64 protein-coding genes, 2 rRNA genes, 1 pseudogene and 2 other annotated features (2 of these 69 running past the window's edge) are annotated in these 56,814 nt (G+C 47.8%); all 67 genes and pseudogenes read right to left on the bottom strand.

The window, feature by feature from the left end; genetic code table 11:
* On the bottom strand, positions 1-336 hold the 5' portion of the coding sequence (gene rpsM, locus CW734_RS01970) for a 30S ribosomal protein S13 (RefSeq protein ID WP_058382144.1). It extends 30 nt beyond the left edge of the window; 336 of the gene's 366 nt are visible here — the first part of the coding sequence; the start codon lies at positions 334-336; its stop codon lies off the left edge, out of view.
* Positions 337-360: 24 nt separating this feature from the next.
* Positions 361-474, bottom strand: coding sequence for a 50S ribosomal protein L36 (gene rpmJ / locus CW734_RS01965; RefSeq protein WP_006828951.1), 114 nt, complete (start codon positions 472-474; stop codon positions 361-363).
* A gap of 37 nt (positions 475-511) precedes the next feature.
* Positions 512-730: a translation initiation factor IF-1 gene (infA, locus tag CW734_RS01960; RefSeq protein ID WP_050613653.1), complete on the bottom strand. Its 219-nt coding sequence runs from the start codon at positions 728-730 to the stop codon at positions 512-514.
* A 404-nt stretch (positions 731-1,134) separates the two neighbouring features.
* Complete coding sequence (locus CW734_RS01955) at positions 1,135-1,788, bottom strand: adenylate kinase (RefSeq protein WP_101189203.1); 654 nt, start codon at positions 1,786-1,788, stop codon at positions 1,135-1,137.
* A 57-nt stretch (positions 1,789-1,845) separates the two neighbouring features.
* Complete coding sequence (gene secY / locus CW734_RS01950; protein ID WP_101189202.1) at positions 1,846-3,141, bottom strand: preprotein translocase subunit SecY; 1,296 nt, start codon at positions 3,139-3,141, stop codon at positions 1,846-1,848.
* Positions 3,141-3,581 carry a 50S ribosomal protein L15 gene (gene rplO, locus CW734_RS01945; RefSeq protein ID WP_058382147.1) on the bottom strand — a complete coding sequence of 147 codons (441 nt, stop codon included), beginning with the start codon at positions 3,579-3,581 and terminating at the stop codon, positions 3,141-3,143. Before rplO ends, secY begins: the two co-directional genes overlap by 1 nt.
* A 33-nt stretch (positions 3,582-3,614) precedes the next feature.
* The gene (rpmD, locus tag CW734_RS01940) at positions 3,615-3,797 is read right to left on the bottom strand and encodes a 50S ribosomal protein L30 (RefSeq protein ID WP_058382148.1); all 183 of its coding nucleotides are present in this window, start codon (positions 3,795-3,797) and stop codon (positions 3,615-3,617) included.
* 14 nt (positions 3,798-3,811) lie between these two features.
* Complete coding sequence (rpsE, locus tag CW734_RS01935; RefSeq protein ID WP_058382149.1) at positions 3,812-4,312, bottom strand: 30S ribosomal protein S5; 501 nt, start codon at positions 4,310-4,312, stop codon at positions 3,812-3,814.
* A gap of 20 nt (positions 4,313-4,332) precedes the next feature.
* Complete coding sequence (gene rplR, locus CW734_RS01930) at positions 4,333-4,695, bottom strand: 50S ribosomal protein L18 (protein ID WP_058382150.1); 363 nt, start codon at positions 4,693-4,695, stop codon at positions 4,333-4,335.
* Between the two features lie 33 nt (positions 4,696-4,728).
* Complete coding sequence (gene rplF, locus CW734_RS01925) at positions 4,729-5,268, bottom strand: 50S ribosomal protein L6 (protein WP_101189201.1); 540 nt, start codon at positions 5,266-5,268, stop codon at positions 4,729-4,731.
* A 30-nt stretch (positions 5,269-5,298) separates the two neighbouring features.
* Positions 5,299-5,697 (bottom strand): 30S ribosomal protein S8, encoded by a 399-nt coding sequence (rpsH, locus tag CW734_RS01920; RefSeq protein ID WP_058382152.1) that lies wholly within the window; start codon positions 5,695-5,697, stop codon positions 5,299-5,301.
* Between the two features lie 29 nt (positions 5,698-5,726).
* Positions 5,727-5,912 (bottom strand): type Z 30S ribosomal protein S14, encoded by a 186-nt coding sequence (locus CW734_RS01915; protein ID WP_068489164.1) that lies wholly within the window; start codon positions 5,910-5,912, stop codon positions 5,727-5,729.
* Between the two features lie 19 nt (positions 5,913-5,931).
* Positions 5,932-6,471: a 50S ribosomal protein L5 gene (gene rplE / locus CW734_RS01910; protein WP_058382153.1), complete on the bottom strand. Its 540-nt coding sequence runs from the start codon at positions 6,469-6,471 to the stop codon at positions 5,932-5,934.
* Between the two features lie 27 nt (positions 6,472-6,498).
* On the bottom strand, positions 6,499-6,810 hold the full coding sequence (gene rplX / locus CW734_RS01905) for a 50S ribosomal protein L24 (protein ID WP_058382154.1): 312 nt from the start codon (positions 6,808-6,810) through the stop codon (positions 6,499-6,501).
* A 36-nt stretch (positions 6,811-6,846) separates the two neighbouring features.
* Complete coding sequence (gene rplN, locus CW734_RS01900; RefSeq protein ID WP_033542790.1) at positions 6,847-7,215, bottom strand: 50S ribosomal protein L14; 369 nt, start codon at positions 7,213-7,215, stop codon at positions 6,847-6,849.
* Positions 7,216-7,262: 47 nt separating this feature from the next.
* On the bottom strand, positions 7,263-7,526 hold the full coding sequence (gene rpsQ, locus CW734_RS01895; protein WP_058382155.1) for a 30S ribosomal protein S17: 264 nt from the start codon (positions 7,524-7,526) through the stop codon (positions 7,263-7,265).
* Between the two features lie 23 nt (positions 7,527-7,549).
* Positions 7,550-7,750, bottom strand: a complete 201-nt coding sequence (rpmC, locus tag CW734_RS01890; protein ID WP_058382156.1) for a 50S ribosomal protein L29 — start codon at positions 7,748-7,750, stop codon at positions 7,550-7,552.
* Positions 7,740-8,174, bottom strand: coding sequence for a 50S ribosomal protein L16 (rplP, locus tag CW734_RS01885; RefSeq protein WP_058382157.1), 435 nt, complete (start codon positions 8,172-8,174; stop codon positions 7,740-7,742). The genes rpmC and rplP overlap by 11 nt, the downstream gene beginning before the upstream one ends.
* A gap of 1 nt (position 8,175) precedes the next feature.
* The gene (gene rpsC / locus CW734_RS01880) at positions 8,176-8,832 is read right to left on the bottom strand and encodes a 30S ribosomal protein S3 (protein WP_101189200.1); all 657 of its coding nucleotides are present in this window, start codon (positions 8,830-8,832) and stop codon (positions 8,176-8,178) included.
* A gap of 3 nt (positions 8,833-8,835) precedes the next feature.
* On the bottom strand, positions 8,836-9,177 hold the full coding sequence (gene rplV, locus CW734_RS01875) for a 50S ribosomal protein L22 (protein WP_058382159.1): 342 nt from the start codon (positions 9,175-9,177) through the stop codon (positions 8,836-8,838).
* Positions 9,178-9,196: 19 nt separating this feature from the next.
* Entirely contained in the window at positions 9,197-9,475 is a 279-nt protein-coding gene (gene rpsS / locus CW734_RS01870) for a 30S ribosomal protein S19 (protein WP_058382160.1), read from the bottom strand.
* A 60-nt stretch (positions 9,476-9,535) separates the two neighbouring features.
* Complete coding sequence (gene rplB / locus CW734_RS01865) at positions 9,536-10,366, bottom strand: 50S ribosomal protein L2 (protein ID WP_058382161.1); 831 nt, start codon at positions 10,364-10,366, stop codon at positions 9,536-9,538.
* Positions 10,367-10,413: 47 nt separating this feature from the next.
* Positions 10,414-10,698, bottom strand: coding sequence for a 50S ribosomal protein L23 (rplW, locus tag CW734_RS01860; protein WP_058382162.1), 285 nt, complete (start codon positions 10,696-10,698; stop codon positions 10,414-10,416).
* Complete coding sequence (rplD, locus tag CW734_RS01855; RefSeq protein ID WP_058382163.1) at positions 10,698-11,321, bottom strand: 50S ribosomal protein L4; 624 nt, start codon at positions 11,319-11,321, stop codon at positions 10,698-10,700. The genes rplW and rplD overlap by 1 nt, the downstream gene beginning before the upstream one ends.
* Before the next feature lie 28 nt (positions 11,322-11,349).
* Positions 11,350-11,979, bottom strand: a complete 630-nt coding sequence (gene rplC, locus CW734_RS01850; protein ID WP_058382164.1) for a 50S ribosomal protein L3 — start codon at positions 11,977-11,979, stop codon at positions 11,350-11,352.
* Between the two features lie 49 nt (positions 11,980-12,028).
* Positions 12,029-12,358 carry a 30S ribosomal protein S10 gene (gene rpsJ, locus CW734_RS01845; RefSeq protein ID WP_101192103.1) on the bottom strand — a complete coding sequence of 110 codons (330 nt, stop codon included), beginning with the start codon at positions 12,356-12,358 and terminating at the stop codon, positions 12,029-12,031.
* Between the two features lie 229 nt (positions 12,359-12,587).
* Complete coding sequence (locus CW734_RS01840; protein WP_101189199.1) at positions 12,588-13,916, bottom strand: Na+/H+ antiporter family protein; 1,329 nt, start codon at positions 13,914-13,916, stop codon at positions 12,588-12,590.
* 160 nt (positions 13,917-14,076) lie between these two features.
* Positions 14,077-14,670, bottom strand: a complete 594-nt coding sequence (gene leuD / locus CW734_RS01835; RefSeq protein ID WP_101189198.1) for a 3-isopropylmalate dehydratase small subunit — start codon at positions 14,668-14,670, stop codon at positions 14,077-14,079.
* A gap of 18 nt (positions 14,671-14,688) precedes the next feature.
* Positions 14,689-16,107, bottom strand: a complete 1,419-nt coding sequence (leuC, locus tag CW734_RS01830; RefSeq protein WP_101189197.1) for a 3-isopropylmalate dehydratase large subunit — start codon at positions 16,105-16,107, stop codon at positions 14,689-14,691.
* A gap of 19 nt (positions 16,108-16,126) precedes the next feature.
* Complete coding sequence (gene leuB / locus CW734_RS01825; protein WP_101189196.1) at positions 16,127-17,227, bottom strand: 3-isopropylmalate dehydrogenase; 1,101 nt, start codon at positions 17,225-17,227, stop codon at positions 16,127-16,129.
* A 28-nt stretch (positions 17,228-17,255) separates the two neighbouring features.
* On the bottom strand, positions 17,256-18,797 hold the full coding sequence (locus tag CW734_RS01820; protein ID WP_101189195.1) for a 2-isopropylmalate synthase: 1,542 nt from the start codon (positions 18,795-18,797) through the stop codon (positions 17,256-17,258).
* Positions 18,784-19,815 (bottom strand): annotated as a pseudogene (gene ilvC, locus CW734_RS01815) (ketol-acid reductoisomerase); the annotation flags it as partial. The gene CW734_RS01820 and the pseudogene ilvC, both read right to left, overlap by 14 nt.
* Positions 19,816-19,845: 30 nt before the next feature.
* The gene (ilvN, locus tag CW734_RS01810) at positions 19,846-20,358 is read right to left on the bottom strand and encodes an acetolactate synthase small subunit (protein WP_058382171.1); all 513 of its coding nucleotides are present in this window, start codon (positions 20,356-20,358) and stop codon (positions 19,846-19,848) included.
* Complete coding sequence (gene ilvB / locus CW734_RS01805; protein ID WP_101189194.1) at positions 20,355-22,088, bottom strand: biosynthetic-type acetolactate synthase large subunit; 1,734 nt, start codon at positions 22,086-22,088, stop codon at positions 20,355-20,357. The genes ilvN and ilvB overlap by 4 nt, the downstream gene beginning before the upstream one ends.
* Positions 22,089-22,427: 339 nt before the next feature.
* Positions 22,428-23,330, bottom strand: a complete 903-nt coding sequence (ilvE, locus tag CW734_RS01800; RefSeq protein WP_101189193.1) for a branched-chain-amino-acid transaminase — start codon at positions 23,328-23,330, stop codon at positions 22,428-22,430.
* A 409-nt stretch (positions 23,331-23,739) separates the two neighbouring features.
* The gene (tuf, locus tag CW734_RS01795) at positions 23,740-24,927 is read right to left on the bottom strand and encodes an elongation factor Tu (RefSeq protein ID WP_101189192.1); all 1,188 of its coding nucleotides are present in this window, start codon (positions 24,925-24,927) and stop codon (positions 23,740-23,742) included.
* Positions 24,928-25,045: 118 nt separating this feature from the next.
* Positions 25,046-27,124, bottom strand: a complete 2,079-nt coding sequence (fusA, locus tag CW734_RS01790) for an elongation factor G (protein ID WP_101189191.1) — start codon at positions 27,122-27,124, stop codon at positions 25,046-25,048.
* A 50-nt stretch (positions 27,125-27,174) separates the two neighbouring features.
* Positions 27,175-27,645, bottom strand: coding sequence for a 30S ribosomal protein S7 (gene rpsG, locus CW734_RS01785; protein ID WP_058382176.1), 471 nt, complete (start codon positions 27,643-27,645; stop codon positions 27,175-27,177).
* A 44-nt stretch (positions 27,646-27,689) separates the two neighbouring features.
* Positions 27,690-28,109 (bottom strand): 30S ribosomal protein S12, encoded by a 420-nt coding sequence (rpsL, locus tag CW734_RS01780; protein ID WP_058382177.1) that lies wholly within the window; start codon positions 28,107-28,109, stop codon positions 27,690-27,692.
* Between the two features lie 305 nt (positions 28,110-28,414).
* Positions 28,415-32,020, bottom strand: coding sequence for a DNA-directed RNA polymerase subunit beta' (rpoC, locus tag CW734_RS01775; RefSeq protein WP_101189190.1), 3,606 nt, complete (start codon positions 32,018-32,020; stop codon positions 28,415-28,417).
* Between the two features lie 110 nt (positions 32,021-32,130).
* Positions 32,131-35,685: a DNA-directed RNA polymerase subunit beta gene (gene rpoB / locus CW734_RS01770; RefSeq protein WP_101189189.1), complete on the bottom strand. Its 3,555-nt coding sequence runs from the start codon at positions 35,683-35,685 to the stop codon at positions 32,131-32,133.
* Between the two features lie 216 nt (positions 35,686-35,901).
* The gene (locus CW734_RS01765; RefSeq protein ID WP_101189188.1) at positions 35,902-36,504 is read right to left on the bottom strand and encodes a class I SAM-dependent methyltransferase; all 603 of its coding nucleotides are present in this window, start codon (positions 36,502-36,504) and stop codon (positions 35,902-35,904) included.
* Positions 36,505-36,617: 113 nt separating this feature from the next.
* Positions 36,618-36,977, bottom strand: coding sequence for a 50S ribosomal protein L7/L12 (gene rplL, locus CW734_RS01760; RefSeq protein WP_101189187.1), 360 nt, complete (start codon positions 36,975-36,977; stop codon positions 36,618-36,620).
* Positions 36,978-37,031: 54 nt separating this feature from the next.
* Positions 37,032-37,532 carry a 50S ribosomal protein L10 gene (gene rplJ, locus CW734_RS01755; protein WP_101189186.1) on the bottom strand — a complete coding sequence of 167 codons (501 nt, stop codon included), beginning with the start codon at positions 37,530-37,532 and terminating at the stop codon, positions 37,032-37,034.
* Positions 37,533-37,567: 35 nt separating this feature from the next.
* Positions 37,568-37,718, bottom strand: a sequence feature (ribosomal protein L10 leader region).
* Positions 37,719-37,760: 42 nt separating this feature from the next.
* Positions 37,761-38,459, bottom strand: a complete 699-nt coding sequence (rplA, locus tag CW734_RS01750) for a 50S ribosomal protein L1 (RefSeq protein WP_068459658.1) — start codon at positions 38,457-38,459, stop codon at positions 37,761-37,763.
* Between the two features lie 106 nt (positions 38,460-38,565).
* Complete coding sequence (rplK, locus tag CW734_RS01745; RefSeq protein WP_058382184.1) at positions 38,566-38,991, bottom strand: 50S ribosomal protein L11; 426 nt, start codon at positions 38,989-38,991, stop codon at positions 38,566-38,568.
* Between the two features lie 173 nt (positions 38,992-39,164).
* Complete coding sequence (nusG, locus tag CW734_RS01740; RefSeq protein ID WP_058382185.1) at positions 39,165-39,698, bottom strand: transcription termination/antitermination protein NusG; 534 nt, start codon at positions 39,696-39,698, stop codon at positions 39,165-39,167.
* A 96-nt stretch (positions 39,699-39,794) separates the two neighbouring features.
* Complete coding sequence (gene secE / locus CW734_RS01735; RefSeq protein ID WP_058382186.1) at positions 39,795-39,980, bottom strand: preprotein translocase subunit SecE; 186 nt, start codon at positions 39,978-39,980, stop codon at positions 39,795-39,797.
* A 59-nt stretch (positions 39,981-40,039) separates the two neighbouring features.
* The gene (gene rpmG / locus CW734_RS01730; protein ID WP_058382187.1) at positions 40,040-40,186 is read right to left on the bottom strand and encodes a 50S ribosomal protein L33; all 147 of its coding nucleotides are present in this window, start codon (positions 40,184-40,186) and stop codon (positions 40,040-40,042) included.
* A 69-nt stretch (positions 40,187-40,255) separates the two neighbouring features.
* Positions 40,256-40,864: an RNA polymerase sporulation sigma factor SigH gene (gene sigH / locus CW734_RS01725; protein ID WP_232787237.1), complete on the bottom strand. Its 609-nt coding sequence runs from the start codon at positions 40,862-40,864 to the stop codon at positions 40,256-40,258.
* 113 nt (positions 40,865-40,977) lie between these two features.
* On the bottom strand, positions 40,978-41,487 hold the full coding sequence (locus CW734_RS01720; protein ID WP_101189185.1) for an NYN domain-containing protein: 510 nt from the start codon (positions 41,485-41,487) through the stop codon (positions 40,978-40,980).
* Between the two features lie 4 nt (positions 41,488-41,491).
* Positions 41,492-42,241 (bottom strand): 23S rRNA (guanosine(2251)-2'-O)-methyltransferase RlmB, encoded by a 750-nt coding sequence (gene rlmB / locus CW734_RS01715; protein ID WP_101189184.1) that lies wholly within the window; start codon positions 42,239-42,241, stop codon positions 41,492-41,494.
* A complete protein-coding gene (locus CW734_RS01710) occupies positions 42,238-42,654 on the bottom strand; it encodes a Mini-ribonuclease 3 (RefSeq protein WP_101189183.1) in 417 nt (138 codons plus the stop codon). Before CW734_RS01710 ends, rlmB begins: the two co-directional genes overlap by 4 nt.
* A 5-nt stretch (positions 42,655-42,659) precedes the next feature.
* The gene (cysS, locus tag CW734_RS01705; RefSeq protein WP_101189182.1) at positions 42,660-44,057 is read right to left on the bottom strand and encodes a cysteine--tRNA ligase; all 1,398 of its coding nucleotides are present in this window, start codon (positions 44,055-44,057) and stop codon (positions 42,660-42,662) included.
* Entirely contained in the window at positions 44,054-44,728 is a 675-nt protein-coding gene (gene cysE / locus CW734_RS01700; protein WP_101189181.1) for a serine O-acetyltransferase, read from the bottom strand. Before cysE ends, cysS begins: the two co-directional genes overlap by 4 nt.
* Before the next feature lie 51 nt (positions 44,729-44,779).
* Positions 44,780-44,992, bottom strand: a binding site (T-box leader).
* A gap of 45 nt (positions 44,993-45,037) precedes the next feature.
* A complete protein-coding gene (gene gltX / locus CW734_RS01695) occupies positions 45,038-46,501 on the bottom strand; it encodes a glutamate--tRNA ligase (protein ID WP_101189180.1) in 1,464 nt (487 codons plus the stop codon).
* 42 nt (positions 46,502-46,543) lie between these two features.
* Complete coding sequence (ispF, locus tag CW734_RS01690) at positions 46,544-47,044, bottom strand: 2-C-methyl-D-erythritol 2,4-cyclodiphosphate synthase (RefSeq protein ID WP_058382195.1); 501 nt, start codon at positions 47,042-47,044, stop codon at positions 46,544-46,546.
* 2 nt (positions 47,045-47,046) lie between these two features.
* Positions 47,047-47,736 carry a 2-C-methyl-D-erythritol 4-phosphate cytidylyltransferase gene (gene ispD, locus CW734_RS01685; protein WP_101189179.1) on the bottom strand — a complete coding sequence of 230 codons (690 nt, stop codon included), beginning with the start codon at positions 47,734-47,736 and terminating at the stop codon, positions 47,047-47,049.
* A gap of 12 nt (positions 47,737-47,748) precedes the next feature.
* On the bottom strand, positions 47,749-48,849 hold the full coding sequence (locus tag CW734_RS01680; protein WP_101189178.1) for a PIN/TRAM domain-containing protein: 1,101 nt from the start codon (positions 48,847-48,849) through the stop codon (positions 47,749-47,751).
* Between the two features lie 103 nt (positions 48,850-48,952).
* Positions 48,953-50,335, bottom strand: a complete 1,383-nt coding sequence (radA, locus tag CW734_RS01675; RefSeq protein WP_058382198.1) for a DNA repair protein RadA — start codon at positions 50,333-50,335, stop codon at positions 48,953-48,955.
* Positions 50,336-50,394: 59 nt separating this feature from the next.
* A complete protein-coding gene (locus tag CW734_RS01670) occupies positions 50,395-52,839 on the bottom strand; it encodes an ATP-dependent Clp protease ATP-binding subunit (protein WP_101189177.1) in 2,445 nt (814 codons plus the stop codon).
* Positions 52,836-53,927, bottom strand: a complete 1,092-nt coding sequence (locus CW734_RS01665) for a protein-arginine kinase McsB (protein WP_101189176.1) — start codon at positions 53,925-53,927, stop codon at positions 52,836-52,838. The genes CW734_RS01670 and CW734_RS01665 overlap by 4 nt, the downstream gene beginning before the upstream one ends.
* A complete protein-coding gene (locus CW734_RS01660) occupies positions 53,917-54,450 on the bottom strand; it encodes a UvrB/UvrC motif-containing protein (RefSeq protein ID WP_101189175.1) in 534 nt (177 codons plus the stop codon). The genes CW734_RS01665 and CW734_RS01660 overlap by 11 nt, the downstream gene beginning before the upstream one ends.
* Positions 54,447-54,932, bottom strand: a complete 486-nt coding sequence (locus CW734_RS01655; protein WP_101189174.1) for a CtsR family transcriptional regulator — start codon at positions 54,930-54,932, stop codon at positions 54,447-54,449. The genes CW734_RS01660 and CW734_RS01655 overlap by 4 nt, the downstream gene beginning before the upstream one ends.
* 139 nt (positions 54,933-55,071) lie before the next feature.
* Entirely contained in the window at positions 55,072-55,317 is a 246-nt protein-coding gene (locus CW734_RS01650; RefSeq protein WP_101189173.1) for a hypothetical protein, read from the bottom strand.
* 112 nt (positions 55,318-55,429) lie between these two features.
* Positions 55,430-55,542 (bottom strand): 5S ribosomal RNA (gene rrf, locus CW734_RS01645).
* A gap of 131 nt (positions 55,543-55,673) precedes the next feature.
* Positions 55,674-56,814, bottom strand: a 23S ribosomal RNA gene (locus CW734_RS01640); it runs 1,773 nt beyond the window's last position.

Here is a 56,814-nt window from a genome sequence, read left to right as displayed (position 1 = left end):
AGGACCTTTACGCGTACGCGCGTTGTTCTTCGTATTTTGACCACGAACCGGAAGACCGCGACGGTGGCGGATACCACGGAAGCTAGCGATTTCCATCAAACGTTTGATGTTCATGGAAACTTCACGGCGAAGGTCACCTTCGATTTTGTACTGATCCAATTGTTCACGGATATTGTTCAACTCGTCTTCTGTAAGATCGCGAACGCGAGTCTCTTCAGAAACACCAGCACCAGAAAGAACTTTCTGAGCAGTCGTTTTCCCAACACCGTAGATATAAGTCAATGAAATTACAACGCGTTTGTCGCGCGGAATGTCAACACCAGAAATACGTGCCATGTGTGCGATGCACCTCCTTCTTTATTAACCTTGTCTTTGTTTGTGTTTCGGATTTTCACAGATTACCATTACTTTACCGTTTCTGCGAATAACTTTACATTTTTCGCAGATCGGCTTAACAGATGGTCTCACTTTCATCTAACCCAACCTCCTTAGTAGTCCGGAGTGCAAAAGATTATTTAAAACGGTATGTGATGCGACCGCGTGTTAAATCGTAAGGAGAAAGTTCTACTGTTACTTTATCTCCTGGCAGAATGCGGATGAAATGCATGCGAATCTTGCCTGATACGTGCGCAAGAATCGTATGGCCATTTTCAAGCTCCACTTTAAACATCGCGTTGGGCAAAGTCTCAATGACTGTTCCCTCGATTTCAATTACATCGTCTTTCGCCATCGACCCAGTCTCCCTTCTGTATACAAATCAGGTACTCATCTTCAAACAGTATTTGCTGATTGAATAATTCTTATCCATTCACCAGGAATTCATGAGTGACATTTGAAAGACCTTCTCCGGGTTCCTCTCCCCACTTATGACAGCGGAGTTCGGGGGTTCCGGTTGAGCCAGTCTGACCCACGTATCCTCGACTGCCCGGACTGCCTTGGATGAGTTCCAAACCCGTTACACAGATGCTTCCACGAAACCCATTATACTACCTCCGGTGCGGAATTGCACGGAGCAACGAGCCTCACCGGTTTCATATAATCAAGCCTTATTTGCTTTTGCAGCTCTCGAAAATTCATATCTCCGGTGCTCCTTAAAGCCACATGGAGGCAACTAGCTGCGCCCGGCGCCGGGACTTAACCTCGGTCGCCCTTTAGAAGAGCATCAATGTCAGCAAATACTTTATCAATGTCCTGCTGTCCATCTATATTGGTCAACACGTTCTTGTCTTCATAGAAGTCAAGAAGCGGTTGAGTTTGTTGCATGTTAACTTCTAAACGCTTCGTGACGGTTTCAGGCTTATCGTCTTCGCGTTGGTAGAGCTCTCCGCCATCCTTATCGCACACACCTGCAACAGCAGGAGGATTGAATACAGTATGGTAAGCAGTTCCACAAACTTTACAAATCCAACGGCCTGTTAAACGTGCAATCAATTCGTCTTGTTCAACTTGGATGTTTACGACATGCTCGATTCGTTTGCCAAGATCAGCCAGAAGAGATTCCAGCGCCTCAGCCTGAGGAACTGTGCGTGGAAAGCCATCCAATAGGAAGCCTCTCTCACAATCCGGTTGGCTGAGTCGCTCTCGGACGATACCGATCGTCACTTCGTCAGGCACCAAGGCACCTTGATCCATGAACGACTTTGCTTCCAGGCCCAATGCCGTACCGCCTTTGATAGCTGCACGGAACATATCGCCTGTCGAAATATGAGGGATGTCGTACTTCTTGACAATTTCGTCTGCTTGCGTGCCTTTGCCGGCACCTGGTAGACCCATCAACACAATATTCATACGTTTTGCCCCCTCAGACAAGTGGATAAGGAACGCTTTCACGTTCCTCTCCATTGATTATTTCATAAAGCCTTTGTAATGACGTTTCACAAGCTGCGATTCCAATTGCTTCATTGTCTCCAAGGCTACCCCGACGACGATCAGCAAACTGGTGCCGCCAATCTGTGCAGATTGAGGCAGGTTTGCGATATTGATGAAGAAGATTGGCAGAACCGAGATAACTGATAGGAAGATAGCTCCCACAAAAGTTAAACGGTAAAGCACACTTGTTAAATAATCTTGCGTATTTTTACCCGGACGGATTCCCGGAATGTATGCACCTTGCTTTTTCAAGTTATCCGCTACGTTTTCAGGGTTGACCTGAATGAATGCATAGAAATACGTGAATGCAATAATCAAGGCGACATAAATGATCATGCCGACAGGACGCGTGTAATCAAACGTATTCTGGATTGCCTCCGTAAACGCGTTGGCTCCAAAGAAAGAAGCAATGGTTTGCGGCGTGATGATGAACGCCACAGCAAAGATTACCGGGATAACTCCGGCCGCGTTTACTTTCAAAGGTAAATGCGTTTGCTGCCCAGTTGAGCTCTGGCCACGGCCAGCGACACGTTTGGCATACTGGATCGGGATTTTACGCAACGCTTGTTGGACGTAAATGACCAATACAGTAATTGCAACAACTGCGAGTGCGAGCAATGCCATGATGGCAATATTGACCGGAAGCTGGTCGCCAGCCCCTTGGATCTGCTGCGCATAAAGTTGGTTAATTGCTCCTGGTACTGCAGCGACAATCCCTGCGAAGATGATAATCGAAATACCGTTCCCCACGCCTTTTGCCGTGATCTGCTCACCAAGCCACAATAGAAATGCTGTTCCTGCTGTCAGTACGATGGCGATTACCACGTAAGTCGCAATCGAATCATCTTGAATCAATGTACCTCCGTACATTTGGTTAAATCCATAAGACATACCGATCGCCTGAATAAATGCAAGAACAATTGTAAAGTAACGAGTGAATTGAGCAAGTTTCCGTCTTCCGACTTCACCTTGTTTCGCCCACTCAGCAAATTTCGGCACAACATCCATTTGCAGAAGCTGCACGATGATCGATGCTGTGATATAAGGCATGATTCCCATCGCCAAAATCGAGAAGTTGGCAAGGGCGCCTCCACCGAAAGTATTCAAGAAACCGATCAGACCCATCTGATCAGTAGCTTGGAGTACTGACGCATCAACGTTCGGCACCGGAACGAATGTCCCGATACGGAAGATGATGAGCATTGCTAAAGTAAAGAAAATTTTATTTCGAATATCAGATACGCGCATAAGATTAGAGATTGTCTGAAACATTAAAGCACCTCGGTTTGACCGCCGGCAGCTTCAATAGCTTCTTTAGCTGATGCAGAGAATTTGTGGGCTTGTACAGACAATTTCTTGTCCAAGCTTCCGTTACCAAGGATCTTGATACCAGAACGCTCCTTGCTCACAACACCTGTTTCGATCAACAATGCAGGTGTAATTTCTGTGCCTTCTTCGAAACGGTTCAACACGTCAAGGTTTACAACAGTGTAATCTTTACGGTTGATGTTCGTGAATCCACGCTTCGGCAAACGACGGAACAATGGGTTTTGACCACCCTCGAATCCTGGACGGACACCGCCGCCTGAACGGGCTTTTTGACCTTTGTGGCCTTTACCGGCTGTTTTACCAGTACCTGAACCGATTCCGCGTCCGATACGCTTGCGTGAGCTGCGTGAACCTTCTGCTGGTTTTAATTCGTGAAGTTTCATGTGGTTGGCACCTCCTTCTATAGAAATCAGGGATTAAACTTCTTTAATAGTAACTAAGTGAGCGACTTTATCAAGCATTCCGCGAACTGCCGCGTTGTCTTGGTGCTCAACTGTCTGATGCATTTTGCGCAGGCCTAGTGACTGGACTGTTTTACGTTGTGTCGGCTTTGAACCGATCACGGATTTAGTGAGGGTAATTTCTAGTTTAGTAGCCATGTAATTTCCCTCCCTTATTGGAATAACTCTTCTGTAGTTTTACCGCGAAGTTTTGCAACTTCATCAGCGCTCTTCAGTTGAGTCAAACCGTTGATAGTAGCACGGACCATGTTGATCGGTGTGTTAGAACCAAGAGATTTAGACAAGATGTCTTGTACTCCTGCAAGCTCTAATACCGCACGAACAGGACCACCAGCAATAACACCAGTACCTGGTGAAGCAGGTTTGATAAGAATCGAGCCGGCACCGAAGCGCCCGGTCACTAGATGTGGAGTAGTACCTTTAACCATAGGTACTTCGATTAAGTTCTTCTTCGCATCTTCAATAGCTTTACGGATTGCTTCTGGAACTTCTTGTGCTTTCCCAGTACCAAAACCGACTTTACCATTTTTGTCGCCTACAACAACCAATGCGGAGAAACGGAAACGACGTCCACCTTTTACAACTTTCGCTACGCGGTTAATCGTAACTACGCGTTCTTCAAGTTCAAGTTTGTTTGGATCAATACGACGCATTATATGGGTCCCTCCTTCTTTTAGAATTCTAAGCCGTTTTCACGAGCAGATTCAGCCAAAGCTTTCACACGGCCGTGATATAGATAACCACCGCGGTCAAAAACAACTGATTTCAAGCCGTTTTCTACTGCGCGTTTTGCAATCGTTTCGCCGACTTGAGCAGCCGCTTCGACGTTGCCTTTTGTTTCAAGAGAAAAATCTTTATCTGCAGATGATGCGCTAGCAAGCGTTACGCCGTTTACATCGTCGATCAATTGAGCGTAGATGTATTTGTTTGAACGGAAAACGTTCAAACGTGGACGTTCAGCTGTTCCCGTGATTTTAGAACGTACGCGAGCGTGACGTTTTTTACGGGATGCGTTTTTATCGAGTTTCGTAATCACTGAGGTCACTCCTTTCAGCCTGCCTAAGCAGCATTATTTACCTGTTTTACCTTCTTTGCGGCGAACTTTTTCGTCTTCGTAACGGATACCTTTGCCTTTATACGGCTCTGGTGGGCGAGTAGCACGGATGTTTGAAGCAAGTGCTCCGACCATCTCTTTGTTGATTCCTTTAACGACGACTTTCGTGTTGCCTTGTACTTCGATTTCGATTCCTTCTTCCGGAGTGAATTCCACCGGATGAGAGTATCCAACGTTCAAGACCAATTTCTTGCCTTGTAGCTGGGCACGGTAACCTACACCGACTAGTTCAAGTGAGCGGGAGAAGCCTTCAGATACTCCAGTAACCATGTTCGCGAGCAATGCACGGGTTGTACCGTGGATTGTGCGGTGGTCTTTGGAATCTGATGGGCGTGACAATGTCAAAACATTGTCTTCCTGCGTGATTGTGATATCTGAGTTAAACGAGCGAGCAAGCTCGCCTTTAGGCCCTTTTACAGTTACGTTATTATCGTTTCCGATAGTAACGGTAACGTTAGCAGGAACCTCGATTGGTTTTTTACCTACACGTGACATTCTGTTGCACCTCCATTCGTTTGTTGCTTCTTACCAAACGTAAGCTATGATTTCGCCGCCGACTTTTTTCGCGCGGGCTTCTTTATCAGTTACCAAACCTTGTGATGTCGATACTAGAGCGATTCCAAGACCGTTTAGTACACGAGGCACCTCGTCAGTTTTAGCGTATACACGTAGTCCTGGTTTTGAAATGCGTTTCAAGCCAGTGATGACGCGTTCGTTGTTAGCACCGTATTTAAGGAAAATGCGGATCATGCCTTGTTTATCATCTTCAACATATTCTACGTCACGTACGAAACCTTCGCGCTTCAGGATTTCAGCGATGTCTTTTTTCACGTTGGAAGCCGGAAGCTCCAATTTCTCGTGACGAACCATGTTTGCATTACGAATGCGTGTCAGCATATCTGCAATCGGATCTGTCATTGTCATTACATTTACCTCCTTCCCAATTTAGGGGATTACCAGCTGGCTTTTTTGACGCCAGGAATTTGTCCCACATATGCAAGTTCACGGAAACAAATACGGCAAAGTTTGAATTTGCGCAGTACTGAATGCGGACGTCCGCATCGTTCACAGCGTGTGTACTCTTGTACTTTATACTTTGGCGTGCGTTTTTGTTTAGCAATCATCGATTTTTTAGCCACGTTTACGCCTCCCTCATCTTTACTTTTGGAACGGCATACCGAATTGTGTCAATAACTCACGAGCTTCTTCATCAGAGTTCGCAGTTGTCACAATTACGATATCCATACCGCGTACTTTAGAAACTTTATCATAATCGATTTCAGGGAAGATCAATTGTTCTTTCACACCAAGTGTGTAGTTGCCGCGTCCGTCGAAAGATTTTTTCGATACGCCACGGAAGTCACGAACACGTGGTAGTGAGATAGCAATCAATTTATCCAGGAAGTCATACATACGCTCACCGCGTAGTGTAACTTTACATCCGATTGGCATGCCTTCACGAAGGCGGAAGCCAGCGATAGATTTCTTAGCTTTTGTGATGACTGGCTTTTGACCAGTGATCGTCTGCAATTCTTCAACAGCAGAATCAAGTGATTTTGTGTTCTGTACAGCTTCACCGACACCCATGTTGATAACGATCTTGTCAACTTTTGGTGCCTGCATTACTGATGAATATTCAAACTTGCTCACTAGAGCAGGTGTGATTTCGTTCACATATTTTTCTTGTAGGCGGTTCATGTTTGTACCTCCCCTCATTCAGGAATTTTATTTATCTAATTTTTCACCGGATTTTTTTGCAACACGAACTTTTTTGCCGTCTTCCATTTTGTATCCTACGCGAGTCGGCTCGCCGGATTTAGGGTCAACTACCATCACGTTGGAAACGTGGATCGCAGCTTCTTGGCTGACAATTCCGCCTTGCGGGCTTGCCTGGTTCGGTTTTGTATGCTTTTTGACGATGTTAACACCTTCAACGAGCACACGGTCTTTCTTAGGTAGAGCAGTCAAAACAACTCCTGTTTTGCCTTTGTCTTTACCAGAGATGACCTTAACTGTATCGCCTTTTTTTACATGCATTCTGTCGCACCTCCTTGGTATCGCACGTTGGATGTTTTATAGAACTTCAGGAGCAAGTGAAACGATCTTCATGAAGTTGTTGTCACGAAGTTCACGTGCAACTGGTCCGAAGATACGTGTTCCGCGTGGACCTTTATCGTCGCGGATAATCACACATGCATTTTCATCAAATTTGATGTAAGTACCGTCTTTACGGCGAGCTCCGCTTTTCGTGCGAACGATGACAGCCTTAACGACTTCACCTTTCTTAACAACGCCACCTGGTGTTGCTTTTTTCACGGTACAAACGATTACGTCACCGATGTTTGCTGTCTTGCGACCAGAACCACCAAGCACTTTAATCGTAAGTACTTCACGAGCACCCGAGTTGTCTGCAACTTTTAAACGACTTTCCTGTTGGATCACTTAGGTAACCTCCCTCCGGAACTTTTAGGATTCCGAACTTATTTAAATTAGATGATGACAGCTTTTTCGACGACTTCCACTAAACGGAAACGTTTTGTAGCTGATAGCGGACGAGTTTCCATGATGCGAACGATGTCGCCCATTTTCGCTTCGTTGTTCTCATCATGAGTCTTGAATTTCTTAGAGTATTTTACACGTTTGCCATAAAGCGCGTGCTTTTTTTGAGTTTCAACCATTACTGTGATGGTTTTATCCATTTTGTCAGACACGACGCGGCCTGTGTATACTTTGCGTTGGTTACGCTCAGACATACTTGCAACCTCCTCTCGAATTATCAGTTGTTGCCACTGAGTTCTCTTTCATGAATCACAGTTTTCATACGGGCAATCGCTTTACGTACTTCGCGGATGCGAGCCGTATTTTCTAATTGACCAGTAGCCAATTGGAAGCGAAGGTTGAAAAGCTCTTCTTTCAGTGATTTCACTTTTTGTTCGATTTCAGCAGTGGTTAGGTCACGGATTTCATTAGCTTTCATTCGATTCACCACCAATTTCTTCGCGTTTTACGAATTTCGTTTTCACTGGCAGTTTGTGAGAGGCAAGACGCAATGCTTCGCGTGCAACTTCTTCAGATACTCCAGCGATTTCGAACATAATTTTACCAGTTTTTACTACCGCTACCCAGCCTTCAGGTGAACCTTTACCGGAACCCATCCGTACTTCAAGAGGCTTTTTCGTGTATGGCTTGTGAGGGAAAATCTTGATCCAGACTTTACCGCCACGTTTCATGTAACGTGTCATAGCGATACGGGCAGATTCGATTTGGCGGTTAGTGATCCATGAAGACTCAAGAGCCTGCAGGCCATATTCGCCGAATGCAACTTCTTTGCCGCCTTTCGCTTCTCCGCGCATCTTGCCACGGTGTTCACGACGATATTTTACGCGTTTTGGCAATAACATATTATTTGCCTCCTTCCTCAGAATTCTTCTTGGTTGGAAGGACTTCACCGCGGTAGATCCATACTTTCACGCCGAGCTTACCATAAGTAGTGTCTGCTTCAGCGTGCGCATAGTCGATGTCTGCGCGCAATGTATGGAGCGGAACAGTTCCTTCGCTATAGGACTCAGCACGGGCAATGTCAGCTCCGCCTAGACGTCCAGATACTTGAGTTTTGATCCCTTTAGCGCCTGCACGCATAGTGCGTTGAAGCGTTTGTTTTTGGGCACGGCGGAATGATGCACGGTTTTCTAGCTGGCGTGCGATTCCTTCAGCGACCAATTTCGCGTCAAGGTCAGCGCGTTTGATTTCTACGATGTTGATGTGGACACGCTTGCCAGTCATCGTGTTCAGTTGCGTACGAAGTACTTCTACTTCAGAGCCACCTTTACCGATTACCATACCTGGCTTAGCAGTGTGGATTGTTACGTTTACACGGTTTGCAGCGCGCTCGATTTCGATTTTCGAAACTGAAGCTTCTTTCAAACGTGTTTCGATGTATTCACGGATTTTCAAATCTTCGTGAAGGAGTGTCGCGTAGTCTTTTTCAGCGTACCATTTCGACTCCCAATCACGGATGATTCCGATTCGCATTCCAATTGGATGAATTTTTTGTCCCACGAATTATCCCTCCTTCTTCTCAGATACCACTAGTGTGATGTGGCTTGTGCGTTTGTTGATCGCGCTCGCGCGTCCCATTGCACGTGGACGGAAACGCTTCAAAGTCGGCCCTTCGTCAACGAATACTTCGCTGATGACAAGGTTCTCGATGTTCATTTCGTAATTGTGTTCAGCGTTAGCAGCTGCAGATTTCAACAACTTCTCAACAACAATGGATGCTGCTTTAGGAGTGTGGTTCAAAATTGCGACCGCTTCACCGATTTGCTTGCCTCGGATTAAATCTACTACTAAACGGACTTTACGAGGAGCAATACGTACTGTTCTAGCAACAGCTTTTGCTTGCATGGGGAAATCCTCCTCTCAATTAACGTCTTGTTTTCTTATCGTCTGCACCATGGCTTGCGTATTTGCGTGTTGGAGCAAATTCACCAAGTTTATGGCCTACCATATCTTCAGTCACGTATACAGGGATGTGTTTGTGGCCATCGTATACTGCAATCGTTAGTCCGATGAATGTCGGGAAAATTGTAGAACGGCGAGACCATGTTTTGATCACTTGTTTTTTCTCAGATTCCTTTTGCGCTTCGACTTTCTTCATAAGATGATCGTCTACAAAAGGTCCTTTTTTCAAGCTGCGACCCATTTGGGATCCTCCCTTCGTGATTGCACCACGGTTCTTTTGGCGAACCGCAGCGAAATCAAATTATTTTTTGCGGCGACGCACGATGAATTTATCGGATTTGTTCGTTTTCTTGCGTGTTTTGTATCCAAGAGTTGGTTTGCCCCATGGAGACATTGGAGATTTACGTCCGATTGGCGAACGTCCTTCACCACCACCGTGTGGGTGATCGTTCGGGTTCATGACAGATCCGCGGACTGTTGGGCGGTTGCCTTTCCAACGGTTACGTCCAGCTTTACCGATGTTGATCAATTCGTGCTGTTCGTTTCCGACAGCGCCGATTGTTGCGCGGCAAGTAGCAAGGATCATGCGAACTTCGCCTGATTGCAAGCGGACAGTTACGTATTTTCCTTCTTTACCAAGCACCTGTGCTGAAGCTCCTGCAGAACGTACCAATTGGCCGCCTCCGCCTGGTTTCAACTCGATGTTGTGGATAGTAGAACCCATTGGGATGTTAAGCAATGGCAAAGCGTTACCTGCTTTGATGTCTGCTTCCGGTCCTGACATGATTTGCGTATCAACCTGAACACCTTTAGGTGCAAGAATGTAACGTTTTTCTCCGTCAGCGTAATGGATAAGTGCGATGTTAGCAGAACGGTTCGGATCGTATTCGATCGTAGCAACGCGTCCTGGAATGCCATCTTTGTTACGTTTGAAATCAATCACGCGGTATTGGCGCTTATGTCCGCCCCCGTGGTGGCGTACAGTGATTTTACCTTGGTTGTTACGGCCGCCTTTACGCTTCGTCGGTTGCAAAAGCGACTTTTCAGGCTTGTTCGTTGTGATTTCAGCGAAATCCGAACTAGTCATGTTACGACGACCGTTAGTGGTAGGTTTGTATTTTCTAATCCCCACGTTGTTTCCCTCCTTCTTTGATTAGTTCTTGTTCAGAACTTATACAATTACATTTCGAATAGTTCGATGTCTTTTGAATCAGCAGTCAATTTCACGATCGCTTTGCGGCGTTTGTTCGTGTAGCCTGCGTGTTTGCCCATGCGTTTGAATTTGCCTTTGTAGTTCATGATGTTGACTTTCTCAACTTGAACGCCGAAGACTTCTTGAACTGCATGTTTAACTTGAGTTTTGTTAGCGCGAACGTCCACTTCAAAAGTGTACTTCTTCTCCGCCATTACCTCAGAAGAACGCTCGGTAATGACTGGACGCTTTAGAATGTCACGTGCTTCCATTAACCTAGCACCTCCTCGATTTTCTCTACGGCTCCTTTAGTCATGACAACTTTGTCATGGCCAAGCAAGTCCAATACGTTGATACCGTTTGCCGGTACAACTGTCATGCCTTTGATGTTGCGTGCAGATAGTGCCACGTTTTCATCAAGGTCAGCTGTTACGAACAATGCTTTCTTACCGACAGACAGGTCAGTCACGAGCTTCGTGAATTCCTTTGTTTTCGGTGCGTCGAAAGCCAATCCTTCAAGTACCATCAGGTTTTCGTTTGCTACTGCCGAAGACAATGCAGAACGAAGAGCCAAGCGACGGACTTTTTTAGGAAGTTTGTAGCTGTAGCTGCGTGGTGTTGGGCCGAATACGACTCCGCCTCCGCGCCATTGTGGTGAACGGATCGAACCTTGACGAGCACGTCCAGTTCCTTTTTGCTTCCATGGCTTTCTTCCGCCACCGGCTACTTCAGAACGGTTTTTAACTTTATGGTTACCTTGACGCAATGAAGCACGTTGTGCAACGACTGCATCAAAAAGTACAGATTCATTTGGTTCAATGCCGAAGACAAGATCGTTCAATTCGATATCGCCAACTTGTGAACCAGTTTGGTTTAGTAAAGCTACTTTAGGCATTCTTGTTTCCTCCTTCCCTTAAATGTGATTAGTTAGCTTTGATAGCCGACTTAACACGGATTAGTGATTTACGTGCGCCAGGAACATTCCCTTTAATAAGAAGCAAGTTGCGCTCAGCATCCACTTTCACGATGTGAAGGTTTTGGATAGTGACCGTGTTGCCGCCCATTTGACCAGGCAATTTCTTCTGTTTGAATACGCGGTTCGGAGCAACAGGCCCCATTGAACCAGGACGACGGTGGTAGCGTGAACCGTGAGTCATTGGTCCGCGTGATTGTCCGTGGCGTTTAATAACACCTTGGAAACCTTTACCTTTCGTAGTTCCTGTTACATCTACTACATCGCCTTCTGCGAATACATCTACTTTGACTTCCTGACCAATCTCGTAATCAGCTAAGTTTACATTGCGAAGTTCGCGAATGAAGCGCTTAGGAGCAGTGTTTGCTTTTGCTACGTGGCCTTTCTCTGGTTTGTTCGAAAGCTTCTCGCGTTTGTCATCAAAACCAAGTTGTACCGATTCGTAGCCATCCACTTCAACTGTTTTTTTCTGAAGCACTACGTTTGGAGCAGCTTCGATTACAGTTACAGGGATCAAATCACCGTTCTCAGCAAAAACTTGCGTCATACCGATTTTTCTACCTAAGATTCCTTTGGTCATGTCGTCACACCTCCTGCAAAATTTTATGTTTTTTATTTTCGTTTACCAATTATAGTTTGATTTCAATATCAACGCCGGATGGTAGATCCAGTTTCATTAGCGCGTCAACAGTCTGTGGTGTCGGGTTAACGATATCGATCAGACGTTTGTGTGTGCGCATTTCGAATTGTTCGCGAGCATCTTTATATTTGTGGACAGCTCGCAAGATTGTGTAGATTGACTTTTCCGTCGGCAACGGTATCGGACCTGATACGCTAGCACCTGAACGTTTAGCAGTTTCAACAATCTTTTCAGCAGACTGATCCAGGATTCTGTGATCATATGCTTTCAAACGGATACAAATTTTTGTTTTGCCATTATTTTCCTCCTTTTCGCCTATTTTGGGATAGACTTCTCCACGAAAATTTTCCTCACACTCGCCATGGCAAAGCGGCCGGGTGTGTCGGTAACCTCTCGCTTCTTCGCAGTCAAAGACCAACATTCACCATTATACAAAATAAAAAGAATTCCGCAAGACTTTGCACGAAATTCTTTTCATTCGCTTTTACTAGTATAGCAGGATTCTTTTCAGTTTCAACCGATACGATAATAGTCGAAATCTTTCGGACTCATCCTAAAAACATGACGGCAATCCAGCCGAATAAAACGAGCGGAATATTGTAATGGATGAACGTTGGGACGACCGTATCCCAGATGTGATTGTGCTGGCCGTCGACGTTCAAGCCAGCGGTCGGCCCAAGCGTCGAGTCAGAAGCTGGCGACCCGGCATCGCCAAGTGCGCCGGCTGTCCCGATCAATGCGATGATCGCCATCGTCGAGAAACCGAACTCGACACTTAGTGGAACAAATATCGCAGCAATAATCGGAATCGTCGAGAACGAGGAACCGATGCCCATCGTGACGAACAAACCGACGATCAACATGGCGAGTGCCGCTAGGCCTTTGTTGTCGCCGAAGATGCTCGCGGCATTTTCAACGAGCGAGTCGATGGCCCCAGTCGCTTGGATGACCGAAGCGAATCCGTTCGCTGAGATCATGACAAACCCGATGAATGCCATCATGCGCATACCCGCTGTCAGGACATCGTCCGCTTCTTTCCATTTCATTGCACCGAAGATGTAGAGGATGAGAATCCCGGCGAGCGCCCCGATGATCATCGAGTCGCTTTGGATCTGCGCGAAGAGTGCTGCGATCAATGCAATGACCGTTACGATGATGTCTTTAACGGAAGCAGTCCGTTTTGGAGTTTCTTCTATAGTATTAGCTGCTTCCACAGTCCGATAATCACGCGGCTTGCGGTAAGAAATGAAGACCGCCACCACTAAGCCGAGGAATAGGCCGGCGACTGGCAATGCCATCGCTTTCGGAATATCCGCCATATCGATCGGCATGCCCGCCAGTTCCATCTGCGTGGCGAGAATCTCATGGAAGATCAATCCGAAGCCATACGGCAATAAAATATACGGCGCCGTCAGCCCGAATGTCAGGACAGAGGCGATGAGCCGGCGGTCGATGCGCAATTCATTCAGGATGTGCAGAATCGGCGGCACCAAGAGCGGGATAAAGGCAATATGGATTGGGATCAAGTTTTGCGAGAAGATGGCCATGGCAAACAGCGCAAAGATGATGAGCGCTTTCGCCAAGTTCTCGCGCGTCGCCTCCCCGTCTTTATTGACCAGTTTCAAAACACCCGCAACGAGCAGCTCGGGTATGCCGGTGCGTGAAATAGCGACGGCGAATCCACCGAGCATGGCATAGCTCAATGCGATAGTCGCCCCCGCACCGAGACCATCTGTATAGGAAGTCAAGGTTTCAGTGAAGCTGAGTCCCCCACTAAGCCCGCCGGCGAGTGCGCCGATCAATAAAGCAAAGACGACGTTGACACGGAGCAAGCTCAATATGAGCATCACTAAAACGGCGATAATAACTGCATTCATTGTTCATTTCTCCTTTAGTTTGCTAAAGCGTTAAAGTCCTTTACTAAAGTAACAAATCTGCACAATGATGTCAACACAGCGAAACCGCTCCTGAAAGGCATCAAAAAAACCGCTCCCTGCCTTGTCGTGGAACGAAACAAGGGCAAAGAGCGGCGGTGCTTTATTGGGCTTGCTGCATTTTTTCTTCGTATGCCTGGATATAGGAATCGTATTGAATCGTCAAGGCGATCTCATCCCAGCCGTTCAACAGCATTTCTTTCCAGTACGGATCGATGTCGAAGGAATAGCTGGCGCCGTCTTCTGCCGTCACCGTTTGGTGTTTCAAGTCGACATCAAGACGGTATGGCGCCTGTTTGCCTTTTTCCAGCAAAGCAGCCACCTCCGCTTCTTCGAGGCGGATCGGCAAGATGCCGTTCTTCACACAGTTATTATAGAAGATATCCGCATAACTCGGCGAGATGACGACACGGAAACCGTAGTCCAGGATGGCCCACGGCGCGTGTTCACGGGAGGAGCCGCAGCCAAAGTTTTCCTGCGCCACAAGGATCTCGGAATTTTGGAAGCGCGGGTCGTTCAAGACAAATTCTTGATTGGGTGTGCCGTCTGAATGAAAACGCCAATGGTAGAACAAATACTTCCCGAACCCTGTGCGCTCAATGCGCTTGAGGAATTCCTTTGAAATGATTTGGTCGGTATCGACGTTTTTGCGGTCGAGCGGCGTCAAGATGCTCGAAATTTCATTGATGGGTTTCAAATTCAGTTCCTCCTTCCGTTATGCCGAGGGCACAGGTTCTTCCATATAATTGCGGACATCCGTCAAATGCCCTTCAATCGCAGCAGCAGCCGCCATTACGGGTGAGACCAAATGCGTCATGGACCCTGCACCTTGGCGCCCTTCAAAATTGCGGTTCGATGTAGAAGCACAGCGCTCGCCTGACGGTACAGCGTCCTCGTTCATTGCCAGACACATGCTGCAACCTGTCTCGCGCCATTCAAAGCCTGCCTGCAAGAACACTTGGTCAAGCCCTTCCGCTTCAGCTGCGCGCTTGACGGTCTCCGAACCCGGTACGACAATCGCCGTGACCGACGGATGCACCGTTCTGCCTTTGACGATTTCACTTGCTGCCCGCAAATCACTGAGGCGGGCATTCGTGCAAGAGCCGATAAAGACGTGCTGGATGGCGATGGATGATAACGGTGCGCCTTCTTCCAATTGCATATAAGCAAGCGCTTGGCGCAAAGCGTCCCGGTCTTCCTGCTTGTCGTAATCCGCTGCTGTCGGCACGTGTTCGGCAATGCCTGAACCCATGGACGGGTTGGTGCCCCATGTGACAAACGGCGAGATATCGTTCGCATGGATTGTATGCGACACGTCATAGCTTGCGTCTTCATCTGTCGCCAGTGCCAGCCAGCGCCCAGCTTCTTGTTCAAACGCTTCGCCTTCCGGGACATTTCTTCTGCCGCGCAAATATTCGACTGTCGTTTCGTCTGGGCTTACAAGGCCGGCGCGTGCGCCCGCTTCGATGGACATATTGCAGATCGTCATGCGTTCTTCCATCGATAAATTGCGGATCGCTTCCCCGGTGTATTCAATGATATGTCCTGTCCCCATATCGACACCGTACTTCGAGATGATCGCGAGAATGACGTCTTTTGCGGAAACACCGAAGCCAAGCTCTCCGTCGATGCGGATTTCCATCGTTTTCGGCTTGGACTGCCAAAGCGTCTGCGTCGACAACACATGCTCTACTTCACTTGTGCCGATGCCGAATGCCAAAGCGCCGAACGCTCCGTGCGTGGACGTATGGCTATCGCCGCAGACAATCGTCTTGCCGGGCTGTGTGAGGCCGAGTTCCGGCCCGATGACGTGGACGATGCCTTGGTCGGGATGATTGATCCCAGCAAGCGGCACCCCGAACTCATCACAGTTTTCCTGAAGCGTCTTGATTTGCTTGCGGGAAATCGGGTCTTTGATCACTGAGCGGTTGCGCGTCGGCACGTTATGATCCATCGTCGCAAAGCACAGATCCGGACGCCGCACTTTTCGGCCGTTCAGGCGCAAGCCTTCAAACGCCTGCGGGGAAGTAACTTCATGCAGGAGATGAAGATCGATATACAACAGGTCGGGTTTTCCCGGCTCTTCGAATACAATATGCTGTTCCCAGATTTTTTCAATAATCGTTTTTGCCATAGCAGAGTGCCCCTTCCATTTACACGTAGGAAAACATGATGTGTTCCGACACGAATTCCCGTTCCAATTCTTCGATGACTTTTTCCACGAAGCGTTCCGTTGAGATGACTTTATTGCCGCAAGCCGACAAATCGCCTGTGCAATAGCCATCTTCAAGGACGCTCATAACTGCATCTTCAATCGACGATGCTTCTGAATCCATGCCGAACGATTGGCGCAGCATCATTGCCGCCGATAAAATCGCTGCGGATGGGTTTGCTTTGTTTTGCCCCGCGATATCCGGTGCCGAGCCGTGTACCGGTTCATACAAACCGAAACCGTCTGAACGGATGCTCGCGGATGGCAGCATGCCGAGCGAACCGGTGATGACTGATGCTTCATCGCTCAAGATATCGCCGAACATGTTCTCCGTCACCAAGACGTCGAACGCCCGTGGGTTGGTGATCAATTTCATTGCAGCCGAATCGACCAACATATGTTCAACTTCCACGTCCGGATAACCGGCCTTGCGTTCTTCAACGACTTTTCTCCAAAGCTTGCTGGATTCCAAGACGTTCGCTTTGTCGACTGAAGCCAATTTGCCGCGGCGCGAACGGGCCATTTCGAATGCCTGGTCGACGATGCGTTCGATTTCCGCCCGTGTGTAGACGAGTGTATCGACTGCGGAATTTTCATTGTGGCGTTTCGGTTCTCCGAAATACAAGCCGCCGGTCAATTCGCGGACGATGACCATGTCCACTTCACGCGCGATCTCTTCTTTCAATGGGGAAGATCCGAGAAGTGCCGGTACCGCTTTGACTGGGCGGACGTTGGCAAACAAGTCGAAGTGTTTTCGGATATTCAACAGCCCTTTTTCTGGGCGCTGTTCTGCGGGGTTGTTATCCCATTTCGGGCCGCCTACCGCACCGAGGAGGATGGCATCGCTCGCTTCGCACGCTTCAACGGTTTCTTTTGGCAGCGGGTTCCCGGATTCATCGACCGCCGCTCCCCCGATTGCCGCGAATTTCCAATGGAATGTGTGCCCATAGCGCATCGCAATGGATTTTAGCACCTTCACTGCCGCCTCTGTTACTTCTGGTCCGATGCCGTCTCCTGGCAATACTGCGATTGTCTTTTCCATAGTAATTCCTCCTCTGTGGGTTTGCTGGTTAAACTGCTTGGATCTTCGTTTTATTTCCCTGTTTCACAAGCTGGCGGTTCACTGCATTGAAATAAGCTTTCGCGGTCGCTTCCAAAACGTCTTGCGCGACGTCGCGTCCTGTAACGGTCTCCCCGTCATAGCTCATATTGATAACGGCTTCGCCGAGTGCATCGCGGCCTTTGCCGATAGATGTCACACGATAGTCCAGGATATGCACTTTGCCTTCGACGATGCGTTCAAGTGTATTGAATATCGCTTCGACCGATCCAGAGCCGGTTGCTGCTTCGTGAATTGAGGTGCCGTCCGGGCCGATGGCGGATGCTGTAGCCGTCGGGATGTTCGCTGTGCCGTATTGCACCTGCACGCTTTCAAGCTCATAAATTGGCGTTTCCGTGTCATTGATTTGCTGGTCGGTCAACAACACAAACAAATCGTCTTCTGTGATCTGCTTTTTGCGGTCGGCGAGTTTCTTGAATCCAATGAACGCTTCATTCAATTTAGCGTCAGGCAACTCGAAGCCCATCTTCACCGCACGGTCGCGGAATGCGTGCCTGCCGGAATGTTTGCCAAGGACCAGTTCAGTCGCTGCATCGCCGATCAATTCCGGCGTGATGATTTCATATGTCAGCGGGTTTTTTAGCATGCCGTCCTGGTGAATGCCTGATTCATGCGCAAAGGCGTTCTTCCCGACGACTGCTTTATTCGGCTGGATGATGCTGCCGGTCAACTGGCTGACCAATTGGCTCGAGCGTTTGATCTCGTTCAAATTAATACCGGTTTCGATTTCGTAGAATTGCTTGCGGATATGGAGTGCCACCGCAATTTCTTCCAACGCGACGTTTCCTGCGCGTTCACCGATGCCGTTGATCGTACCTTCGACTTGCGTCGCGCCGTTTTCAATCGCAGCGAGCGTGTTCGCTGTCGCCATGCCCAGATCGTTATGGCAATGCGCCGATAGCTTGACGTTTTCGATGCCCGGTACGTTTTCTGTCATATAACGGAACATCGCCCCGTATTCTTCTGGTGTCGCATAACCGACTGTATCCGGCAAATTGACTGTCGTCGCGCCTGCTTCGATGACTTTCTTGATGATGTGCGCCAAGAATTCAGGGTCGGATCTTGAGGCATCTTCCGCTGACCACTGGACGAGCGGGAAGAATTTTTTTGCATAACGGACAGATTCGACAGCGATGTCGACGACCTGTTCCGGTGTTTTCATCAATTTATGTTCCATATGGATAGGGGACGTTGCCAAGAAGATGTGGATATGCGGTTGTTCCGCTCCCTTCAAGGCTTCCCATGTCCGGTCGATATCCGCTTTCATGGAGCGGGACAGTCCCGTTACGATAGAGTTCTTCACCGTACCAGCTATCCGCTGCACTGCGTCGAAGTCTCCTGGCGATGAAGCCGGGAACCCCGATTCGATAATCGTCACGCCTAGACGTTCGAGCTGGCGGGCGATTTCGATTTTCTCAGCTGTATTCAAGTTGATCCCGGCCGACTGTTCTCCGTCCCGTAGTGTCGTATCGAAAATATCAATTTGAGACATTAGCAGCCACCTCTTTTGGTTTTTTGTTTTCATTGACGAATGGCATCATGGCGCGCAACTCGCGTCCGACTTGTTCGATTTGGTGTTCCGCTTCAGCGTTTTCGATCGCCGTGAATTCCGGACGGTTCAATTGGTTCTCAAGCAACCAGCCTTTGGCGAACTTGCCGGTTTGGATATCCGTCAATACATCTTTCATGCGGGCTTTTGTATCGGCATCGACAATGCGCGGGCCGGATACAAAATCACCCCATTGTGCTGTATCGGAGATTGAGTAGCGCATGCCGGACATGCCGCCTTCATACATGAGGTCAACAATCAATTTCAGTTCGTGCAAGCATTCAAAGTATGCCAGTTCCGGCTGATAGCCTGCTTCCACCAAAGTTTCAAATCCGGCTTTGACGAGTGACGTCACCCCGCCGCAAAGAACGGCTTGTTCACCGAATAGATCCGTTTCTGTTTCTTCCTTGAACGTCGTCTCCAAGATTCCGGCACGTGCAGCGCCGACGCCTTTTGCGTAAGCTAAAGCGGTATCTTTTGCATTGCCGGAGACATCTTGATGTACTGCGAATAACGCCGGTACGCCTGCTCCTGCTTCGAACGTTCTGCGGACAAGATGTCCCGGGCCTTTAGGGGCAACAAGGAACACATCCACATCTTTCGGCGGCACGATTTGGTTGAAATGAACATTGAACCCGTGTGCGAAGACAAGTGATTTTCCAGCTGTTAGATGCGGCTTGATCGACTCTTCGTAGATTTGCGTCTGGCGCTCATCCGGCACCAGTACCATGATGACGTCGCCTGCTTGCGCTGCTTCCGCTACTGTCGCCACTTCCAGGCCGTCTGCTTTTGCCTGATCGAATGATTTGCCGGGTCTTACGCCGACCACTACTTTGAATCCAGAATCATTTAAGTTTTGTGCATGGGCATGTCCTTGTGAACCGTAGCCGATCACCGCGATTGTTTGTCCTTTTAAAGCCTGGTCGTTTACGTCTTGGTTATAATACATTTTTGCCATTTTTAATTTCCTCCTCGAGTTTGGGGTTTTATTTTAAAGGATGTTCAATTGCGGTGTATGGGCTTTTTGCGTTTCTCTGACAAAAGCGGATACTCCGGTTCTTGTTAATTCTTTGATGCCGTATGGCTTCATCAAATCGATGAAGGCTTCGATTTTCTCAGGATCGCCTGTTACTTGGAACGTAGTGACGTTTTTGCTCATATCGACCACTGTCGCGCGGAACGGTTCCACAATGCTGTAAATCTCGCTGCGCGCTGCGGGCGGTGCGACCACTTTAATCAGTGCGAGTTCTCTCATGACCATCGCCTTATCGGTAATGTCATTGACTTTCAAGACGTCAATCTGCTTTTGCAGCTGTTTGAGCAATTGCTCCAGCTTGCCTTTATCTTCCACATTGACGACAAAAGTCATTTTGGAAATTCCTGCTTGCTCGGTATGTCCGACCGAAATGCTTTCAATATTGAATTGGCGTTTCATCAACAGCCCTGTAACCCGGTTCAAGACGCCGCTCTGGTTGATGACCGTCGTTGTGATTACTCGCTTCATTCGCCTTTCACCCCGATCATTTCGTTGAGCCCTTTGCCTGGCGCCACCATCGGGTACACACATTCGAGTTGGATTACCCGGCAATCGATGAGCGCTGGGCCATCTGATTCAAACGCTTTTTTGAATACTTCTTCCGCTTCTTCCATCGTTTCGACCTTATAGCCGTCAAGATCATAAGCGGCCGCCAGTTTAACGAAATCCGGCTGCACCGGCATCATCGATTGGGAATAGCGTTCCTCGTAGAAGGTTTCTTGCCACTGGCGAACCATCCCAAGGCTTTGGTTGTTCAAGATGACGATCTTTACCGGCAACCGGTATTCCTGCAATAGCGACAATTCCTGTAAAGTCATTTGGAAACCGGCATCGCCGACGACGGCCACGACCGTTTCTTCCGGTCTTGCGAACTTCGCCCCGATCGCTGCCGGGAAGCCGAAGCCCATCGTCCCAAGCCCACCGGATGTCACCCAGTTATGCGGGTTGTTGAAGCGGTAATACTGAGCCGTCCACATTTGGTGTTGGCCGACATCCGTTGTGACGATAGCATCGCCGCCTGTCAAACGGTGGATCAATTCGACAGCTTGCTGAGGCATGATGCCAACACGTTCTTTTTGGTGATACTGAAGCGGGTAAGCTTCTTGGTATGCATGGAGCTTGCCGCGCCATTCTTCTGTGTCCGGGCTTTCGAAATTGCTTTTCAATAGCTCGACCAATGCCGCTTTGGCATCCGACACGATCGGGATGGCTGTCGGGACGTTCTTCCCGATTTCTGCAGGATCGATATCGATATGGATGACTTCCGCATTCGGCGCAAATGACGCCAAATTGCCGGTGAGCCTGTCGTCAAAACGGGCTCCGATATTCAGCAAGACATCACATTCGCAAATTGCCGTATTCGCTGCATACGTTCCGTGCATGCCTCCCATGCCGAGGAACAATTCATGATCGCCGCCGATTGTTCCAAGTCCAAGCAAGGTGTTCACAATCGGGATTTGATGATGTTCCGCAAATGCTTGAAGCTCTTCGGAAGCTCTCGCTGCCAATACTCCAGCACCGGCGAGAATCACCGGCTTTTTCGCCTTGGACAGCGATTGAACTGCCTTTTGGATCTGCAGATAATTCGGTGAGATGGTCGGTTGATAGCCCGGCAAGTAAACATCTGCATCCGCTTGTTCTTCACTTCCGGCGAACAGCATCGTGGATACGTCTTTCGGGATATCGACGACGACCGGTCCCGGGCGCCCTGTTGAAGCGATGAAGAATGCCTCCTTGATGATCCGCGGCAAGTCTTCCGCTTTTTTCACCTGGTAATTATGTTTTGTGATCGGCTGTGTAATGCTGACGATATCCGCTTCTTGGAAAGCATCTGTTCCGATAACCGAAGTAGCAACTTGCCCGGTGAAGATGACGAGCGGCAATGAATCGAGCATGGCATCCGCAATCCCGGTGACGAGGTTCGTCGCCCCCGGCCCGGACGTTGCAATGACCACTCCTGCTTTTCCGGAAACTCTGGCGTAGCCTTCCGCTGCATGGATCGCGCCTTGTTCGTGTCTCGCTAATATGTGACGGATCGGGTTTCGATGCAAAGCATCGTAGATTGGCAGAACCGCACCTCCTGGGTAGCCAAAAATGATCTCAACACCCTGCTGTTTCAATGATTGAATTAATACGTCTGCCCCGCTGCCGGATAATCCTTGTTTGAGTTCTTCTCTGACCTTTACGTTTACTCCCAATCTTTCCGCCTCCTTCTTCTTAAGTCTTCGGAAGTAGCAAATGAAAAAGCTTTTTCATCCCTACACAAAGAAGACATCTTCTTTGCATAGGGATGAAAAAGCTTCATGGTACCACCCTATTTCACTGCGATTTGCAGCCTCTTGGATAATTGCTTATCCGCTGATAACGATAACCCGTCGCTTGCAGTCACCGGGAACACCTAGAAGGCCGAAGCCGTTCAGCATTCCACTCAGAGGGGATGTCGCATCTGGCAGCATTGCCGGCTTCCACCGCCCCGGCTCTCTGTGAATGCTGTATTCCATTTGCTTTAACCTCGTCATTGAATTGATCATATGAATTTATACTACGTTTAGATGTTCTTCGTTATACACTTTAACGCCGTCTTGCTGCACCAGCTCGCGGAATGCTTCGAGAAGATCATTGGTGACAGGCCCTGGCTTGCCGTCGCCGATCACGCGTCCATCCACTTTGATGACGGCGATGACTTCTGCTGCCGTCCCTGTCAGGAACACTTCGTCCGCGACGTAGACATCGTGTCTAGTAAAGACGCCTTCTTCCATTTGGTAGCCTTTTTCAGCTGCGACCTCCATGATGGCGTTGCGCGTAATTCCTTCAAGCGCCCCTACATAACCGGGAGGCGTCAGCAATTTGTTTTTGCGGACAATGAAGATATTATCGGCCGATCCTTCAGCCACATAGCCTTGATCGTTCAGCATGAGTGCTTCAGAGACACCAGCCAGGCTTGCTTCGATCTTCACTAGAATATTGTTCATATAGTTCAGTGATTTCACTTTCGGGCTAAGGACGTCTGAGCGGCTTCTTCTTGAAGCGACCGAGACGATTTCAATACCGCTGTCGTATAAAGCTTTCGGGAATAAAGAAAGCGGCTCTGCGATGACGATGACATTCGGCGTTGCACAGCTGAATGGATCGAGCCCCAAATTTCCAACCCCGCGTGAGACGACTAAGCGGATATAGGCATCCTTCAATTTGTTTTGCCGGAGCGTTTCCACGACCAGCTGCGTCATTTCTTCGAAAGTATGCGGAATTTCAAGCATCACTGATTTAGCCGAATCGTAAAGGCGCTCCAGGTGTTCTTCTAAACGAAAGACATTTCCGTTGTATGAACGAATGCCTTCGAAGACTCCGTCGCCATATAGGAAGCCATGATCATAAACTGAAACCTTGGCATCTTCTTTTTTTACAAATTCACCATTCATATAGATTACTTGTTCAGTCATGATGTCCACTTCTTTCTCCGAAATTTTTTATGAGGATTAGCGCTGTAAATGCTTTGTTCTGTTAAATTGTTGCTATCATATCGCCTATTCCAAAGGGTGTCAACAAACAAAATGCGATTTTTTTGCTAATTCTGAACATTGAAATCATTTGTATCCGTTTACATTGTTGTCGTAGCGCGGTTTAAAATGTTTTTAAAAAAGTTTGAATATTTTATGAAAATGCGATATATTGCGTATAAAAGATGGACAAGCTCTCCTTAACTAGTAGCTTTTAATGAAAATCCTCTAGCAGACGCCTCGATCGTTCAGTCTTTTAACACCCTCATGCTGTCACGTAAAGTTCATCTTTAGTTAAAAGAACGCAAAAATCCCCTAACTCATAATGAGTTAGGGATTTAAGCAAAAGCAATTACTTCTGGATAGAAGCTACAACGCCAGCGCCTACAGTACGTCCACCCTCACGGATAGAGAACTTAGTACCTTCTTCAAGAGCGATTGGTGAGATAAGCTCAACATTCATTTCGATGTTGTCGCCAGGCATAACCATTTCTACTCCTTCAGGAAGGTTACAAACGCCAGTTACGTCAGTTGTACGGAAGTAGAACTGCGGACGGTAGTTTGTGAAGAATGGAGTGTGACGTCCACCCTCTTCTTTTGAAAGAACATAAACTTCCGCTTTGAAAGTTGTATGTGGAGTGATTGTGCCTGGTTTAGCAAGAACTTGTCCACGCTGGATATCGTCACGGGAAACTCCGCGAAGAAGTGCGCCAATATTGTCGCCAGCTTCAGCATAGTCAAGCAATTTGCGGAACATTTCTACACCTGTAACAGTTGTAGATTTAGCTTCTTCGTTGATACCGATGATGTCAACGTTGTCGCCAACTTTGATTTGTCCACGCTCAACACGGCCAGTTGCAACTGTACCACGGCCAGTGATTGAGAATACGTCCTCAACTGGCATCATGAATGGCTTGTCAGTGTCGCGCTCTGGAGTTGGGATGTACTCATCAACAGCAGCCATCAACTCAAGAATTTTTTCTTCCCACTCTGGCTCTCCTTCAAGAGCTTTAAGTGCAGAACCTTTGATGACTGGGATGTCATCGCCAGGGAAGTCATATTCAGACAATAGGTCGCGAACTTCCATTTCAACTAGCTCAAGAAGCTCTTCGTCGTCTACCATGTCGCATTTGTTCATGAATACTACAAGGTAAGGTACGCCTACTTGACGTGAAAGCAAGATGTGCTCACGAGTTTGTGGCATTGGGCCGTCAGCAGCAGATACTACTAGGATCCCGCCGTCCATTTGTGCAGCACCAGTGATCATGTTTTTAACATAGTCAGCGTGACCTGGGCAGTCAACGTGTGCATAGTGGCGTGTTTCAGTTTCATACTCAACGTGAGAAGTGTTGATTGTGATACCGCGCTCTTTTTCTTCAGGTGCGTTATCGATTTGGTCGTAAGAACGAGCTTCCCCGCCTGATGCTCTAGCAAGAACTGTAGCGATTGCTGCAGTCAAAGTTGTTTTACCATGGTCAACGTGTCCGATTGTACCAATGTTAGCGTGTGTTTTAGAACGGTCAAATTTAGCTTTACCCATTAGAAAAATCCTCCTCAGAATGTAAGTTAATAGTAGTAGTTTGAGTACCCAAGCTGCCAAAATAAACCGCAGATTGGGCATACAAACTATTTATACTTGATTAAAGGTCAAAATTCAATTATTGGCCTTTATTTTTCTTGATAATTTCTTCAGCGATGGATTTCGGCACTTCTTCGTAGTGATCGAAGTGCATAGAGAACACACCGCGTCCTTGCGTGTTAGAACGCAAGTTTGTTGCATAACCGAACATTTCAGAAAGTGGAACCATTGCACGGACAACTTGTGCGTTTCCGCGAGCGTCCATACCTTCTACGCGTCCACGGCGAGACGTAACGTCACCCATGATATCGCCAAGGTATTCTTCAGGGATTACAATTTCAACTTTCATGATCGGCTCAAGGATTACCGGGTTAACTTTTGATACAGCGTTTTTCAGTGCCATAGAAGCAGCAACTTTAAACGCCATCTCGTTGGAGTCAACATCGTGGTAAGATCCGTCGAACAAACGTGCTTTAATGTCGACCAATGGATAACCGGCAACTACACCGTTATCAAGAGAGTCGCGAAGACCCGCTTCAACTGCTGGGATGTATTCACGCGGAACAACACCACCGACAATTCCATTTTCGAACTCAAAGCCAGCGCCTTCTTCGTTTGGAGAGAATTCGATCCAAACGTGTCCGAACTGACCACGACCACCGGATTGACGTACGAACTTCCCTTCAACTTTTGCAGACTGACGGAATGTCTCACGGTAAGATACCTGAGGAGCTCCGACGTTTGCTTCAACGTTGAATTCGCGTCTCATACGGTCAACTAGGATATCAAGGTGAAGCTCACCCATACCCGCGATGATCGTTTGACCAGTTTCCTGGTCTGTATGCGCACGGAAAGTTGGGTCTTCTTCTTGCAATTTCGCAAGGGCTTGGCCCATCTTGTCCTGGTCCGCTTTGGATTTCGGCTCTACTGAAAGTGAGATAACCGGTTCCGGGAAGACCATGCGCTCAAGGATTACTTGGTCTTTTTCGTCGCATAGCGTATCGCCTGTAGAAGTATCTTTCAGGCCGATCGCAGCAGCGATATCCCCGCAATATACTTCAGCGATCTCTTCGCGGGAGTTAGCGTGCATTTGCAGGATACGTCCTACGCGCTCACGTTTGCCTTTTGAAGAGTTTTGTACGTACGAACCAGATTTCAAAGTACCCGAGTAAACACGGAAGAACGTCAATTTCCCTACATATGGGTCTGTCATTACTTTAAATGCCAGGGCAGAGAAAGGCTCGTCTTCAGATGCTTTACGCAATACTTCTTCGTCTGAATCCGGACGAAGTGCTGTCATTGGCGGTACATCTAGTGGAGATGGGAGGTAATCAATTACTGCATCAAGCATCAATTGAACCCCTTTGTTTTTGAAAGCAGTTCCGCAAACTACTGGGTAGAACTCAACGTCGAGCGTTCCTTTACGGATTGCAGCTTTAAGTTCATCAACAGTAATTTCTTCGCCACCAAGGTATTTTTCCATCAAGTCTTCATCAAGCTCAGCAACGCCTTCGAGTAGTTTCGTGTGCCACTCGTCAGCTAGCTCTTTGTACTCTTCAGGAATTTCGCCTTCAGTGATTTCAGTTCCCAAATCGTTCGCATAAAAGCGTGCGTTCATGTTTACAAGGTCAATGATCCCTGAGAACTCGTCTTCTGCGCCGATTGGCAATTGAATCGGATGTGCGTTAGCTTGCAGGCGATCGTGAAGAGTGCCTACTGAATACAGGAAGTCAGCGCCGATTTTATCCATTTTGTTAATGAATACCAAACGCGGTACTCCGTATGTTGTCGCTTGACGCCATACAGTTTCTGTTTGTGGCTCAACGCCTGATTGGGCATCAAGAACCGTTACAGCACCATCAAGTACACGCAATGAACGTTCAACTTCAACCGTGAAGTCTACGTGTCCAGGAGTATCGATGATGTTAACGCGGTGGCCTTCCCATGAAGCTGTTGTCGCAGCAGATGTGATCGTGATTCCACGCTCTTGCTCCTGCTCCATCCAGTCCATTTGAGAAGCACCTTCGTGCGTTTCGCCGATTTTGTGGATACGGCCTGTGTAATACAAAATACGCTCCGTAGTAGTCGTTTTACCGGCATCGATGTGAGCCATGATTCCGATATTACGTGTATGGTCTAAGGAGAACTCTCTAGGCATATGGTCTTTCTCCTTCCGTCTCGAAATAAGATTTTAAGTTTCGCAAGAATTTACCAGCGGTAATGAGCAAATGCTTTGTTGGCTTCTGCCATTTTGTGGATATCTTCACGTTTTTTGACGGAAGCACCAGTGTTGTTGGCAGCATCTAGGATTTCATTAGCTAGACGCTCTTCCATAGTTTTCTCCCCACGAAGACGTGAGTAGTTTACTAGGTAGCGAAGTCCGAGAGTCGTACGGCGTTCTGGGCGAACTTCAACTGGTACTTGGTAGTTAGCACCACCAACACGGCGAGCGCGAACTTCAAGAACCGGCATGATGTTTTCCAAAGCTTGTTCGAATACTTCGATTGGATCTTTCCCGCTGCGTTCTTTAATTAGTTCGAACGCACCGTAGAGGATCTTTTGTGAAGTACCTCTTTTTCCGTCAACCATCAATTTGTTAATTAAACGAGTTACCAATTTCGAACTATAAATCGGATCTGGCAACACGTCACGTTTAGCTACAGGACCTTTACGAGGCATGTATGTTCCTCCTTTCAACGAAAACTATCGTTAATTCATTGTTATTATTTTTTTGCTTTAGGGCGTTTTGTTCCATATTTAGAGCGTCCTTGCATACGGCCGTTTACTCCAGCAGTATCAAGTGCGCCGCGTACAACGTGGTAACGTACACCCGGAAGGTCTTTTACGCGTCCTCCGCGGATAAGAACAACACTGTGCTCTTGAAGGTTGTGACCTTCGCCGCCGATATATGCATTGACCTCAATTTGGTTTGTCAAACGTACACGTGCGTATTTACGCAATGCGGAGTTTGGTTTTTTTGGTGTCATCGTTCCAACACGTGTGCAGACGCCGCGTTTTTGCGGAGAGCTCAAGTTAGTCTGTGACTTTTTGAAGCTGTTATACCCCTTGTTCAACGCTGGTGAGTCTGATTTAGTGCTTTTCGGTTTACGAGGCTTGTTAACCAATTGGTTAATAGTAGGCATCGATTTTTCCTCCTCTCAAAAGGTGTTCTAATACCACATATCCAGGTGGTTCATTTTTGGGTAAAAAACAAAGTCTTTGTGATTTTACACAAAAACCGGTATCCAGTAATGCCATCATGGCTACATCCAGCAAAGCTGAACGCTTTTACTGTTTTTGCTTAGTACCTGACGATCATGTTCCTGACATGCAAAGATCGATAATCATCAACCCTTAATATACTATCATTCACCATGCGTTACTGTCAACCGAAACTTCAAAAAAAATCCCGGAGAGCGTATAGCTCTCCGGGATTCGTTTTTCTAACTTATGATTCGCTTCCGACGATCTCTTCTTGCTGGGCTTTTTCGCTTTGCTCGATTTCGATTTGGCGGTAGCGTTGCATGCCAGTCCCTGCTGGAACCAGTTTCCCGATGATGACATTCTCTTTCAGGCCGAGAAGCTCATCGCGTTTTCCTTTGATCGCCGCATCGGTAAGGACGCGAGTCGTTTCTTGGAAGGACGCAGCAGACAAGAACGATTCTGTTTCCAGGGAAGCTTTCGTGATCCCGAGGATGACAGGTCGGCTAGTTGCTGGCATATTGCCGGCAAGCACTGCTTTTTCGTTTGCTTCTGTGAACTGGTGAATATCAAGAAGAGAACCTGGCAGCAAGTCAGTATCCCCGGCTTCAATGACGCGAACTTTACGGAACATTTGACGCACCATAACTTCAACGTGCTTATCGCCGATTTCTACCCCTTGCATGCGGTAAACTTTTTGGACTTCTTTCAATAGATACAATTGTACAGATTGGACTTCTTTGACTTGAAGCAATTGCTTCGGATCAATAGAGCCGTCTGTCAGCACTTCACCGCGCTGAATCGTATCATCTACTTGAACTTTCAAACGCGCATTATAAGGCGCCAAGTATTTACGTGTTTCTACGTCACCTTGAATCGTGATTTCTTTCTGGCCTTCGCGGATTTCATCAATCTCGGTAATAGTACCGGTGATTTCAGAAATGACAGCCTGCCCTTTCGGATTTCTGGATTCGAAGATTTCTTGGATACGCGGCAAACCTTGTGTGATATCGTCTCCTGCTACACCGCCTGTGTGGAACGTACGCATCGTGAGCTGTGTACCCGGCTCACCGATTGACTGGGCAGCGATGATTCCCACTGCTTCGCCGACTTCCACTTCGTCGCCTGTTGCAAGGTTCGTACCGTAACATTTTTTGCAAATGCCGTGTTTTGTATTACAAGTAAAGGCAGAGCGGATCGTCACTTCTTTGATGCCGGCTTCGATTACGAGGCGAGCCAGATCTTGTGTAATAAGTGCGTCTCTTTCTACAATCACTTCTTTTGTTTCCGGGTGACGGACCGTTTTCTTAGCGTGACGGCCGACAATCCGTTCTTCAAGCTCTTCAATGACTTCCGTACCTTCCATGAGTGCGCCAACCAATAAACCACGGTCAGTTCCGCAATCATTTTCGCGTACGATTGCATCTTGTGCAACATCGACAAGACGGCGAGTCAAGTAACCGGAGTCAGCTGTTTTAAGTGCTGTATCGGCAAGACCTTTACGTGCACCGTGAGTCGAGATGAAGTATTCAAGTACCGTCAGACCTTCACGGAATGAAGATTTGATCGGAAGTTCAATGATGCGGCCGGCCGGGTTGGCCATGAGTCCGCGCATACCCGCAAGCTGCGTGAAGTTGGACGCGTTACCACGCGCTCCGGAATCACTCATCATGTAGATCGGGTTCAGCGTATCAAGGGATGCCATCAATTTTTCCTGGATGATATCTTTTGCATTGCTCCAATATGAGATAACGCGTGTGTAGCGCTCTTCTTCCGTAATTAAGCCACGGCGGAATTGCTTCATCACTTTATCTACATTGTTTTGGGCTTCAATTAGGATTTCACCTTTGTCAGGCAAAACGACGATATCCGCAACACCGACTGTGATGCCGGCTTGTGTTGAATATTTGAATCCGAGGCTCTTCATGCGGTCAAGCATACGGGAAGTTTCCGTAATATGGAAACGTTTGAATACTTCTGCAATGATTTCCCCAAGGATTTTCTTCTTGAACGGCGTTACAAGCTCTGACTCCTGGATATGCTTGCGAACATCCGTCGTTGTAGGGACGAAGTATTTCGCAGGCGTTTCCACTTGCAGGTTGTAATCAGTCGGTTCATTGATATAAGGGAACGATTTCGGAAGAATTTCATTGAAAATGACTTTCCCGACCGTAGTCAAAAGAAGCATTTTGTTTTGTTCTTCCGTAAACGTTGGGTTGCTAACAGAGCCGGCTTGAACCGCAATGCGCGTGTGCAAGTGCACATGTCCAGTTTGGTATGCGATCAGCACTTCTTCCGGCCCGGAGAACGTAGCCCCTTCGCCTGTCGCGCCTTTGCGCTCAAGCGTCAAGTAGTAGTTTCCTAGAACCATATCCTGAGAAGGCGTTACGACCGGTTTACCATCTTTCGGGTTCAAGATGTTCTGTGCTGCAAGCATAAGAAGACGAGCTTCCGCTTGTGCTTCAGATGAAAGCGGTACGTGAACAGCCATTTGGTCACCATCAAAGTCAGCGTTATAAGCTGTACAAACGAGCGGGTGAAGGCGGATTGCCTTACCTTCAACGAGTGTCGGTTCAAATGCTTGAATACCGAGTCTGTGAAGCGTCGGTGCGCGGTTCAAAAGAACCGGGTGCTCCTTGATGACATCTTCTAGCACGTCCCAAACTTCCGAATGGAGACGCTCGATTTTACGCTTCGCGCTCTTGATGTTATGAGCAAGCCCACGTTCAACCAATTCTTTCATGACAAACGGCTTGAAGAGTTCAATCGCCATGCCTTTAGGCAAGCCGCATTGGTACATTTTCAAGTTCGGTCCAACGACGATTACAGAACGTCCGGAATAATCGACACGTTTTCCGAGCAAGTTCTGGCGGAAGCGTCCTTGTTTCCCTTTCAACATGTGAGAAAGAGATTTCAATGGACGGTTACCAGGACCTGTAACCGGACGGCCGCGACGACCGTTGTCAATCAATGCATCGACCGCTTCTTGAAGCATGCGTTTTTCGTTCTGAACGATGATGCTTGGCGCACCAAGGTCAAGCAAACGCTTGAGGCGGTTGTTGCGGTTGATGACGCGGCGGTAAAGGTCGTTCAAGTCAGAAGTCGCAAAGCGGCCGCCGTCAAGCTGAACCATCGGACGCAATTCCGGCGGGATGACAGGAAGGACATCCAAGATCATCCAATCCGGGTTGTTTCCAGAGTTGCGGAAAGACTCAACTACTTCAAGGCGCTTGATCGCACGCGTGCGGCGCTGGCCTTGCGCAGATTTAAGTTCTTCTTTCAACGCATCTGTTTCGCGTTCCAAGTCAATTTCCTGAAGCAAACGTTTGATTGCTTCAGCACCCATTGCGGCTTGGAATTTCTTGCCGAATTTATCGCGGTATGCACGATATTCTTTTTCGGAAAGCAGTTGTTTTTTCTCGAGCGGCGTATCAGCCGGATCGATCACTACATAAGAAGCAAAATAGATAACTTCTTCCAAAGAACGCGGGGACATATCTAAGATAAGGCCCATGCGGCTTGGAATTCCTTTGAAATACCAAATATGGGAAACCGGTGCTGCAAGCTCGATATGGCCCATGCGCTCACGGCGCACTTTTGAACGGGTTACTTCGACGCCACAGCGGTCACAGACGACACCTTTATAACGGACGCGTTTGTATTTTCCGCAATGGCATTCCCAGTCTTTTGTAGGACCGAAAATACGTTCACAGAACAAACCGTCTTTTTCAGGCTTTAACGTACGGTAGTTGATTGTTTCTGGTTTCTTGACTTCCCCATAGGACCATGAGCGAATTTTATCGGGTGATGCCAATCCGATTTTCATATACTCAAAATTATTTACATCTATCAAGGAGCCTACCTCCCTTTTGTCTCGAGTTTCTGTACGGCTCTTTCTCGTTTATGACTAAATCGATAAGTTTCCGCCCGGCGCTGTGCCGGACGGTTTCTTCTATATATACTTTATTCAATCGTGCCTACTGGTGATTCTTCGTCGGCGATCGGCAAGATATTAAGTGAATCTGCAGGTTGAAGATCGTCTTCTTCATCCAAATCGCGCAATTCGATTTCTTCATCATCGATTGTGAGCATTTTGACGTCCATACCCAAACTTTGAAGCTCTTTGATCAATACTTTGAATGATTCTGGAACACTTGGTTCTGGAACACTTTCACCTTTGACAATCGCTTCATAAGTTTTCACACGGCCGACCACGTCATCTGATTTAACTGTCAAGATTTCTTGGAGTGTATGGGCAGCACCGTATGCTTCAAGTGCCCAAACTTCCATCTCCCCGAAACGCTGACCGCCAAATTGCGCTTTACCGCCGAGTGGCTGTTGCGTAACCAGTGAGTAAGGTCCAGTTGAACGTGCATGAAGCTTATCGTCAACCATGTGTGCCAGTTTGATCATGTACATGATCCCGACAGATACGCGGTTATCGAATGGCTCACCGGAACGGCCATCATAAAGGATGGTTTTTCCGTCGCGTGGCATTCCAGCTTCTTCCATCGTTTCCCAGACATCTTCTTCATTCGCGCCATCAAATACGGATGATGCCATATGAAGGCCTAGAGAACGGGAAGCCATGCCGAGGTGAAGTTCAAGCACCTGACCGATATTCATACGGGACGGAACACCAAGCGGGTTCAACATGATATCGATCGGCGTGCCATCCGGCATGAATGGCATGTCTTCTTCTGGCAAGATGCGGGAGATAACACCTTTGTTCCCGTGACGTCCGGCCATTTTGTCGCCGACGGAGATTTTCCGTTTTTGGACAATATAAGCGCGCACCAATTGGTTAACGCCTGGCGGCAATTCGTCGCCATCTTCACGGTTGAAGATTTTCACATCAAGCACGATCCCGCCTGCACCGTGAGGCACACGCAATGAAGTATCGCGTACTTCACGCGCTTTTTCACCGAAGATTGCATGAAGCAGGCGTTCTTCTGCTGTCAGTTCCGTAACCCCTTTAGGCGTTACTTTACCGACTAGGATGTCGCCATCTTTCACTTCAGCACCGACACGGATGATGCCGCGGTCGTCCAAGTTGCGCAAAGCATCTTCGCCGACGTTTGGAATATCACGCGTGATTTCTTCAGGCCCGAGCTTTGTATCACGGGAATCTGATTCGTATTCTTCGATATGGATCGACGTGTAGACATCATCTTTAACGAGGCGCTCACTCATGATGATCGCATCCTCATAGTTAAAGCCGTCCCAAGTCATGAATCCGACAAGCACGTTACGGCCAAGCGCCATTTCACCGCGTTCCATTGAAGGTCCGTCAGCCAGGATATCGCGTTTTTCTACACGATCGCCGACTTTAACAATCGGGCGCTGGTTATAGCTGGTACCTTGGTTTGAACGGATGAATTTTTGCAGGCGATACGTATCCACATCGCCTTTGACTTCATTGCCTTCTACGTTTTCGATGCGGCGAACGCGAATCTCTTTCGCTTCAACGAATTCGACAATTCCGCCATTCTTCGCGATTACGGCAGCGCCTGAATCACGTGCGGCTAAGTGCTCCATGCCAGTTCCGACAAACGGAGCTTCTGGGTTCAATAGAGGCACAGCTTGACGTTGCATGTTCGCTCCCATCAACGCACGGTTGGAGTCATCGTTTTCAAGGAACGGAATACAAGCAGTCGCAACAGACACGACTTGTTTTGGAGAAACGTCCATATAATCGATGCTAGAGCGGCTGTAAACGGTGTTCTCACCGCGGAAGCGGGCAACGACTTCTTCTTCGACAAACGATCCGTCTTCATTCAAGCGTGAATTCGCCTGAGCGACGACATAGTTGTCTTCTTCATCAGCCGTTAAGTAATCGATCTGGTCGGTGACTTTATTCGTCTCCGGATCGACACGGCGATAAGGTGTTTCGATGAATCCGAATTTATTCACTTTCGCAAATGTTGAAAGTGTGTTGATCAAGCCGATGTTCGGGCCCTCAGGCGTTTCGATCGGGCACATGCGGCCGTAGTGAGAGTAGTGAACGTCACGCACTTCAAAGCCGGCGCGTTCACGCGTCAAACCACCGGGCCCAAGCGCAGATAGACGGCGTTTATGCGTCAATTCAGCAAGCGGGTTCGTTTGGTCCATGAACTGGGACAATTGGGAGCTTCCGAAGAACTCTTTAATCGATGCAATAACCGGGCGGATATTGATCAATTGCTGAGGTACGATCGATTGCGTGTCGTTGATCGACATGCGCTCGCGCACCACGCGTTCCATACGGGACAAGCCGATACGGAATTGGTTCTGTAGAAGTTCGCCAACTGAACGCAGACGACGGTTACCTAGGTGGTCAATATCATCTGTGTTGCCGACGCCATGCAGCAAGTTGAAGAAGTAGCTGATAGACGAGATGATATCCGCAGGCGTTACATTTTTGATCTTGTCTTCGATATATGCATTGCTGATGACGGTGATTTCTTTTTGCTCATCGTCATTTGGCGCATAGATTTTAATGGATTGAAGTGTTACGTCGTCTTCAAGCACGCCTCCAGCTTGGGAAACGGTATGAAAACCAACGCCATTCTCCAAATTAGGGATCAAGCGGTCAAGGACACGGCGGTCAATAACAGTTCCAGCTTCTACTAAAATCTCGCCCGTTTCAGGATCAACGAGTGTTTCTGCAATCGTCTGATTGAACAAGCGATTTTTAATATGAAGCTTTTTGTTCATCTTGTAGCGGCCGACATTCGCCAAGTCATAGCGTTTTGGGTCGAAGAAACGTGAGTAGAGTAAGCTCTTAGCGCTTTCTACTGTCGGTGGCTCTCCAGGGCGTAGGCGCTCATAGATCTCAAGAAGCGCTTTTTCCGTGTTTTCGGTATTGTCTTTTTCCAATGTGTTCTGCAAATACTCGTTATCGCCGAGCAATTCAATGATTTCCTGGTCGGAACCAAAGCCTAACGCACGCAGAAGAACCGTTACAGGCAATTTGCGTGTGCGGTCGATGCGTACGTATACGACATCTTTTGCATCGGTTTCATACTCAAGCCATGCACCACGGTTTGGAATGACAGTAGCGCCAAAACCTCGTTTGCCGTTTTTATCTGTCTTGTCGTGGAAATAGACGCTTGGTGAGCGTACTAATTGCGAAACGATGACGCGCTCTGCGCCGTTGATGACGAAAGTACCAGTTTCTGTCATTAATGGGAAATCGCCCATGAAGACGTCCTGTTCTTTCACTTCATCCGTCTCTTTGTTGTGAAGACGCACTTTTACGCGGAGTGGCGCTGCGTAAGTAACGTCCCGTTCTTTCGATTCATCAACCGGGTACTTAGGATCCGCTAGGCTGTAGTCGACGAATTCCAAGGAAAGGTTTCCTGTGAAATCTTCGATTGGTGAAATGTCGCGGAACATTTCACGGAGCCCCTCTTCTAAGAACCATTCGTAAGAAGACGATTGGATCTCAATCAGATTCGGGAGATCTAGAACTTCACTGATTCTCGAAAAACTTCTGCGTTGACGATGCTGACCGTACTGAACTAGTTGACCTGTCAACTTATTCACCCCTCAATAAAACGATTATAGGACTTTGCGATATCTGTAAAATAGTGTATGATATCGAAAAGACAAAAAGAAAACGAGACCGCATATGAGCTCATTTTCGGTTTACACATGTTAAAACTGGCCGCCATGCTCTGCCCGAAAAAGGGCAAACGACCTCAAAATAATATTTTTTGCATTTTATTATAATATCACAGGCATTTTGTCAAGTCAAACTTTTCTGGCCTCGAAAATAAAGTAACCTTTCTTCTTATCGGCCACCCGGACGTCGCCGAACAACTCCTGCAATTTCTCTTGAGTCGAAGGGGCGCCTTGCTTTTTCTGTATGACAACCCATAACGATCCAGAAGCCGCAAGCTTTGCATGCGCTTCTTCATAAAACCGGAAAATCGTCTCTTTTCCCGCACGAATTGGCGGATTTGTTAAAATAGCGCCGAATCCTTGTTGTTCAACATTGGACAAGCCGTCGCTTTCATAGACTGAAACATTCTCAACGCCGTTTAACACGGTGTTTTTTTGTGCGAGTTCAATGGCTCTGGCATTGATGTCCACCATGTGCACATGTCTTTGTGGAAATGCTTTGGCGATAGCCATTCCGATTGGTCCATACCCGCAGCCCACATCGAGGATAGGGCCTTCTACAACCGGTTCATCAAACGCCTCAATCAATAGCCGTGAACCGAAGTCGACTTCATTTTTGCTGAAAACGCCTGAATCCGTTTGAAACCGGAACGTCTCGCCCCGCAATGTGTAGGTCCACTCTTGGGGTTTGCTTTTAGTTTGAGGATTTTTGGAATAATAATGCTGGGACATACGGAGTCCTCCTTCCATCATACAATCTCAAGTTCTCACTGGATTGGATTTAAAAAGAAGAAAAAGCCCGTCGGTGAATACTGACGAGCTTTCTTTCTTGTAATATAGGTGAATTATTTAACTTCTACAGAAGCGCCAACTTCTTCAAGTTTAGCTTTGATTTCTTCAGCTTCTTCTTTAGTAGCGCCTTCTTTAAGAGCTTTAGGAGCTTCGTCAACAAGACCTTTCGCTTCTTTCAGGCCAAGACCTGTAACTTCGCGAACAACTTTGATGACTTTGATTTTTTGGTCGCCAGCTGAGTTAAGGATTACGTCGAATTCTGTTTGCTCTGCTTCAGCAGCGCCACCAGCAGCAGCTGCAGCAACTGGAGCAGCAGCAGTTACGCCGAACTCGTCTTCGATTGCTTTTACTAGGTCGTTAAGTTGAAGAATTGTCATTTCTTTGATTGCGTCTAGAATTTGTTCTTGTGTCATTATAATTTCCTCCTATGATAGGTAATTTTTTGTGATGCTCAGGATGCTAAGAGATTAAGCGCCCTGTTCTTCTTTTTGGTCTGCAACTGCTTTTGTTGTAGCAGCGAAGTTGCGGACTGGAGCTTGTAGTACGCTGAGTAGCATAGACAATAGGCCATCGCGTGATGGAAGTTCAGCAAGAGCTTTCATTTCATCTGCAGATGCAACATTGCCTTCAATGATACCGGCTTTGATTTCTAGTGCTTCGTTGCCTTTTGCGAAATCGTTGATGATTCGCGCAGGAGCAACGACGTCTTCGTTCGAGAATGCGATAGCGTTCGGTCCTGTGAAGTGTTCGTTGATCGCTTCAAGGCCGTGGACTTCTGTCGCGCGGCGAGTCATGGAGTTTTTGTAAACTTTAAACTCGATGCCTTCCTCACGAAGCTGTTTACGAAGTTCTGTAAGTTGGGCAACGTTCAAACCGCGGTAGTCAACAACGACAACCGATGCAGCAGCGTTGAATTTGTCAGCGATTGTTTGCACAACAACTTTTTTCGTTTCAATTGCTTTGCTCATGTGGGCACCTCCTATAGATTTGTCATTCATACCGTCCGTCCATAAGAAAAGCCTCTGGTCCAGTGCAGACACAGAGGCATAAAATCAGCATCAATTAAGATGGAATCTGAATTCATCATGTCCTCGGCAGGGATTCATTAAGCGGCAAGCCGCCCCTGCTGTCTGCGGTACAAATGGTTATTTCACAACTTCGCCAGTATAGCGAAGTTGTGAAAGAATGTCAATATTTTATTTAACTACTACTTTTGCAGGGTCTACTTTGACAGCAGGGCCCATTGTAGTCGTTACGTTTAGTGATTTCATGTACGTGCCTTTAGCAGCAGATGGCTTAGCTTTCAAGATCACGTCATAGATTGCTTGCAAGTTCTCAGCAAGTTTGTCGTCTTCGAAAGACACTTTGCCGATCGGCGCGTGAATGATACCGGATTTTTCTGCACGGTATTCCACTTTACCAGCTTTGATTTCCTGAACAGCTTTCGCTACATCAAATGTAACAGTTCCTGTTTTCGGGTTTGGCATCAAGCCTTTTGGTCCAAGAACGCGTCCAAGTTTACCAACTTCGCCCATCATGTCCGGAGTAGCGACGATAACGTCGAATTCGAACCAGCCTTGTTGGATTTTTTGGATGTACTCAGCATCACCGACATAGTCAGCGCCTGCTTCTTGAGCTTCTTTCAGTTTGTCGCCTTTAGCGAAAACCAAAACGCTTTGAGTTTTACCAGTACCGTTTGGAAGCACGACTGCCCCACGGATTTGCTGGTCATTTTTACGCGTGTCGATTCCTAGGCGGAAAGCGACTTCTACAGTAGCGTCGAAGTTAACTGTGCTTGCCTTTTTTGCAAGTTCGATAGCTTCTTTCGCTTCGTAGAGCTTAGAACGGTCGATCAGTTTTGCTGCTTCTTGCAGCTTTTTGCCTGTTTTAGCCATTTTAAACGTCCTCCTTGTTGTGGTCTAACGGATTGAACCTCCCACGATTAAGGGCTGCGCTGTTCGCGTTGAACTGCGCAACCCATCCAAAAACAACTTCTTGAAATTAGTCTTCGATTGTAATGCCCATGCTGCGAGCAGTACCTTCAACCATCAACATTGCAGCTTCAACTGAAGCGGCATTTAGATCTGGCATTTTAGTTTCTGCGATTTCGCGAACTTGGTCGCGTTTCACAGTCGCTACTTTATTGCGGTTCGGTTCACCTGAACCTGATTCAATACCTGCTGCTTTTTTCAATAGAACTGCAGCTGGCGGAGTTTTCGTAATGAAAGTAAATGAACGGTCTTCAAATACCGAAATCTCAACCGGAATAATAAGTCCTGCTTGTTCAGCAGTACGCGCGTTAAATTCTTTACAGAAGCCCATGATGTTGACGCCTGCTTGACCTAGTGCTGGTCCTACTGGCGGCGCTGGGTTAGCTTTTGCTGCAGGAATCTGCAATTTTACGACTTTAACTACTTTTTTAGCCACGAAACACACCTCCTTAAGTCCGTGATGTGGTAATAGGGTTGCCCCTCCCACTCATATCTGTCCGTCAACTTGATTTTCGTTGATAGAATTAATTGGTTTGTACAGATGCTGCGCTTTGGCAGTCTGACCTATGAAATGATACCACCATTGCAAAAAAATAGCAAGGGGCGTTGTTATACTTTTTGGACCTGCTCGAAATCGAGCTCCATTTTCGTTTCGCGCCCAAAGATGTCGATCGACACTTTGACTTTGCCTTTGGTGTCATCGATTTCCTCGACTTTCCCTTGGAAGTTGGCGAATGGCCCTTCCATCACTTCGACGGTGTCAGCGACGGCGAAATCGATATCCACTTTGCGTTCGGTCATGCCCATTTGCTTGAGGATGAAATCAACTTCTTCTTCTAAAAGAGGCGTCGGTTTCGCTCCCCCGCCCGATGAACCGATAAATCCGGTCACGCCCGGTGTATTGCGGACGACGTACCAAGACTCATCCGTCATGACTAGTTCTACTAGCACGTAACCCGGGAAGGTTTTGCGCATGACTGTGCGTTTTTTTCCGTCTTTGAAATCTGTTTCCTGTTCTTCAGGGATGATGACGCGGAAGATCAAATCTTCCATTCCCATTGTTTCTACGCGCTTTTCCAGGTTCGCTTTTACCTTGTTTTCGTAACCGGAATACGTATGGACTACATACCAATTTTTCTCCATATTCGAGCGGACTAAGCGTCCATCCCTCCTTTTTTACAAATGAAAAAACCCGTTCCATGGAATGACGGGCTATTTTTCGTTATTCTTATGACTGTGTTACAGTGCCAGGAACCAACGGAATAATTCCGATATGCCGGTATCGATCAATGCGAAGAAAAGAGCCATGAAGATGACCGTTGACAGGACGACGATTGTATAGCGCGTCAATTCCTTGCGTTTTGGCCAGCTGACTTTTCTCATTTCCGAAACGACATTTTTAAAGAAATCGCCAATGTTACCCATTATCGTAAAAACCTCCGAATTTCAAAATCACTCTATATCGTCCGGCATTCAAAGTAATACTATTTCGTTTGTTTATGCACGGTATGCTCGTTGCAATGAGCACAGAATTTTTTGAGTTCCAAACGTGTGCTTGAATCCGCTTTCGCAGGTACCGCATAATTGCGGGAAGCACATTTCGAGCAGCTCAACACGATTTTTTTAGCCATTATTCTCACCTTGCTCTATTTTACAGCTTTTTCAAGAGTATCATCATAAAAACTTGCTGTCAATAGTACTTACGAGGACCGGCTTTCACTCGCCTGCAGATGCCGCTCAAGTTTCCGCTTGACCCGCTGCAAGGCATTGTCGATTGATTTTACATGCCGTTCCAGCTTTTCAGAGATTTCCTGATAAGACTGCCCATCGAGATATAGCGTCAACACTTCACGTTCCAGTTCACTCAACACTTCATCCATTTTGCCTTCCATGTACCGGAATTCTTCATTATGGATCATCAATTCTTCCGGGTCGTCCGCGCCGCTTCCGGCAAGCACATCCATCAATGTCCGGTCCGACTCTTCATCGTAGATCGGCTTGTCGAGAGAGACATAAGAATTCAGCGGGATATGCTTCTGGCGAGTGGCTGTCTTGATCGCCGTGATGATCTGGCGGACGATGCATAGCTCCGCAAATGCGCGGAATGAAGACAGTTTATCGCTCCTGAAGTCACGGATCGCTTTGTACAAGCCAATCATGCCTTCTTGGATGATGTCTTCTTTATCTGCGCCAATGAGAAAATAGGAACGGGCTTTCATCCGCACAAACGGACGGAACTTGGTGATAAGAAAATCCAAGGCTTCCGTGTTGCCGCTATGGACCAGACCGACAAGTTCTTCATCTGCCATTTCAGTAAAGTTACGGTTGCGAACTTGCTCAAAATTTTCCACGGGTGATCCCTCCGATTGGGTGAGCCTCGATATTTCCAGTATACAGGAAGAAAAATTTGAGCGTCAACAGTTCATTTGAGGCCTCGTCGCCATTTTTCGAAAATTTCTGCCACTTCTCCTTCGAGTGGAATCTTGGAGATGGAGCGCTGCTCTTGGATCTCACGCACTTTCTTTGCAATGCGCTTGTCAATTTCCTCCATCTCGATTTCCAATTCACGCGCGGAGATGCGCAAAGCTCCTTTAGCAAAAATAACCCATTGTTCGGTCGAATCGGATGTGGCGACGTAAATTTGGTCGCGCCGGCTATTCAGGCTGATCGCCAGCTTTTCAATTCGCTCATCGGCCGTCTCGCTGGAACGGGTGAAAATGACTTCCACTTCGCTGTGCAAATTTTTCGCTTCGATGCCCGGCACCAGATGGGCATCGAACACAATGATGACGCGCCATCCTTTGAACCCTTGATATTCGGCCATCCGTTCAATCAACCGGTCGCGCGCATCCGCCAGGCGTTCTTTCTTCAGCGCTTTCAGTTCTTCCCAATCGCCAATGATGTTATAGCCATCCACCAGCAGAATATTCATGGCATCACCCGAGTGGATGGCGCTTGCGGTAGACTTCATACATCAACAAGCTCGCCGCCACCGACGCGTTCAAGGATGTCACATGGCCGACCATCGGCAATTGATAAAGGAAGTCGCATTTGTCGCGCAAGATGCGGCTCATGCCTTTGCCTTCGCTGCCGATGATGACGGCAAGGGGCAAGGTCGCATCCATGCGCCGGTAATCCACCGATTCTTTAGCGTCGGTGCCCGCGATCCATACGCCGCGTTTTTTTAATTCATCGACCGTCTGAGACAAATTATTAACGCGCACAACCGGCACGTGTTCAATCGCCCCTGTCGATGATTTCGCTACGACGCCGGTCAAGCCGACTGCACGGCGCTGCGGGATGATCAAGCCGTGGGCGCCGACTGCATCTGCCGTGCGCATGATCGACCCAAGATTATGCGGGTCTTCCAGTTCATCCAAGATGAGGAAGAACGGATCTTCCTGCTTGTCCTGGGCTTTCGCAAACAATTCTTCCAGTTCCGCATAGCGGTAAGCCGCGACTGCTGCGGCAATTCCCTGATGATTCGTATCGGTCAGTCCGTCAATTTTCTTCTTCGGGACAAACTGCACCAGTACTTTCTGTTCTTTTGCCAATTGCAGAAGTTCTGCAATGCCTTTTTTCTGGACGCCTTCCGCGATCCAGATTTTATTGATGTCGCGCTTGGCGCGCAATGCTTCCAACACCGGATTTTTGCCTCCGATGATTTCAGGCGTTTCCTCTGTCATTTGACCACTCCTCTCGGCTCTTCGGCGATGCTGATGGCATAATTGATCAACTCATCCAGCCGCTCCTGCTCTTCTTTTAAATACAACCAGCCGAGCACCGCTTCGAAGGCGGTGCTGAAATTATAGGTCTGGACATCGGTATTTCTCGGTACCGAACCGGATTTTGCATTGCGGCCCCTCCGCATGATGGCAAGTTCTGTTTCGGTCAGGACCCCTTCATCGACAAAGCGCTTCAAAATGAGCGCCTGGGACTTGGCCGAAACGAATGCCGTCGATGACCGGTGAAGGATATTCGGCTTGACGCGGCCTGCGTGAAGCAAGTGTGCACGCACTGCTGTCTCGTAAACAGCATCTCCCATATAAGCGAGCGCCAAGGCATTCAATTGATCAACGTCTTGTTTTCTCAATACCATGCCGATTAGCCTCTCTTCCAGCGCATGCCTTGCGCTGTATCTTCCAAAATGATGTTCTGTTCTTTCAATTGGTCACGGATTTCATCCGATCTTGCAAAATCACGGTTTTTGCGTGCTTGAATGCGCTCTTCCAATAACGCTTCGATTTCCGCATCCAAAAGCTCTGTTTGCGCAAACGGCAAGCCAAGAACTCCCGCCAACTCATCGAACACATCAATGAAAGTTTGAAGAACCGGTTCAGCCGTCTGCTTCTCGAGCAGGTAAGTATTCGCAAGTTTCGACAGGTCGAACAACTTCGAAATGGCATTCGCCGTGTTGAAATCATCGTCCATCGTTTCGATGAATTCCTGCTTGATCGCTTCGATTTTCGACAGCCAAATATCGTTATGGTCACCAAGGCCGGCTGAATTCTCCAAGCGGTGTTTAACATTGCCATACGCCGTACGGATCCGCTCCATCCCCGCTTTTGCGTCTTCTACCAATCCTTTGGAGTAATTGATCGGATGGCGATAATGAACCGACAGCATAAACAAACGCAATACTTGCGGGTCAAGTTCTTTTAAGATGTCATTGACCAATACGAAGTTATTCAAGGACTTGGACATTTTTTCGTTTTCAATATTAATATACCCGTTATGCATCCAATAACGCGCAAACGGCTTGCCCGTATAAGCTTCCGATTGGGCGATTTCATTTTCATGGTGTGGGAACGTCAAATCCTGCCCGCCGGCATGGATATCGATCGTATCGCCAAGGTGTTCCCTTGCCATCACCGAGCATTCGATATGCCAGCCCGGGCGTCCTTTGCCCCATGGGCTTTCCCAGGAAATTTCGCCAGGTTTTGCCGCTTTCCATAAAACAAAATCCAGGGCATCCTGTTTTTTATCTCCGGCTTCGATGCGAGCACCGATCTTCAATTCATCCACTGACTGGTGGGATAATTTCCCATATCCATCGAATTTACGTGTATGGTAATAAACATCGCCTTGCGATTCATAGGCATAGCCTTTTTCGATGAGCGCTTCGATAAACTCGACGATTTGCGGCATATGCCCTGTAACACGCGGATGGACATCCGCTTCTGCGCAGCCGAGGGCTTTCGTGTTGTCGAAATATGCAGTGATAAAGCGTTCTGCAATTTCCGGCACTTCCTCGCCAAGTTCATTTGCGGCTTTGATTAATTTATCGTCGACATCCGTGAAATTCGATACATATTTCACGTCGTACCCGCGGTATTCCAAGTAACGGCGCACCGTGTCATACACGATGACCGGGCGTGCGTTCCCGATATGGATGTAATTATAGACAGTCGGCCCGCACACATACATTTTCACTTTGCCTTCTTCAAGCGGCACGAACGCTTCTTTTTGGCGCGTCAATGAATTAAAAATCTGGATACTCATAATAACTTCCCTTCTTCCTGCTGCTGGTTATTTTCTCTTTTTAATTGTTCCACTTCACGCTGCAAGGCAGCGATTTTCATTTCCATGCCATCGCATTTATCCATGACCGGATCCGGCATGTTCTGGTGGTTTAAATCTCGCTTTTTCACTTTAACGCCGTCCTGAATGACGACTTTTCCTGGGATGCCGACAACCGTCGAATTCGGCGGCACGTCTTTCAAAACGACCGATCCCGCTCCGACTTTGGAGTTTTCGCCTACCGTAATTGAGCCGAGCACTTTAGCGCCTGTCGCGACCAGCACGTTATCTGCGAGTGTCGGATGGCGTTTCCCGCGCTCTTTACCGGTTCCCCCAAGTGTAACGCCTTGATAGAGCGTCACATCGTTTCCGATTTCACAGGTTTCCCCGACGACGACACCCATGCCATGGTCGATAAACAACCGACGGCCGATGACGGCGCCTGGATGGATTTCAATTCCTGTGAAAAAGCGGCTGATCTGGGAAATCGCCCGCGCGATGAAAAATAGCTTCTTCTTGAAGAAGAAATGCGCCAAACGGTGGGCCCAGATGGCATGCAGTCCGGCATACGTCAGCACCACTTCAAAATAACTGCGGGCAGCAGGGTCTTGTTCAAAAATGACATCAATATCTTCTTTCAATAATTTCCACATTCAGCATTCTCCTTTCTGTTCCAATATAAAAAGCGCCCCTGTCAATTGCTTGACAGAGACGCTTTCCCGCGCGGTTCCACTCTGATTAAAAGGACATGTCCTTTTCTCTCGAAGCCTTTAACGCAGGCAAACGTCTGGTCTACTTGATTCAACTCAGCACTCGGGGAGGCATTTCAGGAGCGCAGCGGCACAGGTCACTTACAGCCGGTGATGACCCTCTCTTTGGAGCATGCTCTCCTTACTTCTTCCCGTCAACGTTTTGATAATTGGTAAATTCATTGTACACGCTTATGCGCATAAGTCAAAACTTTATGCCCCTGCGTATTGGCCGACGCGCGCAATCGCTTTTTCCTTGCCAAGAAGCGAAATCGCATCCGGCAATTCTGGGCCGTGTGTCTGCCCTGTCGTTACGACGCGGATCGGCATGAAGAGGTTTTTCCCTTTATGGCCAGTCGCTTTTTGTACCGCTTTGATCGCGGATTTGATTTCTGCCGGTTCGAACGCGTCTAAAGAAGCTAGCTGCTCTTTGAAAGCCGCCATGACTTCCGGTACTTGTTCGCCGCTCAAGACTTCTTTTTCGGCTTCGCCGTAATGAAGATCGTCCGTAAAGAACAAGTCGGACAACTCGACGATTTCTGCGCCAAAGCTCAATTGGTCATGGTACAAGGCGATCAATTTCTCTGCCCACTGCGCTTGCTCTTCCGATAATTCCTCCGGCAGCTTGCCGGCTTTTTGAAGATGCGGCAACGCCAGCCCAACGACTTCTTCGAGTGACATTTGCTTGATGTATTGGTTGTTCATCCATGTCAATTTTTGCTTATCGAACATCGACGGCGATTTCGACAAACGCTCGGTGTCGAAAATGCGGATCAATTCTTCTTTCGAGAAGATCTCTTCTTCGCCTTCCGGGGACCAGCCGAGCAGCGCAAAGAAGTTAAACAGCGCTTCCGGAATATAGCCAAGGTCTTTGTACTGGGAAATGAACTGGATAATCGACTCGTCGCGCTTCGATAGCTTCTTGCGATCTTCGTTGACGATCAAGGTCATGTGTCCGTAAGTTGGATGATCCCAGCCGAACGAATCGTAGACCATTTGCTGTTTCGGCGTGTTCGACAAATGCTCTTCGCCGCGGAATACGTGGGTGATCTTCATCAAATGGTCATCGATGACCACTGCGAAGTTATACGTCGGAATGCCGTTCGTCTTCACGACAACCCAGTCGCCGACATCTTTTGATTCGAATGAAATCTCGCCGCGCACCATGTCATCGAATTTATACGTGACATCCGCCGGCACTTTCATGCGAAGGGAATACGTCTCGCCAGCCGCTTCTTTTTCAGCCACTTCTTCGGCCGTCAAATTGCGGCAAGTCCCGCTGTACTGAGGTGCCGCAACACCAGAGGCGCGCTGGGCTTCACGTTCTTTCTCAAGCGTATCCGGCGTACAGAAGCATTTGTAGATATCGCCTTTTTCCAATAGCTCATCAGCATATTTTTTGTAAATATCCAAACGCTCCATCTGGCGATATGGGCCGTATTCTCCGCCCACGTCGATCGACTCGTCGTGCTCGATGCCGAGCCATTTCAAGTTGTCAATCTGGGACATGACGCCCGTTTCAATATTGCGGGCAGTATCCGTGTCTTCGATGCGGACGATGAATTTGCCATTCATATGGCGAGCATATAAATAATTAAATAGCGCTGTGCGGGCTCCGCCGATATGTAAATGGCCGGTCGGGCTCGGTGCATAGCGTACGCGTGTTTCTTGTGTCATTTGGTTTCCTCCTAAAATTGCCTTAATCCTTTAGTTATTCTATCACTCCGGAACGTCCAGCGAAAGCGGGCGCTGATTCAATAAAATGACTGCGAGCGCCGCGATTCCCTCTTCCCGGCCGGTAAAGCCGAGATGTTCGGATGTCGTCGCTTTGACGTTCACTTGCGAAATATCAGCTTCCAATAGCTCCGCAATCGATGCGCGCATTTGCTCGATATAAGGCGCAAGCTTCGGTTTTTGCGCAATGACCGTGCAATCGACATTGCCGAGTTCATACCCCTGCTCTTTGACGTATTCCCAAATATGCGTCAGCAATTTCTTGGAATCGGCGTCTTTAAATTCCGGATCGGTATCCGGGAAATGCTTGCCGATGTCTCCCCCGCCGATTGCGCCGAGTGCTGCGTCCGTGATCGTATGCAATAGCACATCCGCATCCGAATGGCCGAGAAGCCCCCGGTCGTGTTCGATTTCAACGCCGCCTAAAATAAACGGGCGCCCTTCTGCCAATTGATGCACATCGTATCCTTGTCCAATTCGTATCATGATTATTCCTCCTGTAATCGACTCTCAAGAATCGCTTTTCCATAAATCAAATCATCCGGTGTCGTCATCTTGACGTTCTCATACGTACTTTCGACAATCTGCACCGGGTGTCCCGTCCGTTCGACAAGCATCGCCTCGTCCGTCCCGAGGAACCCGTCGGCTTGCGCCCGTTGCGCCGCTTCCATCAAGAGTTTGTAACGGAATGCCTGCGGCGTCTGGATCATCCACAGCTCCGCACGATCCACCGTTTCGGTAATGACGCCTTCGCGAACTTTTTTGATCGTGTCTTTTACCGGCACGCCGGCAATCGCAGCGCCGGATTCATTTGCCCGCTCCACCAACTCGCGAATGACAGCTGGGCTGATGAACGGCCGCGCAGCGTCATGCACGAGCACGACTTCGGATTGCCTTGCCATTTCAAGGCCCGCGCGCACGCTGTCTTGCCGCTCCGCTCCACCTGCTGCATAGCCTTTGACTTTCTTGATTCCATAATGCTCGACATACTTCTCGATCAGTTCGCGCTCATCTTCTTTAACCGCAAGCCACATGCCCTCACAATCTGGGTCCCGGTCGAACACTTCCAATGTATAAATGAAAATCGGTTTGCCGGAGAGTTCAAGCAATAATTTATTGCGGTCGGCTCTCATTCGTTTCCCGCTGCCAGCAGCAGGCAATACGACTGTATATTTCATGACAGACATCCTTTATTTTTTTGATCCGTTTTTCTTCACAGCAAGACCTTTAGGCTTGGCAAAAATCATCCGCCCTGCAGAGGTCTGCAATACGCTCGTCACTACGACGTCGATCGCTTCGCCGATATGGCCTTTGCCTTCTTCGATGACAATCATCGTGCCATCGTCCAAATACGCGACCCCTTGATTTTGCTCTTTGCCATCTTTAATGACGACCACGTGCATTTCCTCGCCTGGTATGACGACAGGCTTTACCGCATTGGCGAGGTCATTGATATTCAAGACCGGCACATTATGGAGCTCACACACTTTATTCAAATTAAAATCATTCGTCACAACTTTCCCGCCCATTTTCTGGGCTGCGCGCATGAGCTTCATATCGACTTCAGCCGCATCGCCGAAATCCTCTTCCGTAATCATGATCGCCCCTACGCGCTCTGTCTGCAGGCGCTTCAGGATATCGAGTCCCCGTCTGCCGCGTGTGCGCTTCAACGTGTCGGACGAATCCGCAATATGCTGAAGCTCTGCAATGACAAATTGCGGCACGACGAACGTCCCTTCCATAAATCCGGTCTCTGAAATATCCGCAATCCGCCCATCGATGATGACGCTCGTATCGAGCAATTTATACACCGATTTTTCCACCGGTTCATCTTCCGGCTTTTTGCCGTTAGAAAGTTTGGCAGGCGCGAGCATCCCCGTCAGTTCATCGCGTTTTTGGAAACCGACCTGGAATCCCAAATAGCCGAGAACAACGGAAAGAATGATCGGCGCCACTGTCGCAATTAATGGCACATCAATGGTATTTAAGGCAAAGCCGATCAAAAAGGCAACCACCAAGCCAATAATCATCCCAAGCGAGCCAAATAGCAAATCCGCTGTCGGGGCATGGAGCAGTTTGCCCTCCATCCATTTCATGAAATGGACAATCGAATCGACAAACAATAATGACAATACATAAAAAATCGCAGCACCGATAATGGCAGCGACATACGGGTTGTTGATCCAAGGATTATTAGAGATAGAAATAAGTTCAAAAGCATATGGCAAAAACAAAATTCCAACCGTAGCGCCTACTAATAAAAACAATAGCTGAATAATTTTTCGAAGCATCTATTCCACCTCCTTCTCTTGGTATTATACACGTTTTATTTATGAAACTCTCTGCATAACCTTACCCTTCCAATAATAGAAAAAAAGAGGCATTGCTGCCCCCTTATTGTTGCGGGAATAATTCCTTCAGCGCCTCGTTTATAGTTTCAACACCAACGACGCGGATTCCTTCCGGAAAATCCCAACCTCCCATATTCGATTTCGGGATGATGGCACGCTTAAAGCCCAGCTTTGCCGCTTCCTGCACGCGCTGTTCGATGCGCGACACACGGCGCACCTCTCCGGTCAACCCGACTTCACCGATAATGCAATCATCCACTTTCGGTGCAATATCCCGGAAACTCGAAACAATGCTTGCGAGCACGGCAAGATCGATCGCGGGTTCATCCAGCTTCACGCCGCCTGCCACTTTAATGTATGCATCTTGCGACTGCAGCATCAAGCCGACGCGCTTCTCAAGCACCGCCATCAATAACGATACCCGGTTCTGGTCAATCCCTGTCGCCATCCGCTTCGGATAATTAAAACTCGACGGCGTCACCAGCGCCTGGATTTCCACCAGTATCGGCCGTGTCCCTTCCATGGAAGCGACAACCGTCGATCCTGCTGTGCCGCTTGAACGTTCCTGTAAAAACAGCTCGGATGGATTCAATACTTCCTTTAAACCACCTTGTAGCATTTCGAAAATCGCAATTTCATTCGTCGAACCGAAGCGGTTTTTAACACTGCGCAAAATGCGGTACGTATGATGCCGTTCTCCTTCAAAATACAGCACTGTATCCACCATATGTTCCAAAATACGAGGTCCGGCAATCTGGCCTTCTTTCGTCACGTGGCCGACCAGGAAAATTGCGATGTTCTTTGTTTTCGCCACCCGCATCAATTCCGCCGTGCTTTCACGCACTTGTGTCACGCTGCCGGGCGCAGACGTCACTTCCGGATGATAAACCGTCTGAATTGAATCGACAATAACGAAATCCGGCTCTACTTCCTCAATCGTATGATGGATCAGCTCCAAATTGGTTTCCGCAAAAATCAACAAGTCTCCCGAAACCGCATCCAGCCGCTCTGCCCGCATTTTCGTTTGGCGAATCGATTCCTCACCTGAAATATACAACACTTTCTTGCCAGCTTTCGCAAGAAGCGCCGATACTTGCAAGAGCAAAGTCGATTTCCCGATGCCTGGGTCGCCCCCAATCAAAACAAGCGAACCGGAAACAATCCCGCCGCCGAGAACGCGGTTCAATTCTTCCATTTCCGTTTTCGTCCTTGGCTCTTCTTTCGTTTCAATCGAATTGATCGGTGTCGCTTTTTGGGCAATTTGCGGTGCGCTATGCTGGAATGCCCCCCTTGTGCCTTTCGGTGCTGCAACTTCCGTTTCTTCTGTCATCGTATTCCATGCCGCACAACCTGGGCATTTCCCCATCCATTTTGCAGACTCATAACCGCAGGATTGGCAGATGAACTTTATTTTCTTCTTCGCCATAGTTACCTCCTATATATAGAAAAAGCCCGCCGGAGACATATCCGGCGGGCGGGATATCGTTACGATTTCTCTACGGCCCCTTCATTAGTACGGACGATAAATTCTTCGCCTTGTACATCGAAGATGATTTTTTGCCCGGCAATTGCTGTACCTTTCAACAACTCTTCAGACAAACGGTCTTCGACATGTTTTTGAAGTGAGCGGCGCAAAGGACGTGCTCCGTATTCCGGATCATACCCCTCTTTAGCAATTTTATCAAGCGCTGCTTCTGTCAGCTCCAAATCAATGTCCTGTTCTTTCAAACGGTCCGTCAATTGCTGCGTCATCAGCTCGACAATCTTGCGCAAATCGTTCTTTTCAAGTGAATGGAAGACAATCATATCATCGACACGGTTCAAGAATTCAGGACGGAACGCTTTCTTCAATTCCGCAAGCATTTTGCCCTTCATGTCTTTATAATCCGTCTTCGAATCTTCCAAGTTAAAGCCAACATACTTATTGTATTTCAATTCCTGTGCACCGACGTTCGACGTCATAATGATAACCGTATTACGGAAATCGACGCGGCGCCCTTTGGAGTCTGTTAAATGCCCGTCTTCAAGCACTTGCAAGAGGATATTGAAGACTTCAGGGTGGGCTTTCTCGATTTCATCAAGCAAGACCACTGAATATGGCTTTCTGCGGACTTTCTCCGTCAGTTGGCCGCCTTCTTCATAACCGACATAGCCTGGAGGTGAACCAACAAGGCGTGAAGTCGTATGGCGTTCCATGTACTCGGACATATCGATGCGGATCATCGCATCTTCATCCCCGAACATCGACTCAGCCAAAGCTTTCGCAAGCTCAGTTTTACCGACGCCTGTTGGCCCTAGGAAAATGAACGAGCCAATCGGACGTTTCGGATCTTTCAACCCGGCACGCGCACGGCGGATCGCTTTCGAAATCGAAGTCACTGCTTCATCTTGGCCGATTACACGACTATGGAGGATCTGCTCCAAATTAAGCAATTTATCGGATTCTGTCTGCGCCAATCTCGATACTGGCACGCCTGTCCACATAGAGACGACTTTCGCAATATCTTCAACTGTCACTTCAGACTCTTCTTTGCCTTGCTTTTCTTTCCATTCTTTCTTCGTCTGGTCGAGCTCATCTTTCAACTTCTGCTCTGCATCGCGAAGAGAAGCCGCTTTTTCGAATTCCTGACTCTGCACCGCTTCATTCTTTTCAGAACGCGCAGCTTCAAGACGGGCTTCAAGCTCTTTCAAATCCGGTGGAGTCGTATACGAACGCAAACGCACTTTCGAACCGGCCTCATCGATTAAATCGATCGCTTTATCCGGCAAGAAGCGGTCGGAAATATAACGGTCAGACATTTTCGCTGCCGCAACAATCGCTTCATCGGTAATTTTCACGCGATGATGTGCTTCGTAGCGGTCACGCAAGCCTTTGATGATTTCGATTGATTCTTCAACCGTCGGCTCGTCCACTTGAATCGGTTGGAAACGGCGCTCAAGCGCTGCATCTTTTTCGATGTATTTGCGGTACTCGTCCAATGTTGTCGCACCGATGCACTGCAATTCGCCGCGTGCAAGTGATGGTTTCAAGATGTTTGAAGCATCAATCGCGCCTTCAGCACCGCCAGCCCCGATCAATGTATGGAGCTCATCGATGAAGAGGATGACATTGCCCGCTTGGCGGATTTCATCCATTACCTTTTTCAAACGGTCTTCAAATTCACCGCGGTATTTCGTTCCGGCAACGACTGTCCCCATATCAAGCACCATCACGCGTTTATCGCGCAATGTTTCTGGAATTTCATTGTTAACAATCTGTTGTGCAAGCCCTTCTGCGATGGCTGTTTTACCAACGCCAGGCTCCCCGATCAATACCGGGTTGTTTTTCGTTCTACGGCTCAATACTTCAATCACACGCGTGATTTCGTCACTGCGTCCAATGACTGGATCCAAGCTGCCTTCACGCGCAACTTGCGTCAAATCACGTGCCAAGCCGTCCAAAGTCGGTGTATTGGCAGAAGCATTCGGGCTTGTGCCAGTCGATGCTTGCTCGTTGCTGCCAAGTAGCTGCAACACTTGCTGGCGCGCTTTGTTCAAGCTGACACCGGCATTTCCAAGTACACGTGCAGCGACTCCTTCGCCTTCACGGATTAAAGCAAGCAATAAATGCTCTGTTCCGATATAAGAGTGCCCAAGCTTGCGGGATTCATCGACCGATAGCTCGATCACTTTTTTAGCCCGCGGCGTATAATGAACAATCGGCCCGACATCTTTTTCGCCGACCCCAACTAGTTCTTTGACACCGTCTTCGATCAATTGTGTATTCACTTCAATTGCTTCAAGAGCTTTAGCAGCGATTCCGCCGCCTTCTCGGATCAAACCAAGCAAAATATGCTCAGTTCCGATCGATTCGTGCTTCATGCGGATTGCCTCTTCTTGAGCTAATTGAAGAACTTTTTGTGCGCGTTGTGTAAATCGGTTGAACATCATGCAAAATCCTCTCCTTTTGTATTTATCCCGTTATCAGCTAACCTCTCCCGGAACAATTCCGCCCGGGCTAGGTCCCGTTCCTTCGCTTCTAATGGACGCCCTGCATACTGCTGCAAAAAAGCAGGCTGCATAAAGACCATCAATTCATTTAATATCGACATGTCCACATCTGTAATTAGATGAAGATCGATTCCAAGTCTGACATCTGATAAACAAATGGCTGCTTCTTCCGTATTCAACAGACGGGCGTGGGTCAGCACACCTAACGACCGGTACACCCTATCTTCAAGGAGCAGCGGAGAATTCGCATTCAACGCCTCCCTCGCTCGCCTTTCCTGTTCAATAATCTGCTGGGTCATATTTTGCAAATCCTGCAAAATCTCATACTCCGATTTCCCTAATGTTACTTGGTTAGAAATCTGGTATACATTACCAAGCGCTTCACTTCCTTCACCATAAATCCCTCTAACAACCATCCCCAGACGGGATATAGCCGGGATGATCCGGTTGATTTGATGGGACATGGTTAAGGCAGGTAAATGGAGCATGACAGAAGCACGCATTCCTGTGCCCGTATTTGTAGGACAACTGGTCAAGTAACCGAACTTCTCATGAAAAGCGTAAGAAAGATGCTCTTCCAAAAGCGAGTCCATTTTATTCGCTATGTCATATGCTTCCTGCAAATGAAAGCCTGATTGCAAACTTTGAATCCGCATATGATCTTCTTCATTGACCATCACGCTAAGCTCTTCTTCATCCGATAATAATACAGCACTGGAATGCTGGCTGTTCGCTAAATAAGGGCTAATTAAATGTTTTTCTACTAACACTTCACGTTGCAGGTCATTTAATTCTTCAATATTGATATGAGTAAACCCGTATCCAACTTCCTTTCCCTTATCCAGTAATACCGAAGAAACGGCTTTATCAACTTTCAACGCCTCATCCTCAGAAAATGCATATGGAAATTTAAACTCGTCTAAATTCCGTGCCAATCGGATTCTCGTACTCATAGCTATATCAACATGTTCACCGTTATTAGCCATCCAACTGCTCGCACGGGGTTGAAGGAAACGGTCAATCGCCAACGTCCCCACCTCCTTCAAGCTTTTCATTCAAGGCCTTTACTTGATCTCGTAGCCTTGCAGCTTCTTCAAAGTTCTCATCTTGTATCGCAGCCTGCATTTGCTTTCTCAGTTCTTCAATTTCTTTTTTAATTTTCAACGTCGTTCCATAAGAAGCAGGAATCTTCCCTGCATGTTCTGTATTTCCATTTTGCACTCGTTTTAAAATCTCATCTAGCTGAGGCGCGAAGGTACTATAGCACTCAGCACAGCCAAATTTACCAAGACTCAAGAACTTTTGAAAAGTAAATCCACAAGACGGGCAAGCTGGAACTTCTTTTCGTACAGGACTCACGGCGGCTTGCTGCTTCGGAAACCAATTAGCTAATAAGTTATGGATCGCCATCGGGTCTTGATCAAAAGAAAAACTGATATTATGGTTTTCTGCCGCACAAACGTGACAGAGGTGCCTTTCTGTTAAATGGTCCTGCTGGTTTTGCTTTACGATGACTGTAGCAGGCCGTTCTCCACATTGTTCACAAATCACTTGATCACTCCTTGCCCGTTTGACTCATATTGAATAGTAAATAACATCGCCACTAGAATCCGTGCCCGCACTTCATCTCGTACAGGAAGAGGCAGCCCGAGAGTAGAACGATCAATGGCACTCAAAATCAATTTAGCTTCACGCTTGGATATAACTTCTTCACTCAAGAGCCTCCATACAATATCTTCAGCCATGGTTTGTGAAGCACCCGTTTCCAGCCTATTAATAATTTGGGCAATTAAATCCGATTTTTTATGAAGGCGTACTTTCTTTATACGGATATACCCGCCTCCACCACGCTTACTTTCAACTACGTATCCACGATCTAATGTAAATCTAGTATTTATCACATAATTAATTTGGGATGGAACACATTGAAATTTTTCGGCAACCTCACTTCGTTTAATCTCAATATGGTCCTTACCGCTTATTTCGATAATCTCTTTTAAATAACCTTCAATTATATCTGAAATATTCCGCATCGCTTTCACCTCTTTAGCGTTTAAATGCGCTAATGATTGACTTTGACTATATTTGACTTAATTATACATAAGCGATTTACGGATATCAAATACTTAGTTTGGGACAGAAAAAGTCTCGGGTGAAATATCCCGAGACTCGTCATTCTTGGTCCATCATCCGTTTCATAAAATCTTTAGTATGACTAGATACCGAACGAGTTTTTTCTTCGACATACTTGGTTTTCCAACGTGTGCCCTCTTGCCAAACTTCTACTATATCCCCTTTATTTACATCATGAGTAAAATCTGCAATGGGGTAAGTATATTGTTCAGCAGAATCTTTTAATGAAACTAATAATGCTGTTCTTTTCTCGACCGTTTTCACTTTGTAATAACCAGCTTTCATAAGTTTTCACCTCAGTTCTTTTTTCCCTTTATACTATATTTTCAATCCTTTTTTTAATTTGAAATACAAAAAAGACCGCTACCGGAATGAACCGGTAACGGCCTTTCTACTTGCCCAGCGACGTCCTACTCTCACAGGGGAAACCCCAACTACCATCGGCGCAAAGAGCTTAACTTCCGTGTTCGGGATGGGAACGGGTGTGGCCTCTTTGCCATCATCACTGGACTATAAGGTTTTGAAAGACAAGTCTTATTATACCAACTCTGACGAGTTTTACAAGTCTTTTTGCCCGGAGGCAAAATTCTTGTTCTTTCAAAACTGGATAAATCGACATTGGAAACGCATGTTTCAGTTTGTTGGTTAAGTCCTCGATCGATTAGTATTCGTCAGCTGCACGTGTCGCCACGCTTCCACCCCGAACCTATCTACCTCATCGTCTTTGAGGGATCTTACTTGCTTGCGCAATGGGAAATCTCATCTTGAGGGGCTTCGTGCTTAGATGCTTTCAGCACTTATCCCGGCCACACATAGCTACCCAGCGATGCTCTTGGCAGAACAACTGGTACACCAGCGGTGTGTCCATCCCGGTCCTCTCGTACTAAGGACAGCTCCTCTCAAATTTCCTGCGCCCGCGACGGATAGGGACCGAACTGTCTCACGACGTTCTGAACCCAGCTCGCGTACCGCTTTAATGGGCGAACAGCCCAACCCTTGGGACCGACTACAGCCCCAGGATGCGATGAGCCGACATCGAGGTGCCAAACCTCCCGTCGATGTGGACTCTTGGGGAGATAAGCCTGTTATCCCCGGGGTAGCTTTTATCCGTTGAGCGATGGCCCTTCCATGCGGAACCACCGGATCACTAAGTCCGTCTTTCGACCCTGCTCGACCTGTCCGTCTCGCAGTCAAGCTCCCTTGTGCCTTTACACTCTGCGAATGATTTCCAACCATTCTGAGGGAACCTTTGAGCGCCTCCGTTACTCTTTAGGAGGCGACCGCCCCAGTCAAACTGCCCGCCTGACACTGTCTCCCAAGCCGCTAAGGCTTGTGGGTTAAAGTTCAATACAACCAGGGTAGTATCCCACCGACGCCTCCCCGAAGCTGGCGCCCCGGGTTCTCTGGCTCCTACCTATCCTGTACAAGTTGCACCAAAATTCAATATCAGGCTACAGTAAAGCTCCACGGGGTCTTTCCGTCCTGTCGCGGGTAACCTGCATCTTCACAGGTACTATAATTTCACCGAGTCTCTCGTTGAGACAGTGCCCAGATCGTTACGCCTTTCGTGCGGGTCGGAACTTACCCGACAAGGAATTTCGCCACCTTAGGACCGTTATAGTTACGGCCGCCGTTTACTGGGGCTTCGGTTCGCACCTTCGCTTGCGCTAAGCACTCCCCTTAACCTTCCAGCACCGGGCAGGCGTCAGCCCCTATACGTCACCTTACGGTTTTGCAGAGACCTGTGTTTTGCTAAACAGTCGCCTGGGCCTATTCACTGCG

Source organism: Planococcus sp. MB-3u-03, from assembly GCF_002833405.1.
Classification (GTDB): Bacteria; Bacillota; Bacilli; order Bacillales_A; family Planococcaceae; genus Planococcus.
The sequence above is the reverse complement of the archived record's forward strand: the minus strand, read 5'-3'. Positions and strand labels throughout refer to the sequence as shown.

What these genes read in the sequence shown, in the direction of transcription:
- ispD (WP_101189179.1), bottom strand. Translation starts at nt 47,736, where the DNA reads ATGAAATATACAGTCGTATTGCCTGCTGCTGGCAGCGGGAAACGAATG.
- rpmC (WP_058382156.1), bottom strand. Translation starts at nt 7,750, where the DNA reads ATGAAAGCTAATGAAATCCGTGACCTAACCACTGCTGAAATCGAACAA.
- secE (WP_058382186.1), bottom strand. Translation starts at nt 39,980, where the DNA reads ATGGGTAACATTGGCGATTTCTTTAAAAATGTCGTTTCGGAAATGAGA.
- cysS (WP_101189182.1), bottom strand. Translation starts at nt 44,057, where the DNA reads ATGAGTATCCAGATTTTTAATTCATTGACGCGCCAAAAAGAAGCGTTC.
- rpsQ (WP_058382155.1), bottom strand. Translation starts at nt 7,526, where the DNA reads ATGTCTGAGCGTAACCAACGCAAAGTATACACAGGCCGCGTCGTGTCT.
- leuC (WP_101189197.1), bottom strand. Translation starts at nt 16,107, where the DNA reads ATGGCAAAAACGATTATTGAAAAAATCTGGGAACAGCATATTGTATTC.
- rplW (WP_058382162.1), bottom strand. Translation starts at nt 10,698, where the DNA reads ATGGAAGCACGTGACATTCTAAAGCGTCCAGTCATTACCGAGCGTTCT.
- rplA (WP_068459658.1), bottom strand. Translation starts at nt 38,459, where the DNA reads ATGGCTAAAACAGGCAAAAAGCTGCAAGAAGCAGCAAAACTGATCGAC.
- rplO (WP_058382147.1), bottom strand. Translation starts at nt 3,581, where the DNA reads ATGAAACTTCACGAATTAAAACCAGCAGAAGGTTCACGCAGCTCACGC.
- CW734_RS01710 (WP_101189183.1), bottom strand. Translation starts at nt 42,654, where the DNA reads ATGGTATTGAGAAAACAAGACGTTGATCAATTGAATGCCTTGGCGCTC.
- CW734_RS01680 (WP_101189178.1), bottom strand. Translation starts at nt 48,849, where the DNA reads ATGCTTCGAAAAATTATTCAGCTATTGTTTTTATTAGTAGGCGCTACG.
- fusA (WP_101189191.1), bottom strand. Translation starts at nt 27,124, where the DNA reads ATGCCTAGAGAGTTCTCCTTAGACCATACACGTAATATCGGAATCATG.
- radA (WP_058382198.1), bottom strand. Translation starts at nt 50,335, where the DNA reads ATGGCGAAGAAGAAAATAAAGTTCATCTGCCAATCCTGCGGTTATGAG.
- rplL (WP_101189187.1), bottom strand. Translation starts at nt 36,977, where the DNA reads ATGACACAAGAACAAATTCTAGACGCAATCAAAGAAATGACAATTCTT.
- rplD (WP_058382163.1), bottom strand. Translation starts at nt 11,321, where the DNA reads ATGCCTAAAGTAGCTTTACTAAACCAAACTGGTTCACAAGTTGGCGAT.
- rplX (WP_058382154.1), bottom strand. Translation starts at nt 6,810, where the DNA reads ATGCATGTAAAAAAAGGCGATACAGTTAAGGTCATCTCTGGTAAAGAC.
- CW734_RS01670 (WP_101189177.1), bottom strand. Translation starts at nt 52,839, where the DNA reads ATGATGTTCAACCGATTTACACAACGCGCACAAAAAGTTCTTCAATTA.
- secY (WP_101189202.1), bottom strand. Translation starts at nt 3,141, where the DNA reads ATGTTTCAGACAATCTCTAATCTTATGCGCGTATCTGATATTCGAAAT.
- rplC (WP_058382164.1), bottom strand. Translation starts at nt 11,979, where the DNA reads ATGACCAAAGGAATCTTAGGTAGAAAAATCGGTATGACGCAAGTTTTT.
- CW734_RS01820 (WP_101189195.1), bottom strand. Translation starts at nt 18,797, where the DNA reads ATGTCTCAAATTGATATTTTCGATACGACACTACGGGACGGAGAACAG.
- CW734_RS01655 (WP_101189174.1), bottom strand. Translation starts at nt 54,932, where the DNA reads ATGCGGAATATTTCAGATATAATTGAAGGTTATTTAAAAGAGATTATC.
- nusG (WP_058382185.1), bottom strand. Translation starts at nt 39,698, where the DNA reads ATGGAGAAAAATTGGTATGTAGTCCATACGTATTCCGGTTACGAAAAC.
- CW734_RS01720 (WP_101189185.1), bottom strand. Translation starts at nt 41,487, where the DNA reads ATGAATATTCTGCTGGTGGATGGCTATAACATCATTGGCGATTGGGAA.
- rpsS (WP_058382160.1), bottom strand. Translation starts at nt 9,475, where the DNA reads ATGGGTCGCAGCTTGAAAAAAGGACCTTTTGTAGACGATCATCTTATG.
- CW734_RS01765 (WP_101189188.1), bottom strand. Translation starts at nt 36,504, where the DNA reads ATGTCCCAGCATTATTATTCCAAAAATCCTCAAACTAAAAGCAAACCC.
- rpsG (WP_058382176.1), bottom strand. Translation starts at nt 27,645, where the DNA reads ATGCCTCGTAAAGGTCCTGTAGCTAAACGTGACGTGTTGCCAGATCCG.
- rplV (WP_058382159.1), bottom strand. Translation starts at nt 9,177, where the DNA reads ATGCAAGCAAAAGCTGTTGCTAGAACAGTACGTATTGCTCCTCGTAAA.
- ilvE (WP_101189193.1), bottom strand. Translation starts at nt 23,330, where the DNA reads ATGACTGAACAAGTAATCTATATGAATGGTGAATTTGTAAAAAAAGAA.
- sigH (WP_232787237.1), bottom strand. Translation starts at nt 40,864, where the DNA reads ATGGCAGATGAAGAACTTGTCGGTCTGGTCCATAGCGGCAACACGGAA.
- rplP (WP_058382157.1), bottom strand. Translation starts at nt 8,174, where the DNA reads ATGTTATTGCCAAAACGCGTAAAATATCGTCGTGAACACCGTGGCAAG.
- rpmG (WP_058382187.1), bottom strand. Translation starts at nt 40,186, where the DNA reads ATGGCTAAAAAAATCGTGTTGAGCTGCTCGAAATGTGCTTCCCGCAAT.
- rplE (WP_058382153.1), bottom strand. Translation starts at nt 6,471, where the DNA reads ATGAACCGCCTACAAGAAAAATATGTGAACGAAATCACACCTGCTCTA.
- rpmJ (WP_006828951.1), bottom strand. Translation starts at nt 474, where the DNA reads ATGAAAGTGAGACCATCTGTTAAGCCGATCTGCGAAAAATGTAAAGTT.
- rpsL (WP_058382177.1), bottom strand. Translation starts at nt 28,109, where the DNA reads ATGCCTACTATTAACCAATTGGTTAACAAGCCTCGTAAACCGAAAAGC.
- rplF (WP_101189201.1), bottom strand. Translation starts at nt 5,268, where the DNA reads ATGTCACGTGTAGGTAAAAAACCAATCGAGGTTCCTGCTAACGTTACC.
- leuB (WP_101189196.1), bottom strand. Translation starts at nt 17,227, where the DNA reads ATGGAAAAGACAATCGCAGTATTGCCAGGAGACGGCATCGGACCAGAA.
- rlmB (WP_101189184.1), bottom strand. Translation starts at nt 42,241, where the DNA reads ATGACAGAGGAAACGCCTGAAATCATCGGAGGCAAAAATCCGGTGTTG.
- CW734_RS01840 (WP_101189199.1), bottom strand. Translation starts at nt 13,916, where the DNA reads ATGAATGCAGTTATTATCGCCGTTTTAGTGATGCTCATATTGAGCTTG.
- gltX (WP_101189180.1), bottom strand. Translation starts at nt 46,501, where the DNA reads ATGACACAAGAAACACGCGTACGCTATGCACCGAGCCCGACCGGCCAT.
- CW734_RS01955 (WP_101189203.1), bottom strand. Translation starts at nt 1,788, where the DNA reads ATGAATATTGTGTTGATGGGTCTACCAGGTGCCGGCAAAGGCACGCAA.
- tuf (WP_101189192.1), bottom strand. Translation starts at nt 24,927, where the DNA reads ATGGGTAAAGCTAAATTTGACCGTTCTAAAACACACGCTAACATTGGT.
- rplJ (WP_101189186.1), bottom strand. Translation starts at nt 37,532, where the DNA reads ATGAGCAAAGCAATTGAAACGAAAAAAGTTGTTGTGCAAACAATCGCT.
- CW734_RS01650 (WP_101189173.1), bottom strand. Translation starts at nt 55,317, where the DNA reads ATGAAAGCTGGTTATTACAAAGTGAAAACGGTCGAGAAAAGAACAGCA.
- rpmD (WP_058382148.1), bottom strand. Translation starts at nt 3,797, where the DNA reads ATGGCTACTAAACTAGAAATTACCCTCACTAAATCCGTGATCGGTTCA.
- ilvN (WP_058382171.1), bottom strand. Translation starts at nt 20,358, where the DNA reads ATGAAGCGAGTAATCACAACGACGGTCATCAACCAGAGCGGCGTCTTG.
- cysE (WP_101189181.1), bottom strand. Translation starts at nt 44,728, where the DNA reads ATGTGGAAATTATTGAAAGAAGATATTGATGTCATTTTTGAACAAGAC.
- infA (WP_050613653.1), bottom strand. Translation starts at nt 730, where the DNA reads ATGGCGAAAGACGATGTAATTGAAATCGAGGGAACAGTCATTGAGACT.
- rpsE (WP_058382149.1), bottom strand. Translation starts at nt 4,312, where the DNA reads ATGCGTCGTATTGATCCAAACAAACTTGAACTTGAAGAACGCGTAGTT.
- rpsH (WP_058382152.1), bottom strand. Translation starts at nt 5,697, where the DNA reads ATGACAATGACAGATCCGATTGCAGATATGCTGACACGCATTCGTAAT.
- ispF (WP_058382195.1), bottom strand. Translation starts at nt 47,044, where the DNA reads ATGATACGAATTGGACAAGGATACGATGTGCATCAATTGGCAGAAGGG.